This window comes from Scytonema hankhaensis NUACC26 (assembly GCF_045865695.1).
Lineage (GTDB): Bacteria > Cyanobacteriota > Cyanobacteriia > Cyanobacteriales > Nostocaceae > Scytonema.
Window position 1 is genome coordinate 1 of record NZ_BAACAP010000252.1, and the last position, 57,671, is coordinate 57,671.

Sequence of the window (57,671 nt, forward strand, 5' to 3'; positions counted from 1 at the left end):
GTGTAGTTAGGGTAAAGTTTGAGGGCTTGGTTGTAGTCAGCAATGGCGCGGTCGTAGTCTTTCAAATTGCTGTAAGCATTCCCTCGCTTGTAGTAAGCTTCAACATAATTAGGGTTAAGTCGAATAGCTCGGTTGTAGCGAGCAATAGCGCGATCGTAGTTCCTTTGCTCGTAGTACACAAGCCCTGCTTTTAATTCAGTAACGGAGTCTTCCCGATTAAGGTTTGAGGTTTGGCTTACAGGTTGTTCGGTCAGATGCGGAGCGTTGGACGCATTGATGTTCCGATTGTATAAGCTAAACCCTGCTAACCCCATTATGAGAATTATACTACCTGTAACTAATTTATTTTTAGCAAGTTGATTAAAGGGATTAACGCTGACACTAGGAGCAGTAGGAGTAGGATTAGACGCTGAAGAAGTTGGCTGTTTATCATTTGAAGAATTCGGTTTGAACTCCTGACTACAGTTGAGTTGTACGGCAAGTTCACTTAAAAAAATACTATATGTTCCTTTCTGAAAAATAGGAACTAGTTCTTTACAACAAAGCTTACAAAGAGCTTCTCGATCGCCTATTTCATTTAAATACTTAATGAGGAGTAGAAAAAAGTCAGAATCCGAAGAATCTCTTAAAAACGAAATTCGCTTGGGATCGATTCCAATACTAAAACATAGTGCCTCTCGCGTTCTTGATTGTTGACTGCGGAGCAAAAGGTTTATTAATGTATCTATATCAGATTCACTTAAAAAGTTTTGTTGAAACATATTTTTAACTTCTCACATTATTATATTGATATACATTTCTTTAGTCGTTATGGCATTTATGTAATTGATTATCACATGGATAAAACTACAAAAGTAAAAACGGCATTTCCGAAAAAATACCATTAACGCATATCTTGCACCTACACCTTATTCATGTGTGACTATACAAGTCTGAAATAGCTTCAGGACTTACGCAACTTCAACGGTATTTCGAGATTTTCACGCGCTGTAGATCCCCATCTCCCCCCTTAAAAAGGGGGCTTTGCTTAAGTCCTGAGCTTATATAGCGATTTTCATCAGAATGAGGTACAGCTTCATCCGCGTGCATCTGCTACAGGCTGCGGTTCCATAACTTTTTTATATATAAGAGGGGTAAATTCGACTTATGTGTACACTGTAGCTTCGATTTTTTGACAGACAGCCATTCACGGGAAAATCCCTCTTCCCCTACTCCCTACTCCCTTTTTTAAGAAAGATATCTTATGATGTCTGATTAATAAAGGTCAGAGGTAGGAGATGCAACTTACACCGCAGGAAAAAGATAAATTGTTGATTTTTACTGCTGCGCTGTTAGCGGAAAGGCGTAAAGCTAGGGGTTTGAAGTTGAATCATCCGGAAGCAATGGCTTATATTTCTGCGGCTATTTTGGAGGGTGCGCGGGATGGGCAAACAGTCGCAGAATTAATGAGTTACGGTACAACTTTATTATCACGAGATGATGTGATGGAAGGTGTACCAGAAATGATTCATGACGTACAGGTAGAAGCAACTTTTCCTGATGGGACAAAGTTGGTGACAGTGCATAATCCGATAAGATAAGGATCGCGCACTCAAAGCAAAGGCTTGAAAGACATGATTCCAGGGGAAGCGATCGTAGGAGAAGGGGAAATTGAACTGAATGCAGGTCGTCCTACTGTGAGATTGCGAGTGTCCAACACGGGAGACAGAGCGATACAAGTTGGTTCTCACTTCCACTTTTACGAAGTGAATGCTGCATTAAGTTTTAATAGGGAAGAAGCACGGGGAATGCGTCTTGATATTCCCGCAGGAACAGCAGTTCGCTTTGAACCGGGGGATGACAAAGAAGTCTCGTTAGTTCCCTTTGTTGGTAGACGTCAAGTCTATGGTTTTAACTCTAGAATTAATGGAAAATTATCAGAGTTCTAAAGTTAACCAAAACAAGGAGTTGCTATGTTGTTAACACAAGAGCGTCGAATGAACATAGATTTTTCAACCATATTGAAAGGAATGGTCGCTCTGTTTAGAGAGCCGACCAATCTTAACTATGTTTACGATATTGAAGACGGGCTACGTAACACTAAGGCAACTTTATCAGCATTGGAGGTAATGAAATCTCACCCTGAAGTCGCACAGTTGATCCAAGAACGTTATCTTGCACCAAGTCCTGATATTGAAACATTGCTGAATTATCCCGAAGGTACATTAGGATATGCTTACGCATCCTACATCAAATCAGCAGGTTTCGACCCCAATTTTTATCGCCCTGTGAAAGTGGAAAGTGAAATCGATTACGTTCTTTTACGCATACGGCAAACCCATGACATTTGGCATATAGTTACGGGGTTTGAGACAGATGGACTGGGAGAATTGGGACTGAAAGCTTTTGAACTAGCTCAGACACGCAGACCTTTGGCTGTAGTCCTGGTAGGAGGAGGATTATTAATTACGCTGATAAAATCACCAGAAATTATGAAAGCTCTGTTAGATCGAATAGCTGTGGGATACAGAATGGGGTCAAAAGCAAAACCTCTATTAGCAAGTAAGTGGGAAGAACACTGGGACAAGCCTTTGTCACAGTGGAGGGTTGAATTAGGAATCGATACAACGTCATTATATTCCTTGAGCAAGTCTTAGATTAAGAGGAACAGGGTGATGAGTTACAGAATGGATCGTCGCGCCTATGCAGAAACCTATGGTCCTACAGTGGGCGATCGCATCCGACTAGCCGACACGGAATTACTAATCGAAGTAGAACGAGACTTAACAACTTATGGCGATGAAGTCAAGTTTGGTGGCGGTAAAGTTATCCGTGATGGGATGGGACAATCACCCATTTCTAACGCTGATGGTGCAGTCGATTTAGTTATCACCAATGCTTTAATTCTTGATTGGTGGGGAATTGTCAAAGCAGATATCGGTATTAAAGATGGCAAGATATTCAAAATTGGTAAAGCCGGAAATCCTTATATTCAAGACAATGTAGATATTATTATTGGTCCTGGAACGGAAGCACTGGCTGGAGAAGGTATGATTCTTACGGCTGGTGGGATCGACACCCACATTCATTTTATTTGTCCCCAACAAATTGAAGTTGCGATCGCATCCGGGATCACCACGATGATAGGTGGTGGAACTGGTCCAGCTGCAGGTACAAACGCAACCACTTGCACGCCTGGAGCTTGGAATATGTATCGAATGCTGCAAGCTGCTGATGCTTTTCCAGTGAATCTAGGGTTTTTAGGAAAAGGGAATGCTAGCCAACCCCAAGGATTGGTAGAACAAGTGCAAGCAGGTGCGATTGGATTAAAGCTGCATGAAGATTGGGGAACGACTCCTGCTGCGATCGATACTTGTCTGAGCGTTGCTGATGAATATGACGTGCAAGTTGCGATTCATACCGATACCCTAAATGAAGCAGGATTTGTGGAAGATACCATCGCTGCTTTTAAGAATCGTGTTATCCATACATATCATACTGAAGGTGCTGGAGGAGGACACGCACCAGACATCATCAAAGTCTGTGGGGAAGCCAATGTCCTACCATCTTCTACCAATCCCACACGTCCTTACACCGTCAACACTTTAGACGAACACCTAGATATGTTGATGGTTTGCCATCACCTCGACCCCGCAATTGCTGAAGATGTGGCATTTGCTGAATCCCGCATTCGTCGAGAAACTATTGCTGCTGAGGACATTCTGCACGACTTGGGTGCATTTAGCATGATTTCCTCTGATTCTCAAGCTATGGGACGGGTGGGAGAAGTGATTATTCGTACATGGCAAACAGCCCATAAGATGAAGGTACAACGAGGAGAACTCAACCAGAGGGGTAGCGTGCAAACAGCAGATAATTTCCGAGCAAAAAGATATGTAGCTAAGTATACTATTAATCCAGCAATAACTCATGGTATCGCTCAGTATGTAGGGTCGGTAGAAGAGGGGAAACTAGCCGATTTGTGTTTGTGGCGTCCGGCGTTTTTTGGGGTGAAGCCAGAGATAGTTGTTAAAGGGGGAGCGATCGCATGGGCGCAAATGGGCGATGCTAATGCTAGTATTCCCACGCCTCAACCAGTGCATATGCGTCCCATGTTTGCCAGTTTTGCAGGTGCGCGTCACGCCACATCCTTCACCTTTGTTTCTCAAGTCGCATTAGATAGGGAGATGAAGAGTCAGTTGGGTTTGCAAAAGCAAGTCGTTGCTGTTTCTGGGACACGCCAGTTGAGCAAGCGAGATATGAAATTAAATGATGCGCTACCAAGTATTGAGGTCGATCCAGAAACCTATGAAGTAAGGGCGGATGGTGAGTTGTTGATATGCGAACCTGCAACAGTTTTGCCAATGGCGCAACGGTACTTTTTGTTTTAAATGAGTCAGTTGGAGTCACACTTAGCAAAGAGAGCGGATTCACCCTAGCCATAGGCATTAGTTCTTCTTAGCCTTTGAAGTTATAGAACAATCTAACCTCAAACGAGCAGCAAAAAGTTTCAACCGCGATCGCTGGGGAGCACTTCCTGGTACACGCGAAGAAGCACAGGCAATTTTAAAACTTGTTCCCACGAACAATAGCCTACAAGCTTTTGATTTTGATGCCAACTACAACTGGGCAACTCACAAACAACTCTCCCAATATCGGTATTTACATTTTTCTACCCACGGCTTTGCCGTATTCCCATGTTGAGCACAAAATACCCTTGGTCAACAATTGGGCGAGTACAAGGAACTACATCTGATGCTCGAAATTATCATTGCACAGGAGCATTAATTGCAGAGAATTTAGTTTTGACCAATTTCCACTGCGTCATTGACCCCAATACTCGGAAGTTGAGTCAACAAATTTCATTTCTCCCAAACGTTATTGATGCTCAAGTGCAAGATATTAAGGATGTCGCGTCAGTCTGGAGTTTCCTGTCGTAAAACTTCTAGACTATGAGTCGGAATGGTAAACTTTAGAACAAAGCACTAATCCCTTTGGTGTAGTTGTTATGGCGCATTTAAAAACAAAAACGACGCACCGGAATCCAGAAAATCTTTTACCATCATAAAACAATATCTAGTATAGAATTATCTGTAAAGGAAGTTGCATCATGCATACCCTCGAATTCATTAAAGGTTCTGACTCGATCTGCTATTTAAGGTAGCTTGGTTTTGAAGGTTATTAAAAAAAATTGTATAGTGAGTAAACAGTATGCTATATATTAACAAAAAAATTGTCACTGATGAAACAATGCACCCAGTCGCAGTGCTCATTGATTACCAAGATTGGCAGAGAATTGAGCAAATATTACAGGCTTACCAAGAACAACAAAAAGAAGAGTTTAATATCAATAAGTATGCAGGTGTAATTACACTATCTCAAGAGCCGTTAGAGTATCAGCAGCAAATTAGGGATGAGTGGAAGTGATACAAACCCTCATTGTATTGGATACTAATGTAGTTCTATACTTCTTAGGTGGTCGTTTAGCAAACCCATTACCATCAGGAAAATATTTTGTTTCAGTGATTACTGAAATTGAACTACTATCTTATCCCGGTCTTTATTCAAATGAAGAAGTACAAATTAGTGATTTTTTAAAAAGTGTTACAATTGTTGGACTCGAAAGCCATATTAAAGAACTAGCAATTACATTTCGCAAACAATACAAGCTCAGACTACCTGATGCGATAATTGCAGCAACCGCACAGTTTCTAAATGCGACTTTGTTTACTAATGATATCAAACTCAATAATCTAAAAGACATTAACACTCAGTCAATAGAAATTGTTTAATAGAGTGTTGTGACTAAAGCTTACCTGGATTGTGAGGGGTTACCAGCTCCCCGACTTCTTTGAGAAGTCGGGGAATAAGCACTTTAAGGATACAAAACCCGCATAAGTTAAAGAATCTCTTAAAGTAAGCATAAAAAGAATAATACCAATAACTAGCGTCATATACTAACCTAGTATTGCACCTCTGCTATGTCTCTCTTATATGAACTCTTTATCTTCCAAGCCCGACAAAATTCTTGTTGTGGATGATTCTCCTGATAATGTATTTCTCATTAAAACTATACTGGAAGAAGAAGGCTACGTCGTTAGTACCGCCGAGAATGGTGTTTCAGCGTTGGCAGAACTGGAAAAATCAACCTGTGATTTGGTACTGTTAGATTTGATGATGCCGGGAATGGATGGTTATGAAGTGACTAAGCATATCCGAGCAAATAAATTATTGCCTTTTATTCCCATTCTGCTGATTACCGCCCATGATTCACCTGATGTTGCTCATGGCTTGGATTTGGGGGCTGATGATTTTATTCGCAAACCCGTGACGGTAGATGAATTACTCGCACGAGTGCGATCGCTTCTCCGCCTCAAACATACCATAGATGAACGGGATGAAATCGATCGCCAACGGCAAGATTTTGTCTCTCGTCTCACTCATGACTTACGCACACCTTTAGTCGCTGCTGATAAGATGCTGATGCTGTTTCAGCAAGGTGCATTGGGAAATCTCTCAGATCAAATGCAAGAAGTCATTGATATTATGGCTCGTAGTAATGGCAATCTGTTAGCGATGGTCAATACTTTGTTGGAAGTTTACCGCTTTGAAGCGGGTCGTAAAACAATGGCATTTCAGCCAGTCGATCTTCCCAATCTCCTAGGTGAAGTTGTTGGTGAATTAAACCCACTCGCAGCAGATAAAGGGCTTGCACTTCATCTACAGTTGAGTCAAAACTCTGCTACAGATATGGTGATGGCAGATCGTCTAGAACTACATCGACTCTTTACCAATCTTATAGGGAATGCGATTAAGTTTACAGATACTGGGTCAGTCACTATCCAAGTGACACCAGCAAATGTGTCGGATAAATTCATTACTATTGAAGTTGTAGATACGGGTTCGGGAATTCCTCTGGAAGAACAGACAACTTTGTTTGAGCGATTTCGTCAAGGAAGTCACAAGAGTTCTGGTAGTGGATTGGGATTATACCTTTCTCGGCGAATTGTTGAAGCACATCAAGGCACTATTCTCGTTAATTCAGAGGTAGGCAAAGGTAGTGTTTTTACTGTAAAACTACCTGTACAACACTAATTGGGGTTATTAAAAAGATGAAGACTCAAGTATCAATTACCGATATTATTGCTCGACAACGAGAATTTTTTAACACTGGTACAACAAAAGATATTGATTTTCGACTCAAACAATTAAAAGTTCTCAAACAAGCTGTCAGTGAAAATCAAGAAGCTATTCTTCAAGCACTGAAAGCAGATCTGGGGAAACCAGAGTTTGAGGCATATGGTACGGAAATTTCAACTATTAAAGAAATAGCTCGCGCTATCAAACATCTTAAAACTTGGGCTAAACCTCAAAAAGCTCCAGTTTCACTGCAATTTTTTCCAGCTTCAGCACAGATTTATCCCGAACCATTGGGAGTTGTTTTAATCATCGGACCTTGGAACTATCCTTTTCATTTGGTCTTCTCTCCTCTAGTAGGTGCGATCGCTGCAGGTAATTGTGCAATTATTAAGCCTTCCGAACTCGCACCACAAACCTCTCTTATTATTAGTAAAATCCTTCAGAAATACTTCGACCCAGCATATATAAATGTGGTGGAAGGAGGCGTAGAAACAAGTCAGCAACTTCTTGCAGAAAAGTTCGACCATGTATTTTTTACTGGTGGAACAGCAGTAGGAAAAATTGTCATGGAAGCAGCTGCAAAAAACTTAACACCAGTGACTTTAGAATTAGGTGGCAAAAGTCCTTGTATTGTCGATTCTGACACGAATCTCGAACACACAGCTACACGCATTACTTGGGGTAAGTTTTTGAATGCTGGACAAACTTGTATTGCTCCCGATTATCTTTTAGTCGATCGCAAAATCAAAGAAAATTTATTAGTAGAAATTCAAAAGCGATTGCAAGAATTTTATGGAGATAATCCAGCCACTAGTCCCGATTATGCTAGAATTGTCAACCAAAGACATTTTGACAGATTAGTTAATCTCATCGACAATGACAAAATCCGTATTGGAGGAGAAACAAATCGTGAAGAGCGTTACATCGCTCCCACAGTACTCGATAATGTTTCTTTAACAGATCCAGTCATGGAGGAAGAAATTTTTGGTCCCATTCTTCCTGTCATTGAATACACAGATGTACGAGAAGCTATTAACTTCATTAATTCTCGACCAAAACCCCTAGCCCTGTACTTATTTACCAATAATAAAAGCTTGCAACAACAAGTCCTTCAAGTAACCTCATCAGGTGGAGTTTGTATCAACGATACGGTGTTACAATTTGGTGTTTCATCTTTACCATTTGGAGGGGTTGGGGATAGCGGTATGGGTAAGTATCATGGTAAAGCTAGTTTTGATACCTTTTCACATTACAAAAGTGTGTTACATAGATCTTTTTTGTTCAACTCTAAGTTATTTTACCCTCCCTACCAAAGTAAATTATCTCTATTAAAGCGATTTTTAGGTTAAGAAAACTTAGGAATTATGAATTAGAAAAATTTCATAATTCATTATTTAGAGATAATTTATAAAGTAGGTTGGGTTGAGGAACGAAACCCAACACTTCGATGGCATAAGGAACGAAACCCAACAATTCGATGGCATAAGGAACGAAACCCAACAATTCGATGGCATAAGGAACGAAACCCAACAATTCGATGGCATGAGGAACGAAACCCAACACTTCGATGGCATGAGGAACGAAACCCAACACTTCGATGGCATGAGGAACGAAACCTAACAATTCGATGGTATGAGGAACGAAACCTAACAATTCGATGGTATGAGGAACGAAACCTAACAATTCGATGGCATCTTGGGTGGATGAGTTCCACAGACAGGCGATCGCTTCTTTGACCAAGAACGAAACCCAACAATTCGATTCCGTGTTGGGTTTCGTTCCTCAACCCAACCTACGTAATATATTACGTTTGGTGATTTAAGATTGACTTTATAAACGATCTCTTAAAAGCTACTGTAACGTTCTTCCGCCCAAGGTTCTCCACGGCGATGGTAGCCATTACGTTCCCAAAAGCCTAGATCCTCTTTCTCTAGGAATTCCAAACCATTAATCCACTTAGCACTTTTCCAAGCATAGAGGTGAGGCACAACTAACCGCAAGGGACCACCGTGTTCGGCGCTTAACGGTTCTCCAAAGACTTGAAAAGCAAAGAAGTTTTCTTCTTTTACAAAGTCTTCCATTGAGATATTTGTGGTGTAGCCGCCGTAGCAGTGTTCCATGACATGGGCTGCTTTGGGATCTACTTGAATAGATTTCATGAAATCTGTTACCTTAATGCCAGTCCATTTGACATCAAGTTTTGACCAACGAGTGACACAGTGAAAATCTGCTGTAAATTCGTGATGGGGTAACTCCATGAAATCTGACCATTTGAAAGTCTTAGGTGTTGCTAAACCCCAAACTCGAAATTCCCATTCCTCTATATTAATTTGAGGCGTTGCACCATAGGTTAGTACGGGAAATCCCTTTGTTAGATACTGCCCAGGTGGAACGCGATCGCCTTCTTGTTGTGTTGGCTTCTGAAAAAACTTTCCTAGCATACGAGTAGAAATATAGCTTTTCTGAAGACACTTTACCTTTTATATGGTTACTAGGAAATCAATCATAGGGCATGAGGCATATAACATGGGGCATTGTCAAAAATAATTTGTTTGCTATTTTCTCTTCCCCATTCTCATTGCCCATTGCCCAATGTTATTACTCCTCTTCTCCCTCTTCTTCAGCACTTGGATAGACAAAGGTGGAACGTCCAGTCAGGATTGATTTGCCTAGAGAGAGGGCTTTCTGAGCTTGAATTGTCGCTTTGTGTCTCCAGGTAGCTCGACGTTTATCTCGTTTCGATTTCGATGTTTTCTTCTTTGGAACAGCCATGTTTGCGGATACTGCAATTTTTGACAACCTCACTATTGTATGCTATCAAAAGGCTGAAGTGTAAAGTCTTTTATCCTTCATGCTTATTTTTTTGGCGGTGCAGCATTTTCCTCGCCCGGTTTAGGTTCGGGGTTTTGAGGTACAGATGCAGGTGGAGTTGGCGGTGCTGAGTTAGCATCTGGGGTAGTGGAAAACTTACCTCCAAAAAATAGTAGCGATCGCGCTGTTTTAAAGTAAGTTGCCCAACGTTTCGGATCTGGACGAGTACGCCATTGCAGACGGCTGACTTTCAATTCTAGAACTGGTGCGATCGCACCATAGTTTTGTACCGAAACCATTATCGAAACATCCGTCACTAAAATATCCTGGTCAAAACTACGTTGAGCTGCTGCTCTAGCCGCCGTTTCTGCTCTAGTTAAAAGAGTTTCGTAGTTTTCTTCAGGAAAGCGGTCAATGGAAAGATCGGCTCTCGCGGTGTAAGCTTGTACGATCTGGGGAGCAAGTGCTTCACTTGTTATCCACAATGGCACGCTGCTACTTAACATAAGCACTGTAGAAGCTATCCGGATTTTCTTTCCGATTGCTGGCATAGATTGAATGAGTGTTTTGAATGGATTAGTTTGAAAAAGAATAATCCTTGATGACGGAAAAACATGGCTGCTCCTCATAACTCTATAGCTCCTCAGGTGATAACCTTAATGTGAATTCACAAAAATAAGTATCAATAATGAAAATTTTATACTTCAAAATTGAAGATTTTGGCTTCAGTACAATTATCAGTAATCAGTGACCAGTGACCATTAAGTGGTTATGTATACTGTAAAAGCTCCTAAATTTTCTATGAAAAAAAAGAAATTAATTCATAACTCAAGTTTTTCTACGGTTAAGTGTAGCGATCGACTGGTCACTGGTTACTGCTCCATTGGTCCCTGGTTACTGCTCCACTGGTCACTGGTCACTGGTCACTGGTCACTGTTAAACAATAACTAAACATAAAAGCGCGATGGCAAATAACTGGGCGATCGCCATTGGCATCAATCAATACCATTTCTACCAACCCTTGGGTTATGCTCAAGCAGATGCCGAGGCTATCAAAGATTTTTTAGTAACGTATGGCGGTTTTGCACCGCAACAGTGTCTGTTGATGACAGATACTTCACCACCTTTTAAAGATCGCTCAACAGTTCCTACTCAGGAAAACATTCTGCTGTTGTTTGAACATTTGGTGGCTACTGACTTTCAACCTCAAGACCGAGTATGGTTTTTCTTTAGCGGTTATGGCACAAACATTAAAGGGCAAGATTACTTAATGCCGATGGATGGAAATCCCAATCGCATTAAGGAAACGGGTATAGACTTACGCTCGATTATGCAAAGTTTGCAAATCGCAGAGTTGAATGCGTTTGTCCTGCTCGATATTAACCGTGCTACTGGATCTCAAGCAGATGCATTTGTCGGTCAAGAATCAGTGGAATTAGCCAAGGAATTACAAATTCCTATGATTCTTTCTTGCCAACTAGAAGAATTTTCTTATGAAAGTAGCGAACTAGGTCATGGGTTTTTTACAGCAACGCTTTTGGAAGCTTTGCGTTTCGGTCATGGCAGCAGTTTAACGAATTTGGAAAACTATCTCAGTGTTCGTACACCAGAATTGTGTCAGCATCACTGGCGTCCCACACAAAATCCGGTTGTTGTCTCCACCCCTGAAGGGCAAATTATTCTACCCCAATTTGATGAGAAAAAAGACAAAAAAAGCGCCTCTGTCGTTACTCGACCGGAATTGACACCACTTGTACTAGTTGCTCCATCTCTTGGGGAGGATGTGGAGAGTAGAGGAGCAGAGGAGCCTAGAGCCAGGGGAGCAAGGGAGCAAGGGAGCAAGGGAGCAGAGGAGCAGGGGAGTGGAGGAGAAAGAGACGACTTACCGCCCTTTGAGCCTTCAATTCAAAAGGAAATCCCAAGTCCTCGCTCTACTTCTTCTAAAAAAGCAACAAGCTCTTTTTTGCCAAAACTTCTCTTGGGTAGTGTGGCGACGATGCTACTTTTATGTATCGTCGCGGTTGCTGTTCTTCACGAACGGGTGGGATTGAGATTAGGTAAGCTTTTGCCTGTGTTTTCAAAAACTGACACGAATAGCGATGCTCCTAAAGGGAGCCGTCTAAGAGGCGATCGCGATGCTGTTAGGGTTTCACCAAAAGCGCCCAACGTTCCAGTTACAGAATCGACGCCATCAGAACTTCAACTCAGTCCTCAACCAACCGTCCAATCGACTTCTAGTTTGAATGAGTCTGAAAAGCGAAAACAAGCCCTGGCGGACTTGCAGAAAATGTCTCTGACTCCAGATAGAGCCAGTAATTTACACTTGGCAATTGTAAAAGCTCGTGAAATTCCACCAAGCGATCCTCTCTATCAACAAGCTCAAGCCAATATTGAGGTTTGGAACCGGATAATTCTAGAGTTAGCAGAAAATCGCGCTAAGGAAAAGCGTTATTCAGATGCGATCGCTGCGGCGCAATTAATTACAAAAGAGGAATCAATATACTCTAAAGCACAATTCCAGATGAGACAGTGGCGGCTTATGGCAAAGCAGTATGTGAGTAACACAACTCTCATCGATGCTGCTAGCGGCTTAGTTCGACCCGGACAAGCTTCTACATACAATCGTGCTATCGAAGTTGCTAAGAAAGTGCCACAAGGTCAACCAGGCTTTGATGTTGCTAAGAAATCCATCGACACTTGGAGCGAAAAAATTTTCGATCTTGCTCAAAGGCGTGCTAGCCGAAGAGAATTTAAGTCAGCTATTGACACTGCTGTGCTAGTACCAGAAGGGACAGCCGCCTACAAACAGGCTCGGGAAGCCATTAAAAACTGGTCAAAAAATTAGTGTTAATTGTTAGTGGTTAGTGGTTAGTTGTTAGCTGTTAGTTGGCAGTCTTCTAAAACCATTAACTATTAACTATTAGCAATATTGCGTTACATCTTCGCCGCATTCATCTGCTAAGTAACATAATGCGCGAAAACGCAAGCTTACTACTTCATCATACAAAGGGTTGAGCTTGCACAATGGTGGAATGTGAAACAAGGTTTTCCCAAATAACTTGACGTCTCGCTCAAATGGGCATTGAGATGGGATCGATTTGCACAAACGATGCGCTAGTTCGCGATTTTGTACTTGAAAATTGTCTAACCACTGCCGTAACGGTCTGAGAATATCAAAGTGAGGCTTGGAAGAAGGACTCTGTAGCCCAACCGCTTTAGCTTCGTTTTCTGGTGCTGGATTTAGCGACACCCAGCTTGCAAAAAAAATCCTTTTTGGGGTATTATGGTATACCTTCATCTTGCACTCCTCTGTTCGATTGAGGGTCTATAATTGCCTGCTGAGAATCTACAACATTGCGGTGACTCGTCCCGGAAAAATCTTGTCCTGACTGAGATGCAATCTGACGATCTGTACAACCTGATGATTGAGTAGCTACTGGCATCATTAGCCTGTTCTATATTAAGTCAAGTTAACAACTATTTCCCTTGGATCGGTAGTGTGATACTAGCATCTTGTTGATAACTTGACACAACGATTAAATTTTAGTGAAGTCATCCGCCGTTGGGTAGAGCTAAATCAAATCTTTACAAAACTTTTCGTTTCATTTCTTTACCAGCCTTTTTCTTAAGTAAAAATACTGGAAAATAACATTTAGGAGTTGATTTTTAGCTTCTAGCCAAACTACGTAAATTTTACATTGTTTTTAGCTTGCAAAGCTGACAGCCTTACTTAAAGAAAGAATATCATTTTGTAAAGAAAAGTAAATTTTTAAGAAAAATGGTAATAGCGAACGCAAACTGCGTACATGAGGAAGTATGGGATTGGGGACTGGGGACTGGGGATTGTGATTATTCCTTATCCCTAATCCCCAATCCCTAACCCCTAATCCCCGATCCCTATGCTTCAATTTGCAATTTACGGTGTCCTAGGACTGACTTACTTGGGGTTGGCATTTGGTTTTTTCCCCGGTTTACGCATGAACCGCGCCACAATCGCCTTAGTGGGTTCGGCATTTCTGATTGCTCTGGGTGTTCTCAAGTTACAGGAAGCTTGGGATGCTATTGATGCTAAAACTATTGTGTTTTTGCTGAGCATGATGGTGGTGAATGCCAATTTATCTTTCGCTGGCTTTTTTCCGCGATCCCTGTCACTATTGCTTAGTTTTACTCGCAGTCCATTAGGTTTAATAACGAGCTTGACTTTTGGTAGTGGTGTCCTATCTGCTTTTTTTCTCAATGACACTTTAGCCCTAGTGTTTACACCACTCACCTTGGGTCTGACAAAGAGTTTAAATTTAAATCCGATCCCCTATCTGCTTGCAGTCGCGGGAGCAACTAATATTGGTTCTGTTGCTACCTTGAGTGGAAATCCCCAAAATATTCTCATTGGTTCTTTCTCAGGTATCGGCTATTTAGATTTTGCACGGGCATTGACTCCTATTGCTTTGATAGGTTTGGTCATTCAAGTAGGACTATTGTGGCTACTATACCCGGATGTGCGTTCGACTCAACCTTGCAACCAAATGCCTATTGGTAAAGCACGCATTTATAAACCTTTGTATCAAAAAACTTTAATTATCGCGACTGGATTATTGATTGCTTTTGCGATTGGGTTACCTCTTGCCGAGTCTGCCCTTGTTGCTGCGAGTTTGTTACTCATCACTCGACGAATTAAACCACAGCGCATTCTCAAACAGGTTGATTGGAATTTGCTCGTGATGTTTTCTGGGCTATTTATTCTTTCTAAGGTAACGCAAAAGTTGAATTTGCTGGAGCCGTTTACTCATGCAACTGGTTCGCCTGCTGGTCTAGCGATCGTCACGGCTGTATTATCTAATCTGATTTCTAATGTTCCTGCTGTACTGCTTCTCCAACCCTTAATTCCTAAAGATGGCTCTGAGTCTTGGCTGTTGCTTGCGGCTGCATCGACTCTGGCTGGAAATCTCACTTTGTTTGGATCGGTGGCAAATTTAATTGTTGTGGAAGCTGCTGCTGAGTTAGGTTACAAGCTCTCTTTTCTGGAGCATTTACGCTTTGGATTGCCTTTAACTGTCTTAACTTTACTTCTGACTTTTCTATTGATTGGTTAGGTTGAGCTATGGATCTCACCCCACCCTAACCCTCCCCTTGTAAAGGGGAGGGAATTTGATCGAGAAAGGCAGAGGGCAGGAGGCAGGAGGCAGAAGGAAATACTGGCTCCGCCCTCTGCCCGTGACCGAAGGGAACAAGGGTTTAAAACCCCACCGTCACTTGCGGTGCTTACAATTGGTTGGGGTTTGAATCCCCATCCAATTGTTCCTTCTGCCCTCTGCCCTCAGCAAAGCTGCCTTCTTCAATTTCCATTTCCCCCCAATCCATCGGAGGGACTAAGGGGGGTAATCTGAGATGATTTTCCATTTCCCCCCAATCCATCGGAGGGACTAAGGGGGGTAATTTGAGAAAGAGAATTTAAGATGCAACTTGAGCAGCCGTGCGAGTGCGGCGTCTTCTACCATCAGAAACTTTCGCTGGAGGTTCGTCAGGAATTTGCATCAGTAATGTCACGGTTGGCTGACAATGTAGTTCTCTTTTTAAAGAGCGTGCGAGTTCCTTTTCTAAATGCTCTTGCAATCCAACCCAATCAACCTCTGGTCGATCGCTGTCAAAGGAAGGAGGTACAGTGAATCCAGACCAACGCACGCTGAGAATTTCTTCTATTCGCTGTTGTACCCATTTTTGCAGTAGCGATCGCTCAAAACTAGTCACAACGCCTCTGAGGTGAACTTCTGGCTTCGCTAAGAGTTTTCCTGTCCAATCTATGGCTGTTGCAATTGTGACAATTCCTTCTTCTGCCATGCGTTGCCGTTCGTGGAGCACTTTATCGCTCACCATACCTATACCGGACGTATCTACCAATTCCAATCCGGATGGGACTTTACCCGCAACACGTATGGATTCTTCTGTTAATTCTACAACATTGCCATTCTGTATAATGACCATGTTTTCTGCAGGAATACCCATGCTTTGGGCTGTTTGACTGTGTTTTACCAGCATCCGGTGTTCTCCGTGAACTGGTAGGAAGAATTTGGGCTTAGTTAGAGCAATCATCAGCTTTTGGTCTTCCTGACATCCATGTCCTGAGACGTGAATGCCTTTCTCGCGACCGTAAATGACATTTGCCCCTTGCATCATTAACTGGTCGATTACGGTGACAACTGCAATAGTATTACCAGGAATGGGATTTGCTGAGAATACAACTGTATCTCCTTGCCGAATTCTGATGTGGGGATGCTCTTGCTTGGCGATTCTCGTCATGGCTGACATTGGTTCACCTTGAGAACCTGTTGTCAAGACCAGTACGTTTTCATCGGGAAGATTGCGGACTACGTGCAATGGTTGTAGTAGATTGTCCTCGCACTTGATATATCCTAAGTTACGAGCGTGGGCGATGAGATTTAGCATGGAACGCCCAACCACTGTGACTGTACGTTTGTACTTTTGTGCTAGCTGCAAAATCATATTGATGCGATGCACGCTAGAAGCAAAGGTTGTCACGAAGAGTCGTCCGGTGGCTTGTTGAGCGAATACTCTTTCTAAATTTGGATAGACGGAAGCTTCTGAGGGGGTGAATCCTGGAACTTCTGAGTTTGTGGAATCGCTCATCAAACAAAGGACGCCTTTTTCTCCATGTTCGGCTAGCCTTTGGATATCAAACCTTTCGCCGTCTACTGGGGTATGGTCAAATTTAAAATCTCCTGTGTGAATGACGACACCTAGAGGTGTGTGAATGGCTACGGTGAAGCTATCGGCGATGGAGTGGGTATTGCGGATGAATTCAACAAAGAAATGTTCGCCAATTCTGACGACATCGCGGGGTTGAACAGATCTTAACTCAGTGCGATCGCGGACTCCTGCTTCTTCCAACTTACCCTCAAGCATAGCCAATGCTAATCTCGGACCGTAAATGACAGGAATTTCAAATTGTTTTAGGTGAAAAGCTATACCACCAATATGGTCTTCATGACCGTGGGTAACAATCATCCCCTTAATTTTGTGACGATTTTCCCTGATGTAAGTCATGTCTGGTAAGACAATATTCACCCCGTGCATAGCTTCTGTAGGAAAAGCTAAACCTGCATCTAGAAGGATAATTTCATCCTCATACTCGAAAACACAGGTATTTTTACCAATTTCATGCAAACCGCCCAATGGAATAATTTTTAGGGCAGTAGAAGTTTCGTTTTTTAGCATTTTCTCCCTTGTTTGTTCTTCGTTTAAAATTTGAGATTTTAGAGTGTTGTTTCTCTGTCGATACACGAGATTTAGAACTTTTCTTGTAATATAAACACTGGCAGTCTACCTAAGTTGACGCAAATAAAAGCTTTTGTGTAATGACGTAAGAGAATTTTTATATTCGTTCCAAATGATAAATGACAAATGACAACTGACAACCCTCACTAGTGAATTTTATTTGTGACTCTTGGCGGACTTTTTAGGTTTAAATTGGCTTAAAAAGCTTAGAATTCATAATTATATTTACTTCAGTCTTAACACAGATTTCGCATCTGCAATACGGTAAAATCACGCACATTTTCTTATAAGTAACTTCAATAGCAAACAACTGAAATAGGTTTAATTAGTTGTTGCTTTTTTGGAGATTGAGTTCCTGAAGAACTCTTTCTAACTTTTGACTGACTTCTGGATCTGCCTCAGTTAGTGGTAAACGAGTTGAACCCACTTTCCAACCTAGAAGGTTTAGTGCTTTCTTAATTGGAATTGGATTGGTAGTTGCGAATAACGCTTTAAACAAAGGAAACAGTTGGAGATGTATTTCCCTAGCTGACTGAATCTGACCCGATTCAAAGGCTCGAACCATTTGCTGTAGTTGGTTTCCTACAACATGAGACGCTACGCTTACCACTCCCTTTGCCCCCACTGCTAACAAAGGTAGTGTTAAATAATCATCGCCAGAATAGATCGGGAAATCTGCTGGTGTCAACCGACGAAGCTCGCTCGCCTGGTCTAAATTTCCACTTGATTCTTTTATTCCTACAATATTATCAATTTCCGCTAAACGCGCAACTGTCTGTGGCAAAAGATTTTGACCTGTGCGTCCTGGAACATTATACAACAATATGGGCAATTCCGGCGTTGCTTGAGCGATCGCCTGAAAATGCTGATAAAGTCCTGCTTGTGGCGGCTTATTGTAGTAAGGAACCACTTGCAGCGTACCATGTACTCCTATTGTAGCTGCCTTTTGGGTAGCGGCAATGGCTTCTTTAGTGGAATTCGATCCACAGCCTGCTATAACAAGAGCTTTTCCTTGTACGGCTTGCACCACCACAGAGAATAACTGGTATTCCTCATCCCAAGTTAAACTTGGGGACTCTCCGGTTGTCCCACACACTACTATTGTATCGGTTCCATTACTAGCCAGATGCACCGCTAGTTCTGCTGCTACATCGTAATTTACACTACCGTCTTCACGAAACGGTGTAATCATAGCGGTTAGAACTCTACCAAAATCTACCACCCTCAGTTTTCTCCTAATTTTTTTGTTAGTTGTTGGTTGTTAGTTGCTGCTACTCTACTATCCACTGTACGGGCGTAATGCTTTGCGCCCCTACTATCCACTAACTACTAACTCTTGTGGCTTCAACCAGCTTTTTTCAACCAATAGTTCCGCAATTTGAACGGCATTCAATGCCGCACCCTTACGGATTTGGTCTCCACAGAGCCACAGATCTAAACCGTATGGGTGTGAGATGTCTTGGCGAATTCTTCCTACTAAAACCTCATCTTGACCTGTCGCTTCAATTGGCATTGGAAAATGGTTTGCCTGCCAATTTTCCACCAATTTTACACCAGGTGCTTGCTTGAGAATTTCTCTGGCTTTCTCTGGGCTAAATGGCTCCCCAAACTCCAGGTTAATCGCTTCTGAGTGAGCGCGGAGTACGGGAACCCGCACGCAAGTTGCCGTAATTCTTATACTTTCTTCCCCAAAGATTTTACGGGTTTCATTCACCATTTTCATTTCTTCCTCACAATACCCAAAGTCATTTAAAGGTGAGTTGTGGGGAAACAAATTAAACGCTAGGGGGTAGGGGAACACTTCAGCAACAGGTTGCTTACCTGCCAAAATGTCTCCTGTTTGGATTTTGACTTCCTCCATTGCTCTAGCACCAGCACCACTAGCTGATTGATAAGTTGCAGCGACTATACGGCGCACGGGTATTACCTCATGCAATGGCCAAACAACTACCGCCATCAAAATTGTGGTGCAATTGGGATTAGCGATTATACCTTGATGGGTTGCAGCGCTTTCTGGATTGACTTCTGGAACAACTAGGGGAACTTGCGGATTCATACGGAAGGCACTGGAGTTGTCGATCGCGACAGCACCAGATTCCACAGCTTTTGGTAATAATGCTTTTGATGTGGAACCTCCTGCACTTGCAAGTACTAAATCTATGTTCTCAAAAGCGTTTTCCCTAACTGCTTCTACTAATAAACTTTCCCCCTTGAACGATACTTTCTGCCCTGCACTCCGCTCTGATGCTAAAAGCTTGAGATCGGCAACAGGGAAATTACGGCTTTCCAGTAACTCTAGCAATTCTTTGCCAACAGCGCCGGTCGCTCCCAAAATAGCTAGGCGATAGGATTTAGACAAACTGGCTTCCTCCTCATAAGATGGTTTTATGTGCGAGTTCTTGTAAAATTTCAAAATTTAGTTAGCATTGGCACATACCAAATGCTTTGTCAACCTTTTTATAAATATTTTTATTATTTTTAGCAATCGATCTTATTTCTTAATTTAATACATTTATTTTCTTAGTTATGCTTGTCATTGCTGCATTTTACAACAATTAATAATTATTAAATTTTCAATCAAACTCAACTCCATTATACTACCTGCTCCTTGTTAGTGCAAAAATGCCTATGTCTGCACTTTAGCATAATGACAGGTATTCTCTCATCAAGGTGCGTTATCAGAATGATTGATGTACTATGATTCAGATGGACTTCAAGCAGCAAGTCAATCAACTGGTCTACCCCCTGAGGCATAGAAGATCGCAACAACTGCGCTCAGCCTCACTAGACAGTTGTACCCTACGATAAACGCAGGTTATGCAAACTGCTGATTGAGAACCAGGATATCACGTGTTACCTCTTTGAGAGCAACTATTTGGAGGATTAATAGATAAACTAATTTGAGATAAAGAGTCAGCAAGCAAGGAACTTCCAAAGAAAAAATGTTTCTCACTTCTTGTGAGATAATCTATGTTTTGCGGTTCCCTAAAAATCACTTAGTAAAAAAAGTACCAAATTATTGACATACGTAGAAGAGACGAAGATGAAAGTAACCCAGGAAAAACTTCCCGCCAGTCAAGTTGGTCTAGAAATAGAAATTACCCCGGAAAAGACCAAGGAAAGTTACGAAAAGGTCATTAAAAACTTAGCGAGTACTGCAAATATTCCTGGGTTTCGTAAAGGCAAAGTGCCTCGGCAAATATTGATTCAGCGCATGGGCGTAACTCGAATTAAGGCAGCAGCGCTAGAAGAACTGATTCAAGACGGGATTGAAAAAGCAATCAAACAAGAAGAAGTCAAAGCAATTGGTCAGCCAAAGTTGCGCTCTTCGTTTGAGGAGTTGATAGGTCACTACGAACCGGGTAAAACTTTGACATTTTCTGCGGCGGTAGATGTTCAGCCAGAGGTAGAAATCAGCAATTACACGGGATTACAACTGAAAGCAGAGGAAGTTAAGTACGACCCACAACGAGTTGAGGAAGTCTTGGATGGTCAACAGCAACAAATGGCAACGCTCATTCCAATAGAAGAAAGAGCAGCCCAGCTAGGCGATGTTGCTGTTGTTGATTTCAAGGGCGTTATTGCTGCAGGTGAAGGTGAGGACCCATCCACAGAACCGGAACCAATACCAGGTGGCGAAGCAACTGATTTTCAGGTGGAGTTGCAGGAAGATAAGTTCATTCCTGGTTTCGTGACGGGAATGGTAGGAATGAATCCTGGAGAAACTAGAGAAATCTCGGCTCAGTTTCCAGACCCTTATGCAAATGAGGAGTTGGCAGGAAAGCCAGCTATTTTCACAGTGACGCTTAAGGAACTGAAGGAAAAAGAACTGCCAGAATTGAACGATGAGTTTGCTCAAGAAGTCAGCGATTTTGAAACTTTTGCAGAATTACAGAGTTCTTTGGAAGAACGTTTCCAAAAGGAAGCAGAGCAGAAAACTAAATCAAACAAGCAGGAAGCTCTGTTGGCTGAACTGGTGAAGCACGTAGAAGTGGATTTGCCAGAAACGATGATTCAAGAGGAAGTGGATGCGATGTTGACACAAACAGCATACCGTCTGTCGCAACAAGGCATCGATATCAAGAAATTGTTTACCCAAGAGATGATTCCTCAGTTACGGGAACGTTCTCGTGAGGAAGCTGTAGAACGCATTAAGCGCTCGATATCTTTACAGGAAATCGGCAAGCGAGAATCTATTGAAGTGTCTCCAGAAGCGGTACAAGCCAGAGTCAAAGAACTGCTAGAACAGTATGGCGATCGCGAAGTCGATCCTGAAAGACTTCAGGAAGTCGTGCAAAATGAACTGCAGTCCGAACAAATCATGGATTGGCTCTTAGAACGGTCAAACGTTGAACTAGTGCCAGAAGGATCTTTGAGCGCCCAAACAGCAGAGGAAGAAGAGAATTCTGAAGTAGCATTAGCCGAAACTGTTCCAGTGACTGAAGCAGAATTCACTCAGCCAGCGTCAGAACAAACCGTGGAAGTGCAAGCGGAATCAGTAAGCAGTGACCAGTGACCAGTGACCAGTGACCAGTGACCAGTGGTCACTGCCTAATCCCCAATCCCCGAGTTCCCCAATCCCCAATCGCTAATTTTACACGGAGCAATTTATATGAGGCATAATGGTTAACACAGAGTTATATTGCGAAATCACATCTTGATTCGTAGCAGCCAACGCGGCTGCAGTGACTGTTACACTTGTTATCAAAAGTTCTTTTATGCTTGTATCGCAGTCGGGAAACTACCAATTGAATAGTTCGAGTGACTTCAAACTCTACTCCTCCCTAAGTAGTCCTATCAACATCGTCCCAATGGTGGTAGAACAATCCGGAGTAGGAGAGCGAGCCTTTGATATATATTCTCGTCTGCTGCGCGATCGCATCATTTTTTTGGGAACGCCCATTGATGATGTGGTGTCTAACTCGATTGTTGCCCAGTTGTTATTTTTAGATGCAGAAGATTCTGAAAAAGATATTCAACTGTACATCAACTCTCCTGGCGGTTCTGTGACAGCAGGCATGGCGATTTATGATACAATCCAGCAAATTCGTCCCGATGTGGTGACAATCTGTTTTGGATTGGCTGCTAGCATGGGGGCATTTCTGTTAACCGCAGGAACTCCTGGCAAGCGGATGTCTCTTCCTGATTCCCGAATTATGATTCACCAACCCCTAGGAGGTGCTCAGGGACAAGCAGTGGACATCGAAATACAAGCCAGAGAAATTCTTTATCATAAAGCTAAGTTGAATCAGTTACTGGCTCAGCATACTGGTCAACCATTAGAAAGAGTAGAAGCCGATACTGAACGCGACTTCTTTATGTCGGCAGAAGAGGCACAAAACTATGGCTTGATCGATCGAGTCATTCTACGACAAAATCTTCCCGTTGCAGGGGAAAACGTCACCGTTCTGAAATAAGAGGCTGGTATGTCTAAGTACGACTCCCATTTAAAGTGTTCGTTTTGTGGTAAATCTCAGGAGCAGGTTCGCAAGCTAATCGCAGGACCGGGAGTCTACATTTGCGATGAATGCGTAGACTTGTGTAATGAAATCCTCGATGAAGAGTTACTAGACACGAATGGAGCAGCGTCGTCTCAACCAGCACCCAGGTCAGAACAACCTCAAAAACGTGCTCGTCGCTCTTCAAGTCTCTCGTTTAATCAAATACCGAAGCCGCGAGAGATTAAGAAATACCTCGACGAACACGTTATCGGTCAAGAAGAAGCCAAAAAAGTACTTTCAGTAGCCGTTTACAATCACTACAAGCGGTTGTCCGTAGTTCAGGCAAAAGGTAGTGGCAAAGCATTAGACGATTCTGTAGAACTGCAAAAGTCTAATATTTTGCTGATCGGTCCTACTGGTTGTGGGAAGACTCTGTTAGCACAAACTTTAGCCAAGATTCTTGATGTCCCCTTTGCTGTGGCTGATGCTACGACCTTAACAGAAGCAGGGTACGTAGGAGAAGATGTGGAAAATATCTTGCTGCGACTGTTGCAAGTAGCAGATTTAGATGTTGAGGAAGCACAGCGAGGAATTATCTACATCGATGAAATCGATAAGATTGCACGTAAAAGCGAAAACCCATCTATTACTCGCGATGTCTCTGGTGAAGGCGTACAGCAAGCCTTGCTGAAAATGTTAGAGGGGACGGTCGCTAACGTTCCACCCCAAGGAGGGCGCAAGCACCCCTATCAAGACTGCATCCAGATTGATACTAGCAATATCTTATTCATTTGCGGCGGTGCTTTCGTCGGTTTGGAAAAAGTTGTAGATCAGAGAATTGGGAAAAAGTCAATAGGTTTTGTACAACCAGGTGAAGGTCAGACGAAAGACAGGCGCACGGCTGATACTCTCCGTTACCTCGAACCAGATGACTTAGTGAAGTTTGGCATGATTCCAGAATTCATCGGGCGGATTCCAATGGTAGCAGTGGTAGAACCGCTAGATGAGGAAGCACTGATGGCGATTCTGACTCAGCCTCGTAGTGCTTTGGTGAAGCAATACCAAAAACTGCTGAAGATGGACAACGTACAGTTAGACTTCAAACAAGAAGCTTTGCGAGCCATTGCTCAGGAAGCCTACCGTCGGAAAACAGGTGCAAGAGCGCTGCGAGGTATTGTTGAAGAACTGATGTTGGATGTGATGTATGAGCTACCATCGCGTAAAGACGTGACTCGCTGCACGGTAACGCGGGAAATGGTAGAGAAGCGATCGACAGCTGAATTGTTGGTGCATCCATCTTCACTACCAAAACCAGAATCGGCTTAAAGAATTATGAATTATGAATTATGAATTATGAATGGTAGGTTGTGAGTGATGAATTATGAATGATAAATTAGGAATGGTGAGTACTAAATAGTAAAGTTTAGTTTCAAAATTCAAAAATTTTTTCATTTCAAAATTCATTAACCTATAATTCAACACTTGAAATCCCTTTCATAATTCATAATTCATAATTCAAAAATGTCTTACATTAATGTTCGGGGTGTTGAGCATTACTACGAGTGGATAAAAAAGCCATCTGAGATGGGAGAGAAACCCGTGATGGTTTTTGTCCACGGTTGGGCTGGTTCGGGTCGGTATTGGGAGAGTACGGCACGGGTTTTGTCAGAAGAATTTGATTGCTTGCTTTATGATATGCGTGGCTTTGGAAGATCTGATGGGAAGCCAACCATAGCTCAAGCAAGTGAATCTGTAGCAGAAGCTTTTGAATCGCGATCGCACTCAGCTGAATCTCAAGCTATTCAGGAGTTAACTTATGAGCTTGAGGAATATGCTGAGGATTTGGCGGCTTTGTTAGATGCGTTGCAGCTTCAACGAGTATACGTTACGGCTCATTCTACAGGAACATCAATTGTGACTTTGTTTCTGAATCTTTACCCGCAAAGAGTGGAAAGAGCTATTTTGACTTGTGCTGGAGTTTTTGAGTACGACGAAAAAGCGTTTGCAGCCTTTCATAAATTTGGTGGCTATGTTGTGAAATTCCGCCCGAAGTGGTTGGGAAGCATACCATTTATTGACCGAATGTTTATGGCGCGGTTTTTACGCCGCCCTATCTCGGCTGTAGAACGTAAAGCTTTTTTGGAAGATTTTTTAGTAGCTGATTACGATGCTGCTTTGGGGACTATTTTTACAGCAGTGAGTAAAGCTGCAGCCGAATCTATGCCACAGGCGTTTGCGGGGATAACAGTACCTACACTCCTGGTTTCTGGGGAGTATGACAAAATTATTCCTGCGCAGATGGGGCGTCAAGCAGCAGCGTTAAATAAGAATATTGAATTTGCGGTTATAACAGATACGGCGCATTTTCCCATGTTGGAAGATGCGTCTAGTTACTTGTCGCGGGTGCGTGAGTTTTTGCAGTTGGAGAGTAAAGTGGGCGTGACAGGAATGTAGCAAGAAATGACACAAACTACAGCAATTACAGACACGATTACCAGTTTGGCTGATGTCCAAAATCGTTTTGGCTTGGTACGAATTGAGGATGACCAGTTTTTCGGTGAGTGGTATGAAGGATTGCCTGAAATTACGGAAGCTGAAAAAGCTTCTTTGGATGAACTGCGGCGAAGATATTTATATCATCGTACTGCGGGGGATTTGTTGGAGGGGACGGTGTTGTTGTTGGTGGTGTCACCTTTGTTAGGGGTGGCTGGATTTTACGATCCTCCTTTTATGATTAGGGCTGAACCGTCTGTGAATTTGGTACTGAATGACGGAGAAGAGGTGTTGCGCGGGCGGATTGATGTTTTGGTTGTGCAAAGTCAGTTTTGGGTCATGGTGGTGGAATCTAAAAAAACTGCGCTTTCGGTTGTGTCGGCTTTACCTCAAGCACTGGCTTACTTGATGGCTAATCCTTATCCTGATAAGCCTGTGTTCGGCACGGTGACTAATGGGGATGATATTTTATTTGTTAAGTTGAATCAAGCAGATCGTCCTCAGTACGATTTGTCGCGGGTTTTTACTCTGTTTACTTCTGCGAGGGAGCTTTACAGTGTTTTGCAAATTCTTAAGAATCTTGGTCGGTTAGTGTTCAGTTAGGGATATCCAAGAAATAAACTATCTATCTTGTGGGATGGGCGTCCTCGCCCTTGCGCTTGCATAGGTAAGGCCATAAAAACTGCTCCCGTTACGGTTAAAGTTAAAAGCTTTCTATGCCTGATATTGTTGCTCTTAAGTGCTAATTTGCAGCACGATTTTGCCGCGAACATGCCCACTCTGACTCAGGTCTTGAGCTTGACGAGCTTCAGACAATGGAAAGGTCTGAGTAATAACCGTCTTCACCAGCCCAGAATCGAGTAAATTAGCAATTTCTTCCAACAGCGAGGCCGAGATTTCCATATTCACCATTTCGGCACGGATACCTTGTTCTTGAGCTTTTTTAGAATCGGGGGGAGCAGGGGTTGAAACCAGAATGCCACCGGGCTTCAGCACTGAATAAGACCGCGCTTGAGTGTTGCCGCCTAAAGTATCTAGAACGACATCAACATTCTGAACCACTTGTTCAAAGGGTGTGGCCTTGTAGTCGATTACTCGATCTGCGCCTAGAGATTGAACAAATTCTCCATTTGCAGCTGAGGTAGTTCCAATGACGTGTGCCCCTTTCCATTTAGCAAACTGCACCGCGAACATGCCCACCCCACCCGATGCCGCATGAATCAAAACAGTTTGACCCGGCTTGAGATCCGCACGATCGAACAGCGCTTGATAGGCAGTCATTGCCACCATCGGCACCGATGCCGCTTGCACAAAATCGAGCGTCTGCGGTTTGAGCGCGATCGCATCTTGGGGAGCGGTGGCAAACTCAGCATAAGCTCCCATTTTTAGTTCGCCATACACCGCTTGACCGACTTGGAACGCTTTGACATCGGAACCGATCGCTTCCACAATGCCTGCGACATCCATTCCGGGCGTAAACGGCAAAGGCATGGGAAAAACCTCTTTCATGTAGCCTGAGCGAATTTTGCAATCGAGGGGATTGACTCCAGCAGCTTGAACTCGAATCAACACTTCATTAGGTTGGGGTTCAGGTTGCGCTAGTGTTTCCAGTGTCAGTACGTCTGACTCTCCATACTCATAAACGCGAATTGCTTGCATAATGTTACTCCTGCAAATTTTAGAGCGTGTAAAAAACAATCCATCGCTAGAGAGATATACTTGCTCTTGGGCGAACAATCACTTCGTTGACTTAGGCAGTGCGATTAGACAGACTTCTTCGCGAATGCTGGATACGGCGCGAGCGGCAAGACCTGGGGGACAGAGTAGCCAACCTCGACCAGCGGAAAGCTATCGATCATCTTTTGCAGATGCTCCGGTGACTCCGCTTCAAAAAGAACGACCGCACCGTGGTCTTTCGTGTCCAGCGCCCACGCTTGACGGAGACCTCCCTCCGCGTAAAGGACTTGCACTTGCGCCTCATCTTCGAGTTCCCGTTGCTGAAAGTCAGAGGGCATTCCGTCGGTCTTGAATTTCGGGTTGGATGTGAAGATCGCAAGATATTGCATATGTCACCTCTACTTAGCTTGCTTGATTGGGAAAACCGGACGGGAAAGGAGGCATACTGCGTGGGAAAGCAGACGCCGAAGCCTCAATTAACACGCTGCTGACCCTAAAAAGAGAGCGTGGTCGAAGCGTGCTTAGCTATTTGCGATAGTAACGGCTTGATGGAGGTATTCGTTACTGGAAAGCTGGGCAAGCATGAAGGAGGCCAAGTCGGCACGTGTAATTTTATGGGCCTTCTCGCCCGTTTCCGCATCGAAGACTCGAACGTTCCCCTTGGCGGGGTCGTCGGTGAGGAGGGCTGGGCGAAGAATCACCTAGTCCGGACCGCTCGATTCGACAGCGGACTCCATTGCCGCTTTGTCCTTGTCCGCACCGCGCAACAAGGTCGAAACCAGTAAGCGCTCATACAGGGTGGCATTCGCCTCACTCTCCCCTTCGCCAAGCATGGAAGTGACCACGAGACGGCGCACACCATGTCGCTGCATGGCAGCGATGATTGTGTTGGCGGCACTTGATTCGAGCGTAGTTTCCTTGTAAGGCGTTTTACCGCCAATTGTGTCAAGCACAGCGTCTTGACCGAGGACTGCTGCGTCCATCGTGGCACTGTCAGTGGCGTCACCTTCGATGACGCGAACGTCCGAGACTTTGTATTCGTCAGCTTTGTGAACGAAGGCCGTGACTTGGTGATTGGCGGCAACAGCTTGTTCGACTACAGCTCTACCGGTCTTGCCGGCGGCTCCTATAACTAGGATTTTCATGTTTTAACTCTCCTATGCAACGCTTAGTAGGTTTTTCGGTCAGAGAAATGCGGCTTTGATTAGGACTTCTGGGCGAATGCAGGATCTGGGGCGAGAGGGAATATCTGGGTGTTAGAGTAGTCAGCCTCGATCAGTGGAAAGCTGTCGATTATCTCTTGTATGTGCTTCGGTGACTCCGCTTCAAAGAGAACAGCCGCGCCACGATCCCTCTTGCCCAGCACCCACGATTGACGGAGAAGTCCCTCCATGTAGAGATCTTTCGCTCGCGCCTCTTCCTCGAGTAACAGTTGCGGGAAGTCAGAGGGCATTTCAGAGGTTCCGAATTTCTGTTTGGGTGTGAAGATAACAAGATATTGCATATGACACCTCTATTTAGCTTGCTTAGAGACTCCGATCGAATTGGAGATCCAAAGGGTAACACGGACGGTTGTAAAATCTGGTTTCAAAGCTGTCACCGCCGATCCGATCGAATCGGAGATCCAAAGGGTAACACGGATGGTGTTTTTCAAACGGGCTTTCATTTCGGTGGCGATCGAGTGTGTGCTGGGATGCTCAAAACAATGTGAAATCACCGTAATATTTTTCATTCAAGGCTTGATTTCATCAAGTACGATTGCTTAGATTTAAAATTTTTTCTGTACTTGACATTTCCTAGTGTAATCAATCAACTTGTATAGATAAAGGTGGTTTTTATGAATTGATTGTTTGTAATATGGGACAATGGCAGGTGCAGATACTCTCATCGCAGTAGAGTGCAGGTTATGGACGATTTGAACGCTGTTTTAATATTTCTCAAAGTCGCGGAACTGGGAGGATTTGTCGCAGCAGCACGATCGCTGGATCTACCTAAATCTACTGTCAGTCTGAAGGTCAATCAGCTAGAGCAACGGCTAGGAGTCCGATTATTTCATCGCACGACGCGGCGGATTTCTCTAACTGAAGAAGGACGACTGTATTACGAAAACTGTTTACCCATTCTCTATGCGTTACATGACGGTAGTGATGCGATCTCTAGCTTGCAGGAACATCCGCAAGGCATTGTGCGAGTAACAGCCACCATGTTGTTTGTGCAGTCTGTTCTCGCACCCAATTTGCCGGAGTTTCTGCTGACCTACCCTGATATTCGAGTGTTTCTCCATGCGGCGACTGAATACAAGGATATTGTGAAAGAAGGGTACGATCTAGCGATTCGGATTGGGCAATTAGACGATTCAACCCCGAGCGTGCGGCGGATTAGCACAGGTCGTCTAAAACTCTTTGCCAGCGCAACCTATCTCAAAACTGCTGGCGAACCAAGAGCAATTGCTGATTTGACCAGTCATGCGCTGCTTTGTATGGCTCATCGTCAGAACGAAGTGACCTGGAGATTATACAATGAACAACGGGAAACAGTAACGCTCTCCTTTTGTCCGCGACTACTTAGCAATGACGCTGCTCCCATTTATCAAGCAATCGTTGCTGGAGTTGGAATTGGGCTGCTACCGGAATTTCTGTTTCAGCAGGAATTACAGGGTGGGGATATAGTAAACGTCTTACCCCAGTGGTCGTCAGCTCTAGTCCCGATTAGCGCACTTTGCCCCAGTCGAAAATATGTCCCAATGAAAGTTAAAGTCTTTCTAGAGTTCCTTGAGAAAAAGATGCGCTAAAACTTATATGTTGGGAGCGGGTAACGCTGTACAAAGCAATGCAGGGAGAGGAAGTTCCCCCAATTTGTAACGCGGACGTCTCTCTGGTGATTCGACATTGTGCTTAGAGGTAGGTTAGGATTATTACAATTTATATATAAGTAAGATGGCGGAAACGGTTAGAGTTAGAGTTGCTAAGGATAAGGCTGATTTGGTAAAAGCTTTGACTTCGAGTGATGGCGCAACGGGTCCTTTCCAAACTTATGCTGATGCGATCGCTTTTGCTGCTGCTTTGGGTGCGAAGCATAAACGGCGTGTGGCTTTGGGGGAGATATCTAAACGGGAACCTGCTCCTATAGGACAAGAAATTTTTGTATCGAGGGGATACGATCTGGTTATTAAGTTATTGGGAGTGACTGCAACTCAGGATATCAATATTCTTTCTTCTCAAGATGACAAGTTTGAAAATGAACGTCTCCGTATTTTTGAGGAATATGCTAACGGGGGTCTGGAAATTTTACAAGCTGAGGTTCGGGGTACGGTGGATTATTTGGAGCGCATTTTGTTGCTTCTTAGCTCTGAACGATTTGAGCAAGAAGAGGAAGACGAGGAATTTAATTTAACTAAATTCCTGTCTTGATATGTGGCTTTTAACTCATAAGCTAGTTCCATTCCAGCCTATTTTTTACCATCTTCACTGCATCAGTTACAGCATTTGCAGTAGTTATGACTCTATATGGTTTATTTGGATTTTTAGGTTGGGGATCTATCCTAACTATATTATTTCTCCACACATCGTAGTCTCTTGACCAATTAATTTGCGCTAGTTGGGAAATTTTTTCTTCAGCGAAATAATTGCTTTCAGGTGAGTAAGTCCAGTATAGTAAACGTCCTAAAACTTCCAATCCAACACTCACACCTAGTAAACAATCTTCTTTAAAATTGGCTACATCATTAACTGTTAATTCTTGAACGCTTTTAGCGGAAATATATTTTGTATTTTGGCATTCTAAAAAAAACTGATTTAGGCATTCAACTAAAGATTCAGACTTTTCTGTAACATCAGAATCTTGTAGTTCGTCATTTGGGTTATTAGTAAAAACACAACTAACAAATCTTGCTAAAAAATTCATTGTATAAATTAGCTTGTTTTTAGTTGAGGGATTTGCTTTAACCTTTTCTGTTTTACCAGAAAACATTGGTACTCTGTTAATTAATTCTTTAGTAATACCAACTCTACCAGAGTACTCTCCAAACGATAGCAATAAAGATTTATCTAGCGATCTAGTTTGAGCCATGTCTCGAAAATCTGTTTGACACTGACGAAAATCGCCTTCTAAAACTAAAGTAATAGGAAAATCATGCTCGGCAATTAACTCGCTTTCAGAGCTTTCTATTAATTCGTGAATCGCTCGTTTTCTATGCTGTCCATCAGTAATATCTAGCTTAACTGTACGGCGAACAATCACCAAACACATATTTCGATACAATTGAATAACTTTTATATCTTTTGGATTAACATTTGCCGTTAGTGTCCCCAAGATCCAAGGTTTTTGTTTCCGAGCACGGTCAAGAATATAATGTTTAATTTCCTCTGTATGTCCTTGAACTTCCGGACGATTTTTACCAGAATCAGGATCGTTACCAGTTGATGGCTTTGCTTGAAGAAGGCTGGAAAAGTCGCTGGCTGGCACATTAATTTGTAACATATCCCGCTTTCCCTGCTGAAACATGAGACCTATGTAACAGCGATCGCGGTGATTCTTGGAAAAAAGTGGCTCAATCAATGTACTAATCTGAGCTTTATCTTGAGGCACAATAATCTCGTTATTATCTTCATTTAAAAAGGTCATAAATATCCTACAAAATTTGGTAGACGCTAGCAAATCTAAGAGACTAATTTTAAAATTGCAGCTTAAGGATAACTATACGCAACGTTGTTATTAGTTAATGAATTTGCTCTTCCTTTAATGTAACTAATAACAAAGTAGATTTTAGTTCTAATTGTTTAGTTTATATAAAGTTCTTGTTAAAACTTACTCTATGTGGGACTGAGAAATCGTCTTTATCGATCGAGAAGAAAAAAGGAAGCAGTTTGGTTTAAATATTGGGATTCTGACCCCAACCTAACATGAGCAAAGCCGACATTGTTGGGGTTTGAAACCCGTTCTTGTTAAGGTTTGAAAGAATTCACATCGATCTTCTTTCTGCAAACCTCAACATCCGGATAAATCAAACTCTGCAAATTCTTATTCCAAAGTTACTACCGATCGGGACTTACGCAAATTCAACGGTATTTTGGAGATTTTGCTTGTTACAGAACCCCCAACTAGAGAGGAGACCACTCACCGCCCCCTTAAAGAGCTTATCTCCTCAAACCCTTTCTCCATAACTATTTTGCAATTGTTAAGAAAGATGCAGGTAATGCATAGCCTTAAAAAGAGGGGCTATACTTAAATCCTACTTATATCAAAAAAGGCATTATAGAACTTTATATTATGTTTGGAATTCCTAACTGCTTGGGTTCAACAAATTTACCATCAAAACCTATTGTTTTATCTTCAACAGTTCTGGCTTTAGCCAAATCTCTACGCAATTCAGCACGTTCAACGCTGTCTTCCACACCACCTAAAATATAGATGAGCAACCTTGCTGCAAGATCCCGTCCAGCAACCTGTACTCGCTTCTTGTTTGGATCGTATAAAACACCATACCAAAGAGATTTGGGGTGCTCCATTCCACTAAACCCACCTTCGCGATCGAACTTACGGAGCTTTTTAAATACGTCTTCTAAGGAAAATCCCATTTTAAATATTAAAATACCGAGAGCTTGAGCTAGAGCAACTTGACCAACAGGACGGAAAAGTATATTTCCTTCACCTCCGTTTTTTTCAAAACTAAAGTGTCGTAAAGCTGGTGTCTCTTCATATTTGAGAATGTTATAGCTGGGAAGACTAGCCAGATAATCAAAGAGTGTTTGAAAGTCCTTGATTCCTTCTTCAAGTTCCTCATTCTCCGGTCGCATCGGGATTAAACCTTTGTCTAAAGGTTTCCAGTGCAAAAACTTTTGCCCTAAGTATCTTTCAGACATTTCTTTAAGTGCTTGTAGGGTTGTCAAAACAGTGGACTTGGTCGCAACAGTTGCACTATTCCAATTGACTCGAGGGTTTCTTCCTTCGCACTGCTCTAACAGTGGATGGGTTACAGCAATTTTTCTAGCAACAATCGAAAAACCATCGTCTTCATTCAATTGTGCAAGTTGACCTTTACTTAAAGGTACTGCCATGAGGTTGACGTGAACAAACACGGATCTAACGCGCAATCTTGCTTCTTCACGGGTTTCACCAGCAGCGATCGCACAAATAAATTCTATGCCAATTTCTTCTTGAGGTAATTTTTTCAAATCATCAGGTGAAACTTGGTATTGCTCTAGCAAATCATTGACTGTTATGAAGGTATCGAAAGGAGTTTTATCTTTTCTGTATCTCCGCAGTTTACCAGTTTTAAGTAAGTCTATTAAACCTTGTACTCCCATCAACCGATGTTGACCATCTAAGGCATAAATAGTTACATCTTTCTCAGAAATATTAAGTAAACCGAATTTCCCATCTCGATCGAAGGGAGTGAAATCTGTTGTAGGTTTTATGGCTCGTCCTTCACTGTCCCACTCCGGTGCTTCAGGGTTGTCTACCCACGATTTACTAATAACCACTAGAACTGGTGGGAATTTGTGGTGTTTTCGAGTTGCCAAGTACTGTACCAATGGTGCTTGACGCGACCAGTCTAGCGGACGTTGTTGAACCTCATCAATACTTTCGGCGTCTATCTCGACGTTATCAGTCTGGGGGTTATATTTTTTTTGAAACAAGGGTAAGTAAGACGCAAAGTTGACTCGGCTTGCAAACCATTTTAGGGTGACAGAACTAACATATGCCTGAGTACCACCCATTTCAGTTTTTTGAACTAAAATCTGGTCAGTTCCCTCTTGATACTTATCAAGCATAGAAGCAAGTAAATTTTGATGCTCGTCTTTCTGTGCTTCATACTGACTGGCAATTTCAGTATTACGGTTGTCTTGAGTGGTAGCCATATTAGTTTTTAAAAACTTAAAACTAGAGTTGAAGTTAAATTTACAAGAAATTGAGTCTTTATAAAAAAAAGTTTTTAAAAACCTTAATTTGTACTAATTTATGCAAGAATAGGAAGTCCTTGACAAAAACAACCTCTAAACACCAGAGGCGTAGGTCAGCACCCCGCACTAAAGTGACGGGGCTTCGTGCCCCCGAATTTTAGTTAGCTGACCAGCTTAAGTTCTTAATTGAACTACGTTATTAGCAAGAGTTAAAATTCTCACCTACAGATGCGTAGCCAGTCTGTGGCTCTGAAACCGAGTAATTAAACAGACATACGAAGGGTAAGTCAGTGTTACTTGGAAAGTGAGGCAGCCCTGAAGGCGGGTCTCCCGCCGTAGGGGACTGCCGAACCCGTAAGGGTACCGACTAATAACTTTGGCGAGGCTAACTTTACCCGTAAGGAGGGACATTTATGTCCAAAGTATTTTTAATTGACGCAAACAAACGACCTTTAGATCCAATACATTCAGCACAAGCGAGGCAGTTATTAAGAAACAAAAAAGCAGCAATTTACAAAAGATTCCCTTTCACCTTAATTTTAAAAGAATCAAAACCAGATATACCCGTGCAACCTTTAAGATTAAAAATCGACCCAGGTTCTCAAAAAACGGGAATAGCAATAGTTAATGATTCTACAGGTGAGGTTGTATTCGCAGCAGAATTAAAACACCGAGGTTTCGGAATACGAGAATCACTGACTTCTAGAAAGCAGTTGAGACGGAGTAGAAGGAATCGTAAAACTCGGTATAGAAGACCTCCCAAACACGAATGGTATAGAAAAGGTAACAAAAAACCCGTCCCAAAACAACGAAGAACTTGGCTAGCTCCAAGCCTAAAAAGCCGTATTGACAACATCAAGGCTTGGGTTGAAAGATTACGTAGAGTTGCGCCAATTGAAGCAATATCTCAGGAATTAGTGCGTTTTGATATGCAATTAATTCGCCATCCAAATATTCAGGGAAAAGAATATCAACAGGGGACATTGTTCGGCTACGAAACTAGAGAGTATCTTTTAGAAAAATGGAATAGACAATGCGCTTACTGTGGTGCTGCATATGTTCCACTTCAGATAGAACACATTCATTGTCGAGCCAAAGGAGGTAGCGATTCGATTACAAATCTTACATTGTCATGCGAAAAATGTAATCGGAAAAAAGGGACAAAAGATATTAAAGATTTCCTCAAAAAAGCTCCGGCAAGATTGGAGAAAATTTTGCAGCAAGCAAAACAATCACTTGCAGATGCTACTGCTGTTAACACAACTCGATTTGCTTTATTGAAAATGTTAAAAGCAACAGGGTTACCAGTAGAAACGGGTTCAGGTGGACTGACAAAGTTTAATAGAATCCAACAAGGATTACAAAAAGAGCATTGGATTGATGCAGCTTGTGTTGGTAAGTCAACCCCGATTTTAAATATCAAAGGAGTTAAACCATTACTGATTACAGCAAATGGTCATGGAACAAGACAAATGTGTGGAACTGATAAATACGGATTTCCAATTCGTCACCGTAGTAGAAAACAAATTCATTTTGGTTTTCAAACTGGAGATATTGTTAAAGCAGTTGTCACTAATGGGAAAAAGATTGGGGAGTACATTGGACGGGTTCTTTGCCGTGCTACAGGTAGTTTTGATATTGTGAGCTACTCCGTTACTCTGGTTCCCAGAGTTGTAGGAAGTGGCGAACCCGTAAGGGCTACTAAATTTGGAAGAGTAGCAGGAATTAGCCACAAATATTGTAAACACATTCACAAAAAGGATGGTTATTCGTATGCATTCTAAAATATTTGGACTGCCATTGAAATGGCTCGTGTCGTGAAGCAGCGTTGTAGAAAGGTAACATTCGTAGACGACTGCTGAACCCGAAGGGCAGTTCCTCCTCGGTCTAAAGACACGAGGCTTCTCTACTCCCGGAGGCTTTTAGGTGATAAAAAGCGGAAGTTTTGAAACAAGCCTGCTTTTGCAAGCTTTATCTATTGAACTTCCCTGTTTCTCAATGAAATTAGAAGTAGTTGAACAAGGATTAGGTAGATGAGTACCACGGAACAGCCAGAAAACAAAGGTCAAACTCAGCGACCTGCAGCAGAGTTAGTAGAAGACATCCAAGCTCTAACTACCGAAATCCGAGAATTGTACTGCTTGGATGCAATTCCTTGGGTAGTAGGATATTCTGGAGGTAAGGACAGCACGGCTACTTTACAGCTAGTGTGGAATGCGATCGCAGGACTCGCACCGAACAAGCGCACGAAAACAATACACGTTATCACGACAGACACCCTTGTAGAAAATCCTTACGTGTCTGCATGGGTACGCAATTCCCTAAAGCAGATGAAACTAGCAGCTATCGAACAACAAATGCCAATAGAACCCCATCTGCTACAGCCAGACGTTAAAGAAACATTCTGGGTAGGTTTTATTGGTAAAGGATACCCAGCCCCAAAAGGAAAATTTCGTTGGTGTACGGAGCGGCTTAAAATCAATCCATCTAACCGCTTTATTCGCGATGTTATCAGAAACAGTGGAGAAGCTATTGTTGTTTTGGGGACTCGCAAAGCTGAAAGCACAAATCGTGCTGCTAGGATGAAGAAATGGGAAGCCAAGCGGGTACGCGATCGCCTCAGCCCCAATATGAATTTGCCAAACTCCCTTGTTTACAGCCCAATTGAAGACTGGCGAAACGATGAAGTTTGGTTGTATCTGATGCAATGGGAAAACCCTTGGGGATACAGCAACAAAGACTTATTCGCTATGTATAGAGGTGCTAGCGCTGATAATGAATGTCCTCTAGTTGTTGATACATCCACCCCCAGTTGTGGTAGCTCTCGTTTTGGATGCTGGGTTTGTACGTTGGTGAGTCAGGATAAATCTCTAGCAGCGATGATTCAAAATGATGAAGAGAAAGAGTGGTTACAACCTCTACTAGAATTGCGTAAGGAATTAGATGCAGAAGAAAACCGCGATCGCCGAGACTTTCGTCGTAGAAATGGTGATGTGCAACTGTACGAGCGCAACTCAGATGGAGAAGTTTCCGTTGAGCCAATACCCGGTCCCTATGTTAAAGAAGCTAGAGAGGACTGGCTGAGAAAACTCTTAACTGTTCAAATACAAATTCGTCGCACCGCACCAGAAAATATGCGCGATATCACGCTAATTACTGTAGAAGAACTGAGTGAAATTCGGCGTATATGGTTAGAGGAAAGACACGAGTTTGATGATAGCTTACCCAAAATCTATCAGGAAGTCACGGGCGAACCTTTTAAAGATCCCCGTCCCGGCGCTGGTATGAGTTTACTAGGTAGTGATGAATGGGCTGTGCTTGAAGAAATCTGTGGTGAGGACGCAATGCACTTAGAACTGATGGCGAATCTTTTAGATACAGAACGCCAGTACCGCAAACGAACTCGCCGTGTGGGAATATTTGACACGCTAGAAAAATGTTTTGAAACCAGTTCGCGTTCCCAAGATGAGGCTGTTAGAAACGCGCATTTGAAACGAGATTTGAAGGAGGCTGTTGTTGACGGCGATGTCGCAAAAATCAAGCAGTTAACATTAGGCGACGCTGCTATTACAAATAGTGTGGAATCAGACAAACCGCAAAGTTGGCGACAAGTTAAGTTTCAAGCTAAAAACGTAGAGAACTTAGACAATTAACTTTTAGAAGATGTTCGGAAAGTATTGGGCGAATATATTCGCTACTACACAAACGAAGTCCGCAAGACAAGGACTAACGGTGAAAAATCAAGATTTTAAAATCCACGCAGGTGGATTTTGCTTGTATAGTCACGATTACGAACATCGCCCAGAACAAGTGTTAAAACTGGAGTTGGTTAAAATTAAGCCTGTATCAGGCTTTCTCAACCCACGCATCCAAAATCCCTCAATCCAAAATTGTCTAAAAAACTACTGTGATATTCCTTGAACTCGTACTACAAAATTTCGGTCCTTACTACGGTCGTCAAGTCATTACACTTGATTCTAGAAAAAACGGTAGTTCTTGCCCTATTATCTTATTTGGTGGAATGAATGGTGGTGGCAAAACAACTTTAATGGATGCTATTCGCCTTGCGTTGTATGGACCTCGCGCTCAATGTTCTACCCGTGGAAATCTAAGTTATAGTGATTTTCTCACGCAATGTGTTAACAGTTCCACTCCCCCAACAGAGAAAACTCGTATTGAATTGGCTTTTGAACATATTGAAAATGACAAACCAGCTCGATACCGTATTGTCCGAACTTGGGAAAAAAATCCCAAAGATGGGAAAGACCATTTGGGTATTTTGGATATTGGTGTAAATGACGAATGGCTTGACACTGGCTTGGTTAGTATATGGGATGAGTATGTTGAAAATCTTATTCCTTTAGGAATTTCTAACTTATTTCTGTTTGATGGCGAACAGGTAAAGGAACTAGCACAACAAGACATACCTCCACAAAATGTTGTGGAAGCAATTCGCGGGCTTTTAGGTTTAGAGCTAGCAGAACGTTTGGCAGAAGATTTAGATATTTTAGTCAGCCGCAAACGCAAGGAACTAGCTGATACAAAAGACTTAGCAAATTTGGAAGAAATTGAACAAAGACTGCTCCAACAAACAGAGGAAAAACAAGCAACTCAGGAACAATTAGAACACATTACAGCTAAATTAGAAGCAGCCGAAGAAAAACAGAAAATCTCTCTTGATAAATTCATCTCAGAAGGTGGCAAAATTGCAGGAGAACGCAGTCAGCTAGAAAAACAGCGATCGCAAGTGACATCGGAAATCGAACAAGTCCGTCAAATTATGTGTCAATTGGCGGCTGATGTCTTACCACTGATGTTGATTCAACCTTTACTGGTTGAGGTTCAGAAAACGGGAGAAAGCGAAATTCACACTTCACAAATACAAATAGCCCGAAGCGTTTTACTAGACAGAAATGAACGTTTAATTAATCAGATTTCTCAATTAGATTTATCAGATGAACAATTTGATAAAATTAAATTCTTGATTGAAGAGGAAAGCGAGCTATTGGCTTCAAATAGTGATGATGCATGGTTATTGGCTAATGCAAAATTGCTAGCTCAACTCTCGCATATCCTAAGTTATTCTTTAGAAACTGCCAAATTTTCTGCTCGACAGCAACTTGAGTTACTGAGAACAAAAGAAGAAGAGCTTATAACACTAGAAAGACAATTGCAAACGGCTGCTTCTCCGGAAATCTATCAAAAACTACATGAAGCACACACTGAAGCACAAAATAGAGTTGCTCAAATCAAAGTAGAATATGAAGCAAAAAAACGTTATTTGGTTGAATTAGAAGCCGCTAATGAAAAGTCAATAAGAGATTTAAAAAAATATACAGACCAAAATATTGACCGTAAGAGTAAAGAGCATATAATTACTGCTTCTGCTAAAGTTCAACAAACACTTAAGCTTTTCCGCGAACGCTTAACTCTAAAAAAACTTAATAAACTGGAAGTGGAAGTGACTGAGTGTTTTCGCTACTTGTTACATAAGTCCGATCTGGTACACCGGATAGTCATTGATACTGATACCTTTGGTCTCTCTTTGTACGATCTACAAGGTAAGATGGTTCCAAAACACCGTTTATCTGCGGGAGAGAAGCAACTTTTAGCGATCGCATTTCTTTGGGGATTAGCTCGTGTTTCCGGGCATCGCTTACCAGTAGCAATTGATACTCCTTTAGGAAGGCTAGATTCTTCTCACCGCACGAACTTAGTTGAGCGTTACTTTCCCTCGGCTTCTTATCAGGTAATTTTACTTTCTACCGATACAGAGATTGCAGAAAAAGAATTTAAAGTCTTGCAAGAAAATGATGCGATAGCGAATAAATATCTCCTGCAATATGATTCATCGACTCGTCAAACAATAGTTAAAGAAGGATATTTTTGGTAATACAATTTTGAATCTACCCCACCCTAACCCTCCCCAATACATCGGGGAGGGAACTAAAAATTCAATTTCTCTCATTCTAAAAGAACTAACAATTCACTTTCCCCCCTTTCATGCGTGGGGACTAAGGGGGGTAAATTTAACGCCAAAACAACTGTGTGTACAATATGATTCTACGCAGTGAGAGACTTTATCCTGAATTGTTTGCACCATACACGAAATAATCTGCATAATATAGCTCAAACTTAAACTCTTCAGTTTCCACATGGAACCTCCTATAGACCGCATAAAACTCTCACAAACAGCCAAAGAGCAACTCATCAAACTCAAACGCAGTACCAAAATTGAAAACTGGAACGTGTTGTGTCGTTGGGGTTTTTGTCGTTCTCTTGCAGAACCAACTCCTCCATCACCAGTACCAATACCTACTGACAGCAACGTTGAGATGACATGGTCGGTGTTTGGTGGCGAGATGTCCGATATTCTGTTACTTGCTCTCAAGCAACGCTGTTACAACGATGGCTTTGGGACAAGTAAAGAAACTCTTGCTATACAGTTTCGCCTTCACTTACATCGCGGTATAGGTTACTTGGCTGGCGACCCCAGTATTAAGAAAATTGAAGATTTGATTGAATTGGTAGTCTAGAGCGTCGGTCAAGTAATAACGGTTGACAAAAACATAATTATGTGGTGAATAAGTTAAAACGCCTATTTCAGGCTAAATGTCTAGGTCTAGTTTTTAGCGATTCTCCGTGAGTCCTGCACCAGACGCTACGCGAACGCATAAAACCCGAGCGCCTAAAAGTTCGATTTAGACGAGATGCATATCCTGCATTTGATGTCAACTACTTCTACTTGACTGACGCTCTAGGAAGTGGGGATTGGGGAACTCGCTCTTCCCCTCCTTGTTGAGGGGCAATGGGGACTAGGGACTGGCGACTGGGGAGATGGGGAGATGGGGAGATGGGGAGATGGGGAGATGGGGAGAATTCTACCACCTTACCATCTCATCACCTCACCTCCTCACCCCTCAATCCAAAATCCACGCATTCCCTACTCTCCATAAATTTACATTTATCCGGTTGCCGGAGGAGAATATTAAAACTGTGAAGACAATATTATCAATACAAAAGGTTTTTATAAGCCGCAAAATGGCAACGCTGTTATTACTGGGTTTTGCATCTGGTTTGCCATTGTTTTTAACAGGGACGACCTTGAAAGCTTGGATGACAGTGGAAAAGGTGGATTTGGCATCTATTGGGCTGTTTAGCTTGGTGGCTTTGCCTTACTCCCTTAAATTTATCTGGTCGCCTCTAATCGATCGCTTTGCACTACCATTTTTAGGAAGGCGTCGCGGTTGGTTAATTGCTTTACAGATTGGATTGTTGTTAACTATTGCTCTGATGGCTTTTCAACAACCCAAGCAAGCACTACAACTGTTAGCTGTTAACGCTATTGCGATCGCGACTTTAAGCGCAACTCAAGATATTGTGGCTGATGCTTATAGAACTGATGTGTTAAAACAAGCAGAAATGGGCGCTGGTGCAGCTATTTTCGTCTTAGGTTACCGAGCCGCATTGTTGCTGACAGGTTCTCTAGCGCTCATACTTGCCGATAGGATACCTTGGTCATCGGTTTATTTGTTGATGGCTGCAAGCATGACAATTGGAATTTTTGGTACTCTATTAGCACCAGAACCAAAGCATATTAACCCGCCAGAATCTTTAAGAGAAGCAGTACTTTTACCCTTTGGGGAGTTTTTCCAAAGACGAGGAGTGTTGCAGGGCTTTTTAGTTTTGGTATTTATTGTTCTCTATAAACTAGGTGATGCTTTCCTAAGCAGTATGTCAACACCTTTTTTGATTCAAACAGGGTTTACCCTCACTGATATTGGCGCAATTCAAACTGGTATGGGATTGATTGCGACGATTGTTGGAACTCTTGTTGGGGGTGCGATTTTGAGTCAAGTTGGTATTAGTCGTTCGCTATGGGTGTTTGGCGGTCTGCAAGCCGTAAGTAACTTGGCTTACTTTGTACTCGCACAACTTGGTAAAAACTATCAGTGTTTGGTACTCACCATTAATATAGAGAACTTTTGTGGTGGATTGGGAACAGCAGCGTTTGTTGCCTTTTTAATGAGCCAATGCAATCAGCGCTTTTCTGCAACTCAATATGCTTTACTATCTAGCTTTATGGCTGTCAGCCGTGATGTTTTGGTTGCTCCATCTGGAGTTGTAGCAAAAAGTATGGGTTGGCCAGCATTTTTCTTAATCAGTATCGTCGCTGCTGTACCCGGTTTACTTTTACTACCATGGTTTGCTCCTTGGAATCAACAACCAGAACCAATGAAGAGACCCGGACTTGAGTATGAGGAATAAGAATTATGGGGCAGAAGTTCATCATTAGTACCGCAACAGTTATTCTTTTAATCACTGGTGTACTACTCGGCTACGTTCTTTCTCAGTTAGTTCTGGGATTTTTATCACTTAACTTGTTAACTTTTCTGGGAACATTTAGCCTAATTGTCATTTTTGGTACGCTCTACTACGTCTTATTTTGGGAATTTAGAAGGCAGCAGTCACCATCACCTCGACCTTCTTCTAATGGAAGTAAGCTCCAAACTGAAGAGCGTACACCTGATGCTAGTCTTAAGAATAAGCTGATTAGTCTGCTATCTGGTGACACTTCTACTGCCGAACGACTCGTTGAGCAGGCAAAGCAAGATTTTCCCGGTATGCCAGAAAATTGGTACTGGGAAAAAAGTATTGCCGATTTGGAACGCGATCGCCGATAATTTTATCTTTGGGTTCTCCAAAGTCGCTAGAATAAATTAAGACAGCTTAATATTTCTTAAGCTAGCGCTCGTCATCATTTGCTTTTTCAAGCAACCTGTGTTATGGCTATTTTCCGACAGTATATTGCTCCTCTACTTGTAGTGCTTATATTTTTTGTTGCCCTTGTGGCAGTCAGCGCTCGCATCTTCCTACCCTCAGATATGGCTGCACCTGCACCGATAGGGGAATTGGGAATGTTGTTGGTTAGGAGTTAGTAGTTAGTGGTTAGTGGTTAGTGGTTAGTAGTAAACTAGTAACCATTAACCACTTTAAAGAAAAACATATAACTTTTCCCCACTCAGGTTTGGAATCTCTATTACCAGGTTATGTTATTCGCCGTGGTTCTACTCTAGACCGCGCTCTACTGGTTAAGTTCATGCAGCGAACTTACCAAGAACTTTTTCCAGAACAACAAGATTTTTCTCATTTAGTACAAACAGTCGAACAATATTTTTCTAGTAAAACACCTGTTTGGTGGGTAGATTTTGTAGGAGATGGGGACATAGAAATCAGTTTACCCTCACTCCGTCACTCTTCACCTGTTGCCTGTATCTGGGTGGGAAATGCTATCGACCAGGTACGGGGAACTCGTCACGCTCATATTTTTTTACTTTATGTTGTACCAGAACATCGGCGACGAGGTATTGCTAAAGCTTTGATGCTTCATGTGGAAAATTGGGCAAAGGCTAGAGGCGATCTCCAAATAGCATTACAAGTGTTTGAGTCAAATACAGCCGCATTCAATCTTTACAATCAGCTTGGCTATAACACTCAATCCCTATGGATGTTTAAACCTATAAATAGAGACTAACTCTTCAGTTCATGGTTTGGTTATAAGCTAATTTTATATAACCGTTCTTGTTCCCCAACAGTTTATTAATTTATATTGAATATAGATAATTATTTTTAGTAAGAGTAAGTACCAAATTATACGATTTTCTTATTTGACTACGCTTAGATAGTTGTAAATCTTTTAAGTTTTGAAAGAATTAGTTTAAGGGAGTAGGCGCGTGGGAGTCATTTATATAGGGGATCGCAGAGCGGGGAAAACTCACCTAGCAATGGAATCTTCCAATCCCCGAGGCTACTACGTCAAGGGTTCAGAACAAATTTATCAAAATTTGAAAGCATTGTTGTACGACAAGGCAGAGGGTAAGACACTAGCGACGGAAGCAAGACAAAGCACTTATCGTCGGACTTTAGACCTTCAAGTCCGAACTCGCCTTCGCTATAAGCATATATTAGTAGATTGGTTTGACACAACTGGTGAAATCTGGCGGGATAGTTGGCAATCAAATAACCCACAGGAGTGGAATAACTTTTTAGAGGTAGCTCGTGGTAGCGAAGCAGTTATATTGATCCTACCACCCCATCGCGATTTAATTTCATTGACTTCGAGTGTAGATCCAGAAATTGATGAAGACCCAGGACCGTTCCCTACTTTAAAACAGTGGTGTAATCGATTTGATGAATGGGTGAAATTTTTTCGTCAGGATTTTCTCAAACCAAAACATTTACTCATTTGTCTCAATAAAGCTGACCTATTTTGCGATCTTAAACAAGAAGCCGAGAAGCTAGCTTATAATCCTGATAGTTATGCAATGGATTGGTTGGATCGTCATCAATATGTTTATAATCGCTATTTCACACCTATTCGCGATCGAATCAAGCAAATTGATGCTGTTATTACAGGCTTATCAGTCCGCTGCTTTATCACTAGTGTAAAGGAGCGTTCTTTATTAGAATTGCCCTGGCTATACTTGGCTAACTATTTAGAAGAAATATAAAAGAATATGACTATTAGCAAAACCAAGGGAGAAATTATTACGATTGTTGGCCCTAAAAATTCTGGTAAAACAACGTATTTAGCAGGATTAGCAGATTGGCCTGAAACAAGAGCTAAACAAAAAAAGAGGAGTCCATTTTTGGTTGAACCAATTGGGGATGCGACGAAAAAGCTGCGAGACGAAGCTCGAGGGAAAATTCTTGATGGAGTCTACCTCGAACCCACACAAGTACAGCAGAATTTTAATGACCTACCTCGTTATATATTCAAAATAAAAATCAAACGCTTGTTTACAGAAGAGGCCGTCACTTTAGTAGTTAGAGATTATCCTGGTGAAATTTACAATAAACTAGCCGAAGCCCCTAAGCTGCAAGCTTTGGAACAGGAGTATATTCAAGAGTGTTTGAGACCAGATGTAGTCGGTTGCTTAGTTCTTTTAGATAAATGGGAAAGAGAAAATGATTTGACATACATGAAAGCTATGGAAAAGTTTCTCGATGAAATGGATAAACAAGGAAGGTTACAAGGAGCAAAGCCATTAAGGATTGCAGTGGCTATGAGTAAATGTGAAAGAGGTGAAATTTGGACGGGGCGACTTGACCCTGAAACAGATATATTTAAATCTCATCTTCCTGGAACAACTCAACTTCTACAAAATAAGCTCAAAAATCATGTCAAATTTTTTGCCATCTCTACCTTTGGTGTTTTAGCTTTGAACGATCCTCGTCCCAATCGTAAAAGTGAAAGAAAAATAGACTTTGAAGGGAAAGAAGTTGAACTTTCAGTATTAAGAGACAAAGATGAATGGCGGCCATACGGCATGATTTCACCTTTATATTGGTTAAGCAAAGGCAGGTCTATGCGATATGGTCTTTAAAAATCAAAGTAGATTAACACAGATAACTCCGGGTTCAACAATTCGTGTTATAGGAGATCGTGCCTCTGGTAAAACTACTTACTTGACAGCTCTAACTTGCTTGCGGGATGCTCCTGACAGCTTAGTTAAAAAGGTTATTCCGATTAATGATGAAACTGAAAACATGATCCGTGAAGCCAAAGAGTGCTTGGAGCAAAAACAAGAAATACAACCTACCAGTTATGGAGACAATGGGATAGAGAAAAGCTACTTTTTTAAAATTGAGTTTAAAGAAAAGTTTCCCTCATTCAATTCTCAGCCGGAAATTATGAAGATTGAATGCAAAGATTATCCAGGAGAGTTTTTCCGCGACCTAGTCGAGAAGAAAAATCCAAAATTGTTAGAAAAATATATTAAGGATGCTGTGGAAGCAACTGGCATCCTGTTTTTAATTGATGGGACTGCTCGTCGCAAAGACAGCTATTACGCTAGCTGCCTTCAAGAATTTTTAGTTAAGCTTGATAGATTAACTCCCAAAAATACAAAAACTCGTAGAATTGCTGTCGCCTTAACAAAGTGCGATTTGAGCGAATTATGGATACATACTGACAATCCTAAAGAGAAGATTTTGGCTCGTTTTGAAGGAGTACATGGACAATTACAAAACTTTGACAATCTTAATGTAGAATATTTTGCCACTTCTGCCTTCGGAATGTTGGGGAGTGAGCGCGAAACATCTAATTCCACGATTATTAAGTCTGATGATAATGGTACACGAGCTGTTATCCAAGAATCAGATTCAAAATTGTGGCGACCTTTTGGTCTTATTGAACCATTATACTGGTTATATACAGGAAAACGATAAATATTCTTATTAGAATTTCTCAATCCTTAAATAAGGATAAGGGTTAGACAGATGGCTGATTGTATTATTCATGAATTTAGCACGGGAATAGAGCCAGATAAAACATCAGATGGCTATTGGTATTCGCGAGGTTTTACAGGAAGGTGGATGAATTCCACACTTGATAGAGTTCCAGATGCCGTGGAACGCGCAATTAAGAATAGCGAGTTTGAAACTAAAGGTTATTCTAGGACTCATCCAGCAATTATTGGTCGCGTTGTCCGAGGATATCATGATGATTGGTCAGTTGTGGCTGTTGCTACTTTAGGAAAAGATGAATCTCGTTCTTTCACTACATTTCGTTACTTTTTATGTGAAGGTAAAGATAACCTATGCATAATAGTAGGTTGGCTTAATGACCGGGGAAAAAACAAAACAATACCTACTTTCGATCCATTCTATAAAACAGAACCAATTGAGATTCATAGGGAGACTGTCAGGAATTATAGACACGACTCTGAGAGGATATCTACTCAGCTGAATAATAAAGAATTTATAGACTGGTTAGAGAGAAATTCACCTCCTCCTATCACCGTCACACCAAAGAAATATCCGCTGTTAGCTATTGACGGAATAGCCACTAAGATAGCTAGAGATAACAATTCCCTTGTTTCTTGGTCATATAACGTTGAAGCCTTAGAGCGACCCGATCTGTTCTTGGTTATTCAACCTGCTAGTCATGAAGCATATAGCAGAATGAACACAAGCGCTCGCATTTCTAGACTTCCTGTTCCAAGGACAAACGAGCCAGACTTTAAGTTGGCGATTCAAAGTTTGATGAAGTCAGAAAATCTTTATGATAACCTTAGAATTATCAATGATACGTTAGAACGTTTAGAGAAGAATGACCGGGCAAAAGAGGAATTGAGCAATATTTTTGAGGAACTAAGTATAATAGCAAGCCATAGTCCTATAGAACTTTTAACTTTAAAGGCTCTTGTGCTTCCCGAAACGTTAGCAACAGAATATTTGTCATCTATACATTTGGATATTGATGAAAAATTCCCCTTAAATTTACTTAATCAACCTCCCTTGAATTTACTATCTCAACACCAAAATGATATCAGAAAAAAATCATTAGATTTTCAAAGTAAGTTACGCAAAAAAATAGAAGAAGTAGATCGAGAATTCTTCTCCCAATTACATTTTAAATTAAGAGAAGGATTCTCGATTATAATAGAAGAATTTTTTAAAAACCCTGTATCTAAAAATATATCTAGTCGTACTTTAATTTGGTTAGCAAATGCTCCAGAAAGTCTTTGGCAATTAGGCTGTGATGAAGGTCTCCTAAAGAAAGTTAGCAATGATTTAAGCAATTTATATGTCATATATCAGCCGAGAAAGAAAGGAGAATCAATACCTACAGAAATAAAAACAGAAATGAGAATTTGGGACGATTTAATAAAAGGTTACTGGCAGTATTTTAAAGATAAAAAGGATTTCAAACCTCTCGCAAACTCAAAGTATAAAACCCTTGCTATCATCTTTTCTAATAAAAAATTAGCTAATTCATTATTAGCTAACCAGTTAGCTGCTTTCTTTTATAAAGTCAGTACTAGAAATATTCCTCGGGAAATACTTGAAAGATTACAAAATGAAAGAGTTTATCAAGTATTTGGAATCAATATTACTAATGCTATTGAAATTATAGGTAAGACAAGTCAAATAGAATTGTTCATTAATTTATTTCTCTATAGTTTAGGTTCGCTCGTGGGAATAAGAATCATAGACAATTTGTGGCAAAGGGTTGTTTTTATTCTTGTGGCAACTATATTAGTTTCTGTATATTTGATTGGAGAACAAAAGCAGAGTAGAATAATATATTTCTTTAAAAATATATCTTTATCACTCATGTTGTTTGCATTCATTCTTGGTAATTTAATTGTTAATGATTCTCCAAATATTGTACAGAAACCACCTCAAGCTTTCCAAAGTCCAGTGAGTCGAGATATAACTGAGTCTCAGATCGTTCAAGCAGTTGAGACATTTACTGAACCAAACAAAACTCGTGATGCGATCGGGAAAATTACAGAAAATCTTCTACAGGATAACGAATTATACGGATATGGAGTTCAAGAGCGGGATATTATATCAGCATTTAAAGACGTTGTGGGCTTACAGACAAGTGTTAGTTATGCTGGAATACTTAAATATATAGAACAGAATCCAAAGAACAAAAAGGGGAGGATACAAAACTTGAAGCCATTGGTAACGTCAATTTACAAGTATCAAGCGAGTAAGAAAATAAAAGCTGATGGAGTTATTGACTTAATAGACAAGCCGGACAAAAACCCTAAAAGCACAATGCAAGTTTTACAGGAAGATATTAAAGCAAAACTTATGAATAATGAAAACAAGACAAATGAACAGTAAAAGAACTTGTAATCCTGAATTTACTTGAGGTAGGATTCAGATATGAAATTATGCGTCTACATATTATGCGGAATCAGCTTTGCTTCTATAGGCTGGAACCTGAGTCAATTCATCATTGACTATGTAGATTGGTTGAAACTATTTCCAGAGGTCGTTCAATCTTCCTGTGTAGCTGCTTCTCTCTCAGTAGGAACGGTACTGACTGAGATTTTCTTAAGTAATCCTACTAGATTCAAGTTAAACCTACTTAGGCTTGGCGCACCTGTTGCTACCGCAGTAGGACTGGGGTTTTTTATTGGTCTGATCGCCGGTGGTTTATCTCAAATTCTGCTTATACCCTTCATTCGTGATTTCTTATTCTTCTTTGGAACCCCCCCTGTGGTCAGAATTATTCGTTGGATGATTATTGGTATTGCAGTTGGACTGGCAGAAGGGTTAAGTTGGCGCTGGCGCAGTGTTGAAGCTGGGAAAAAGAGGCGTTCTCAACAACGGCTTAAGAATAACCTGATAGCAGGAATGGCTGCTGGTTTCATAGCAGCGATCGTATTTGAGTTCCTACGATTATTTATTAAGTCATCATTAGAGACAATACAAGAGGACTTTAAACAAAACTGGGACACCTCAATCTTAGGATTTGAAAATTTTTTAGGTCTTCTCATATTAGGTTGTGTGCTTGGTGTAGCCTTTAGATTCGCCACTTCTCCTAGCTACGTAGCTGCTTTAAGGGCTGGTACGGGCTTTGAATACAATCCTTACGATGAAGAGCCTGCAAAAATTAATAAACTTAAGCTAATTGAGGTTAAAGACAAAAACAATAATAGCAAAAAGAGTGACTATAGGTTGGAATTTGTCAGTAACGAAAACCTAGATATAATTGAAGAAGGTTTATCAATTCAATTGCCAGAAAAAGGAACTATCACAATCGGTTCGTCTTCTAAAGTGTATATCTGTATTCCAGGGTTACCTCTCCATATTGCTGATTTGGATATAGAAGAACATAGAACATCCTTAATACCAAATAAAAAACACTATAAGCGTATATCAGTTGATGGAAAGTTTTTAGATTCCACGAATCCATATCCTTTGAAACATAACTCTATCGTGGCTTTTTTTTGTGAAAATCCTAGAAAAGATGATAAAAAGATGTTCCGCTTTGTCTTCTATAATCGCTTTTTAGATCCGGAGGGATAATGAAGATGAGTGATAATCGAGCTTGGGCAAAGAGATTTAAATTTTGCTTATTGCCGAAAAGTCCTATTTGGTTGTTTCTATCTATAATTCTTGCTACTTACCATGTTCCTAGTTGGAGTCAGATAAAGGTTAATGAAAATCGTGACACTCGGATTAGCATTACTCCTCAAGTTATTGGAGATGAGGTCACACTGCGCGTTCAGGTTAGAAAAAACAATAAACTTTTGACAAACTTAAAGCAGAAGGACTTCTCTGTTCGTGTAGACTGTAAAGAAAATAACATAAGTAGTTGTGAAACCGTTCCCTTTAAGTTTATAACGCCTAAAGAATCTAAGCCATTACCAACACGGATTGTGTTACTTCTAGATCTTAGTGGCAGTATGATAAAGCTTGATGAAGGAAACGAACAACCTAAGCTACAGGGCGCAATTGATGCGATTAAAGAATTTACTCAGGTATTAGCTGAACGTGGTAACAATACACAAATGGTTATTGTACCCTTTAGTAGTGATTACAAAGATGAGAATGGTCGTTCCATCTGTTCGGGAGAACCAGTAACAAAACAAACTTTAGACAGATTTGCGCCAGCCAGCGATCCACAACATCAAACGGATTTACGTCAACTCAAAGACGCTCTGAGTAAAGATAGAGAGGCCCCATCTAAAAATCAACCCAAAAAACGTATTTGTGGTGAAACTAATCTTTATCAATCTCTAGCTACAACTCTAGATTTTTTAGGTAATTTAAATTTAGAAAATCAATCTCAGAGTGTCGGTTTCAGCCAGTCTCCTAGATTGCACGTAGTTCTACTGTCAGATGGTTTTGATACTGTGGGGTTCGATCCAGGACAGAAGGATATATGCCATCCTAGCCACTTTGAAAAACTCAAAACTGAATATCTGCGACGATATGCTGGAAAGATTAGAGTTCATACTGTTGGTTATGGTCTCACTCCAGAAGAGCTTGGACAACGCTACAGTGTTCTTAAAGGTAAGCCTGCTAAATGCGAAGATCGTGAAAAATTCAGCGGGGAAGAACGCAAAAATTTTGAGAACGAATTAGTGGATCGGGAGCACTTAAAGGAAATTGCTGATTTAACTGATGGAACTCCCGAGTTTTCTGGAAATGCTAGGGAGATTGCTCAAAGATTTCAAAATATTTTGGATATTATTCTTGACGAGTACCAGATAATTTACACGCAGAAAAATGCTGATACAGCTTCCCGACATAATGCCTTTGTTAATGTCAGATCTATTGGCGATCGAGAAGTAAGTTACAGTATACCCTTTGTCTTCCAAGTACCATCTCACATCAGATTTTGGACAATACCTCTTTTCGTCATTGTACCCCTCGGTTTAAGCATACTATTTTTATATTTATTAGCAATAGATATAAAGAAATACAATTAGGTTGGACAAGCAAAGCTAGAACACTAATTCAGTCTTCGAGATTAAGGCTTCTATTAATAATTATTAAGAATTATTTGTGTTATAAGTTCTATAGGAGCAATAACAAGCTTACTTCCAGTTATGGTCAGATACAAGTTGTTTCTAACACTGCAAGATAATACAGGTGAGCGACCAGAGTATACACTTCACCTTAGTCAAGATCAAGAAAACAGTCCCGATCGGATTTTTGACTATGAGGTTCGCGAACAAATTCGCAGCCAGTTACAGAATCAAAGCCAACGTCAAATCAATGAGACTCATCTTAGCCATATAGTTAGTAATTGGATTCGAGATATCAAACTAGGATACCGGGAAACTGTAATTTCGTTGAATTTGCCCTTAATATCAGAAGCGAGTATTGAGGACTTGAAAGAGGGAGGCTATCGAGATTTACCTGCTCCCATTCCTCCAGATTCTGAGAGTATAGAACCCCAAGGTGGAGCGCTCCCATCCTTAATCTTTTCTTAAGACATAAAATAGCCATCACGAGCTGCATACACTAAAGTAAATGAAAATTTTTCTTCCCTACCCCCTACCCCCTACCCCCTATTTTCAAGACAGTAGGAGCCTTGCTGAAAATGTTAAACGTCACAATTACACCTCATCGCGAGTTTTTGCCAGCTGATACCGTCGAGCAAAAATTGTTTCTTATGATGAAAATGCGTCCGACTAAACAGGTGGCAAGTTCTCGACCATCTACCGCTTTTGTATTGCTTATTGATACTAGTGGATCGATGGATGAAGTTGTAATTGGCAATCCACAAGCAACAGGCAGAACCTATTATGATGATGGTAAAGAATGGATGGAAGTGACAGGGGCTAAGTCTAAGGGAGAAATAGTTATAGAATCCCTACTTGCACTGGTTCATTCAGGCAAACTAAGCCAACGTGACAAAATTGCAATTATTCGATTTAACGAGCAAGCTATGCCCGTAATTGGACTGACATCGGCAACAGAAATCAGCCAGTTAGAGGGGGCGATCGCTCAACTTCGTCACTGTTCTGGTGGTACCCGGATTGGGAATGGTTTGCGCCAAGCCTTAAGTACCCTTTCTGACCAACAAATGACTTCTTGTCGCACCTTGCTATTTACCGATGGTCAGACGATAGATGAAGATATTTGTCGAGAGCTAGCTAGAGAATTTGCTACTAAAAATATTCCAATTACGGCTTTAGGAGTGGGTGACTTTAATGAAGATCTACTCAATGACCTTAGTGATATTACCGGGGGTCGCTCTTTTCATGTAGTCACACAGAACACTAGTGAAGTTGCAGTCTCCATTACTGATTTACCAAACAAAATTATTGAAGAGTTCACTCTAGCTCAACAGGATGTCGTCACCAACTTAGCTCTTGCAGTCAAAACTGTCAAAGGAGTCCAACTGACTCGGGTACTCCGTGCTTATCCATCTCAAGCTGAATTTCCTTTGAATCAAGATCCCAATCCTATCGGCAATGCCTCAGCAAATGATGAAACCATATTTATCTTGGAATTTACTATGGAGAGTCGTCCGGCTTCCCGCATTCGCATTGCACAACTGGGTCTGACCTACGATGTTCCCGGTCAAAATAAGCGTGGTGAACTACCAATTCAAAATGTTGTGGTGCAATTTGTTGCCGGACAAAATTTTGCTGCCCAAGTTGACCAAGAAGTCATGGGCTATGTACAGCAATGTAACATTGCTCAGCTAGTCAGCGCAGCTGCAAGAGCTTCGGAGGTTGGCAATTCCGAACAAGCTGAGAAGTTTTTGGAAACAGCGCGGCAAATGACCCAACGAGTGGGAAATGAGGCAATGACTCAATCTATTTCAACTGCTCAAGATGAACTTAGGAAAACTCGGAAAATTTCTCCTGATACGCGCAAAACCATCAAAATGGGAGCAAAAGGTAAAACTATCAAAATGAGTACAAGTATTGATGACGAAATTTTAGAAGAACAAATACGTCAGGCATCAGGTACTTAGACTGTTACAAATTACTGTCACAAATCTAAGAGGTTTATTTCATGAGCAAGACTTGTCTGAATTGTGGATATGAACGAAACGCCCCTAATGCAACGGAATGTGAAGTATGTGATTCCCCTCTCTCTGCTAGCCCAATCCAGCCTAACATATCCTCATCACAGGATTCTTCACAGAGTCATTTACTCAGCCAAACTCCTCCACCCGATCCAGTGGTGTCTTATACTGACCCGCCACCCACGATAGATACTGAGAGACTGGAAACACGGGTATCATATCCCGACCCGCCACCCACGATAGATATCGAGATACCAGAACTACAAACTTTGTATCCTGACCCACCTCCCAGCATCCAAATTTCCTCAGCCATGAACATAACTTGTCCTCAATGTAATGAGAGCAACCCACCTAGCACGCAGTTTTGTAACCTTTGTGGGTATGAGTTCCGCTCTCCATCTGTAGAGTCGCTTCAGTCCTCTCAGCAATCTAAAATTGAGGAGATCTCACCTACTCATCCATCTTATTTTGAGGCATCTAATACTGAAGTTCAGCCGCCATCACAGTTTCCTGATTCCAGTTATACTCATCCTCAAAGCAGTCTTTCTAATTCTGTAGCGATCGCAAACACTGCAAGGCTAACTTCTAAACAAGCAGGCTCACCCATATCAGAAATTGTTTTAGAAGATAGCAATCTTGTTGGACGATTCGATCCTGATTCCGGTCCAGTTGATATTGATTTAGAGGGATTTGTTGGAGCCGAATATATCTCCCGCAATCATGGGGAAATTTATCGAGAGGGACAGCAATGGAAAATTAAAGACTTGGGGTCAGAAAACGGTATCTTTATCAAACGTTCTGGTCAAACTCGTTATGGTAGCAGAATTACTACGCCTGAAACACTAAATCCTGGAGACGAAGTCGCATTTGGCAAAATTCGTTTCCTCTTTCAAAGTCCGTAAAACTCAAGCCCAAAAATTTTAGTCATCCTATGACGTTCTCATCCACTGACTCTACGGCTGTTTTAGTTATTCAAGTAGGAACCTGTTTCCACATTGACAGGTTTCGTGTAGAGGTGAAAGCATATCTAGGTTTATTCGCAGATGTTCATTACTTTCATGTCAACATCCTAGCTCTTGAAACTGAAAGCACGCTTACAGAAATGGCTTTGGCAAAGTCAGGATTACTGCGTGTAGGAACTGCGAATGGTAGTCTCGATCTAGAACTAAAACTGCGAGAGGAGCTTGGAAACCATAAAATGGTTTCTGAATTACTCGTTTCTACAATAGAGAATTTAGTATCGATGAATTTCTTATCAGAACAACCTCAAGAAGATTGTTCTGTTAATTTAGAACAGCAAATTGAAGCTGACATTAAGCAGACTTCTTCTATAGAAACCTCATCTTTTGAACGAGAAGTTTCTCCTTCAGAAACTATGATGACATCCGACTCATTAAAGGATACATCAGAGTATTTGGAGGAAGAATTTTTAGAGATGCAACCACTACTATCTGAATCACCGTGCAGAAAACTTATACTATTGAGCTACTTGCCAGAACACGAGAAAACACTGTCAGTTTGGTTGACCCAAGACCATTCCTTGGAAACAACTATATCTTTAGCCAGTCAAGTCTGTCAATTTTTCCGGTATATCTATCAACAGGGGTGGTGCTTTGTTCACATTGTTCCAGCTTTTATCCAAATAGGTACACCTATTCAATTTTTTGATTTAACAGGAGTTCGTGTTGTAGGTGAAAAGCTTAGTTATGGCTTAACAGGAGATTATTGTCCTCCAGAACTTGCTTTAGGTTATCCCATTGATGAGCAAGTGAGTACCTATATCGTAGGGACTTTATTGTATCAGTCTATTCATCATCAACCTCCAAATCTAGATAACCCCTGTAACCTAGAAATCAAATCTATTCCTCGGATTTATCAAATTATCCATATTTGTCTTTCACCGTTTGGAAATCGTTTTTCTCTATCTCAATTACTAAGTATTTTAGTTGAAACCAGGCAGTTATATTCCACGCCAAAAATTCGATGGAACGTGTCCAATCGCTCAACAGTTGGGCTATCACTGAATCGCCTCCAGAATGAAGACAGCTATGGAGTTAAACAACATTATTCAAATCAATCAGAGACGTTTATTTTAGGAGTTGTAGCAGATGGTATGGGAGGAATGGCTCAAGGAGAAATAGCTAGTAGATTAGCTGTAAAAACAGTACTTGAAAACCCCATACCTGCTGAGCTAAAACGTGTGGAAGACCGAGCTTTGTGGATAACATCTTTGGTTCAAAAAGCCAATGACTGTGTAGCTCAAAATGTACGAGAAGGAGGAACTACATTAAGCCTAATTTTAGCTTTTGAAAGAGAACTGATGATTGCTCACATAGGTGACAGTCGCATTTTTCTTCTGAGAAACGGTTTTATCTGTCAATTAAGCGAGGATCACTCTAAAGTGGCTATACTACTTGCTAGCAGTCAAATCACTTATGAAGAGAGCAAACACCACCCAGAACGCAGTGTTTTAGTTAAATCTATTGGCTCGAAACGTAAATTGAGTGATGGCTACATCCAAGATTTAAGCCGTTTTAGCTCGGGATTATCAATGTCTTTAGAAAATGGAGATATCTTACTGCTTTGCTCAGATGGTATTTGGGATTTAGTTCCTTCAGATGAGTTAGCAGAGATTTTTCTTATGAACCAGTCCTTACAAGCTGCTGTCAATGAAACAATAGACAGAATTATCTCTAGGGGTGCAATTGATAATGCAACTATTTTGGCATTGCAATGTTATATAGAAAAGTACTACGAATAAAGCAAAATACAACAGCCAACTCAATTATTAATCGTTGCTATAGATGAATTGTAGATTAACTGTAAATTAACTTAATTAAACAAATGTCTAATATTATTTGTCCAGCTTGCTCTACACCTAACTCAAGTAGTAACTTAAAATGTGTTGCTTGTGGTGAAGAACTTAGCTTAACCTCTAAAAAGACTCAAGAGGTTTCTTCGCCTAACTATTTATCTCCCGGAACATTTCTTAAATATAAACAATATAAAATAGAAAAGACTTTAGGTGAAGGAGCTTTTGGAATCACATACAAAGGTATTGATTTAGTTAATAACTCTAGATCTGTTGCTATTAAAGAACTTTGGCCAAACAGGGGTGCTAGACAAGGTTCAAAGGTTATATGGCCATTTTCTGTACCCCCAAAGGAACGCCAAGTGCAAATACAAAAATTTAAAGATGAAGCACAATATCTTCAATTATTAACTCAATCTAAGCATCCCAGTATTGTTAAGGTATTTGATTTTTTTGAAGAAAATAATACCATATACATAGTAATGGATTTTATTAATGGTAAAACTTTGTACAAAATTTTACAAGAAGAGGGGCCTTTACCAGAAAGTCGCATAACAAAATATTTTAAGCAACTAGCGTATGCTCTTCAGAAAATTCATGATGCTGACCTGTTACACAGAGACATCAAACCAGAAAACATCATCATTAATTCTGAAGACAGAGCAGTATTAATAGACTTTGGTGCTGCTAGAGAATTTTTAGCAGGTCGCAGCAAAAATATGACACGCATTTGGACACCAGGGTATGCTCCTCCCGAGCAACATCTTCACCGAGCTATACGTCATCCTAGTGCCGACATTTATTCTCTATGTGCGTCTATGTATGAGTTACTTACTGGTAAAACTCCTGCTGATGCACTAGAGAGAATGAATTCCGGTAAAGATCCCTTGATTCCTCTTCGCCAGTTAGCTCCCCAAATCAGACCCTTAATGGAAAAAATTATATTAACTGGGATGAAGATGAAATCTGAGGAGCGATTTCAGAATGCAAACCATTTGATTGAAGCGCTAAAAGGCAACTTTATTTCTCCACTTCTCATTAAGGCAAGAGAGTTAGTTAAGCAAGGTAAATTATCAGAAGCAATTAAAGTTTACGAGCAATGTCTGATAGATGAACCCGATAATGGTAAAGCAATGGTTGAACAAGCCATTGTCTTAGTTCATCTTGGCGATCCTCGAGCAGAAACCGTGACTCTTGAAGCAATCAAACTACAGCCAAATGATGGAAGACTTTATGGCATCTTAGGGCTGCTTAACTGTCGTAGATCTGACTGGTCAGAAGCTGTTCAACAATTACGTTACGCAACTAATTTGGTTCAGGATCGATCTTGGATATGGGCTAATTTCGGATGGGCGCTTGCAAAGTGGGGTGATTGGAAGCAAGCAGAAATGGCAATAGACGAAGCACTGAGACTCGACAAAAACTCAGCGTTTGCATTGGGGATTAAAGCTTGGATAGCTGTGAATCAACAACACTGGAACTCTGCAATTTTACCTGCAAAACAAGCGATCGAGAAATCCAAACAACCTAACTTTAAAAATGCAAGCGCTCTACAAGCATGGGTATATCCTTGCTTACTGATTGCACTAGAGAGAACAGTTAGCAAACCTAATTTTGAACTCGATAGGTACTTGCAGGAATATATAGCTCAATTACCTGATAGTAGTTTTGCGTATGGTTTTAAAGGTTGGTTGCAATCATCACAGGGTCAATGGAATCAAGCCTTGGCTGAATTTAATCAAGCACAAGCAGTATCTAAACCAAAAGTACCTGCGTGGGTACTTCTCAATTTAGGGATTTGTCATGAAAACTCTAAGAATACTCCA

The 57,671-nt window shown here is 41.3% G+C and carries 56 protein-coding genes and 2 pseudogenes (1 of these 58 running past the window's edge); 42 read left to right on the forward strand and 16 right to left on the reverse strand.

Annotated features, from left to right (window positions below; all coding sequences use genetic code 11):
* The coding region (locus ACKTT2_RS48465; protein WP_407900291.1) for a tetratricopeptide repeat protein at positions 1 to 761 on the reverse strand (761 nt) is incomplete at its 3' end.
* A 516-nt stretch (positions 762 to 1,277) separates the two neighbouring features.
* Here ACKTT2_RS48465 and ureA point away from each other — a divergent pair.
* From ureA to ACKTT2_RS48520, 11 genes and pseudogenes are all read left to right on the forward strand, one after another.
* Entirely contained in the window at positions 1,278 to 1,580 is a 303-nt protein-coding gene (gene ureA, locus ACKTT2_RS48470; protein ID WP_407900292.1) for an urease subunit gamma, read from the forward strand.
* A gap of 33 nt (positions 1,581 to 1,613) precedes the next feature.
* Entirely contained in the window at positions 1,614 to 1,928 is a 315-nt protein-coding gene (locus ACKTT2_RS48475; RefSeq protein ID WP_407900293.1) for an urease subunit beta, read from the forward strand.
* Between the two features lie 24 nt (positions 1,929 to 1,952).
* Entirely contained in the window at positions 1,953 to 2,636 is a 684-nt protein-coding gene (locus ACKTT2_RS48480; protein WP_407900294.1) for a Coq4 family protein, read from the forward strand.
* Positions 2,637 to 2,666: 30 nt separating this feature from the next.
* On the forward strand, positions 2,667 to 4,370 hold the full coding sequence (gene ureC / locus ACKTT2_RS48485; protein ID WP_407900445.1) for an urease subunit alpha: 1,704 nt from the start codon (positions 2,667 to 2,669) through the stop codon (positions 4,368 to 4,370).
* Positions 4,371 to 4,542: 172 nt separating this feature from the next.
* A complete protein-coding gene (locus ACKTT2_RS48490) occupies positions 4,543 to 4,683 on the forward strand; it encodes a hypothetical protein (protein WP_407900446.1) in 141 nt (46 codons plus the stop codon).
* Positions 4,677 to 4,919, forward strand: a complete 243-nt coding sequence (locus ACKTT2_RS48495) for a trypsin-like serine peptidase (protein WP_407900295.1) — start codon at positions 4,677 to 4,679, stop codon at positions 4,917 to 4,919. The genes ACKTT2_RS48490 and ACKTT2_RS48495 overlap by 7 nt, the downstream gene beginning before the upstream one ends.
* Positions 4,886 to 5,023 (forward strand): annotated as a pseudogene (locus tag ACKTT2_RS48500) (transposase); the annotation flags it as partial. The gene ACKTT2_RS48495 and the pseudogene ACKTT2_RS48500, both read left to right, overlap by 34 nt.
* A gap of 167 nt (positions 5,024 to 5,190) precedes the next feature.
* Positions 5,191 to 5,406 carry a RelB antitoxin-like protein gene (locus tag ACKTT2_RS48505; protein WP_407900296.1) on the forward strand — a complete coding sequence of 72 codons (216 nt, stop codon included), beginning with the start codon at positions 5,191 to 5,193 and terminating at the stop codon, positions 5,404 to 5,406.
* Positions 5,403 to 5,771, forward strand: coding sequence for a type II toxin-antitoxin system VapC family toxin (locus ACKTT2_RS48510; protein WP_407900297.1), 369 nt, complete (start codon positions 5,403 to 5,405; stop codon positions 5,769 to 5,771). The genes ACKTT2_RS48505 and ACKTT2_RS48510 overlap by 4 nt, the downstream gene beginning before the upstream one ends.
* Positions 5,772 to 5,973: 202 nt before the next feature.
* The gene (locus ACKTT2_RS48515) at positions 5,974 to 7,074 is read left to right on the forward strand and encodes a sensor histidine kinase (protein WP_407900298.1); all 1,101 of its coding nucleotides are present in this window, start codon (positions 5,974 to 5,976) and stop codon (positions 7,072 to 7,074) included.
* 17 nt (positions 7,075 to 7,091) lie between these two features.
* On the forward strand, positions 7,092 to 8,468 hold the full coding sequence (locus tag ACKTT2_RS48520; RefSeq protein ID WP_407900299.1) for an aldehyde dehydrogenase: 1,377 nt from the start codon (positions 7,092 to 7,094) through the stop codon (positions 8,466 to 8,468).
* Between the two features lie 31 nt (positions 8,469 to 8,499).
* Here the strand turns inward: ACKTT2_RS48520 and ACKTT2_RS48525 are convergent, their stop codons facing one another.
* Entirely contained in the window at positions 8,500 to 8,802 is a 303-nt protein-coding gene (locus ACKTT2_RS48525) for a hypothetical protein (RefSeq protein WP_407900300.1), read from the reverse strand.
* Between the two features lie 4 nt (positions 8,803 to 8,806).
* Between ACKTT2_RS48525 and ACKTT2_RS48530 the strand changes: the two genes are divergently transcribed.
* Positions 8,807 to 8,941 (forward strand): hypothetical protein, encoded by a 135-nt coding sequence (locus ACKTT2_RS48530; protein ID WP_407900301.1) that lies wholly within the window; start codon positions 8,807 to 8,809, stop codon positions 8,939 to 8,941.
* A gap of 22 nt (positions 8,942 to 8,963) precedes the next feature.
* Here the strand turns inward: ACKTT2_RS48530 and ACKTT2_RS48535 are convergent, their stop codons facing one another.
* The 3 genes from ACKTT2_RS48535 to ACKTT2_RS48545 form a co-directional block, all read right to left on the reverse strand.
* Entirely contained in the window at positions 8,964 to 9,560 is a 597-nt protein-coding gene (locus ACKTT2_RS48535; protein ID WP_407900302.1) for a sulfite oxidase-like oxidoreductase, read from the reverse strand.
* A 157-nt stretch (positions 9,561 to 9,717) separates the two neighbouring features.
* Positions 9,718 to 9,891: a 50S ribosomal protein L32 gene (gene rpmF / locus ACKTT2_RS48540; RefSeq protein ID WP_407900303.1), complete on the reverse strand. Its 174-nt coding sequence runs from the start codon at positions 9,889 to 9,891 to the stop codon at positions 9,718 to 9,720.
* An 83-nt stretch (positions 9,892 to 9,974) separates the two neighbouring features.
* Positions 9,975 to 10,481 carry a hypothetical protein gene (locus ACKTT2_RS48545; protein WP_407900304.1) on the reverse strand — a complete coding sequence of 169 codons (507 nt, stop codon included), beginning with the start codon at positions 10,479 to 10,481 and terminating at the stop codon, positions 9,975 to 9,977.
* A 413-nt stretch (positions 10,482 to 10,894) separates the two neighbouring features.
* On the opposite strand from ACKTT2_RS48545, the gene ACKTT2_RS48550 reads away from it, so the two are divergent.
* Positions 10,895 to 12,775 carry a caspase family protein gene (locus ACKTT2_RS48550; protein WP_407900305.1) on the forward strand — a complete coding sequence of 627 codons (1,881 nt, stop codon included), beginning with the start codon at positions 10,895 to 10,897 and terminating at the stop codon, positions 12,773 to 12,775.
* Positions 12,776 to 12,850: 75 nt separating this feature from the next.
* Here the strand turns inward: ACKTT2_RS48550 and ACKTT2_RS48555 are convergent, their stop codons facing one another.
* Both ACKTT2_RS48555 and ACKTT2_RS48560 read right to left on the reverse strand, forming a co-directional pair.
* Positions 12,851 to 13,228 carry a Mo-dependent nitrogenase C-terminal domain-containing protein gene (locus ACKTT2_RS48555; RefSeq protein ID WP_407900306.1) on the reverse strand — a complete coding sequence of 126 codons (378 nt, stop codon included), beginning with the start codon at positions 13,226 to 13,228 and terminating at the stop codon, positions 12,851 to 12,853.
* A complete protein-coding gene (locus ACKTT2_RS48560; RefSeq protein WP_407900307.1) occupies positions 13,212 to 13,376 on the reverse strand; it encodes a hypothetical protein in 165 nt (54 codons plus the stop codon). The genes ACKTT2_RS48555 and ACKTT2_RS48560 overlap by 17 nt, the downstream gene beginning before the upstream one ends.
* 453 nt (positions 13,377 to 13,829) lie before the next feature.
* On the opposite strand from ACKTT2_RS48560, the gene ACKTT2_RS48565 reads away from it, so the two are divergent.
* The gene (locus tag ACKTT2_RS48565) at positions 13,830 to 15,020 is read left to right on the forward strand and encodes an anion transporter (protein ID WP_407900308.1); all 1,191 of its coding nucleotides are present in this window, start codon (positions 13,830 to 13,832) and stop codon (positions 15,018 to 15,020) included.
* A gap of 358 nt (positions 15,021 to 15,378) precedes the next feature.
* Here the strand turns inward: ACKTT2_RS48565 and ACKTT2_RS48570 are convergent, their stop codons facing one another.
* The 3 genes from ACKTT2_RS48570 to ACKTT2_RS48580 all read right to left on the reverse strand — a co-directional run bounded on the left by ACKTT2_RS48570 (position 15,379) and on the right by ACKTT2_RS48580 (position 19,579).
* Positions 15,379 to 17,160, reverse strand: coding sequence for a ribonuclease J (locus ACKTT2_RS48570; protein WP_407900309.1), 1,782 nt, complete (start codon positions 17,158 to 17,160; stop codon positions 15,379 to 15,381).
* A gap of 385 nt (positions 17,161 to 17,545) precedes the next feature.
* Entirely contained in the window at positions 17,546 to 18,442 is an 897-nt protein-coding gene (gene dapA / locus ACKTT2_RS48575; protein ID WP_407900310.1) for a 4-hydroxy-tetrahydrodipicolinate synthase, read from the reverse strand.
* Between the two features lie 93 nt (positions 18,443 to 18,535).
* On the reverse strand, positions 18,536 to 19,579 hold the full coding sequence (locus ACKTT2_RS48580) for an aspartate-semialdehyde dehydrogenase (RefSeq protein WP_407900311.1): 1,044 nt from the start codon (positions 19,577 to 19,579) through the stop codon (positions 18,536 to 18,538).
* Positions 19,580 to 20,263: 684 nt separating this feature from the next.
* Here ACKTT2_RS48580 and tig point away from each other — a divergent pair.
* The 5 genes from tig to ACKTT2_RS48605 all read left to right on the forward strand — a co-directional run bounded on the left by tig (position 20,264) and on the right by ACKTT2_RS48605 (position 25,757).
* Positions 20,264 to 21,736 carry a trigger factor gene (gene tig / locus ACKTT2_RS48585; RefSeq protein ID WP_407900312.1) on the forward strand — a complete coding sequence of 491 codons (1,473 nt, stop codon included), beginning with the start codon at positions 20,264 to 20,266 and terminating at the stop codon, positions 21,734 to 21,736.
* Positions 21,737 to 21,938: 202 nt separating this feature from the next.
* Positions 21,939 to 22,637, forward strand: a complete 699-nt coding sequence (gene clpP, locus ACKTT2_RS48590) for an ATP-dependent Clp endopeptidase proteolytic subunit ClpP (protein WP_407900313.1) — start codon at positions 21,939 to 21,941, stop codon at positions 22,635 to 22,637.
* A 9-nt stretch (positions 22,638 to 22,646) separates the two neighbouring features.
* The gene (gene clpX / locus ACKTT2_RS48595) at positions 22,647 to 23,987 is read left to right on the forward strand and encodes an ATP-dependent protease ATP-binding subunit ClpX (RefSeq protein WP_407900314.1); all 1,341 of its coding nucleotides are present in this window, start codon (positions 22,647 to 22,649) and stop codon (positions 23,985 to 23,987) included.
* 195 nt (positions 23,988 to 24,182) lie between these two features.
* Positions 24,183 to 25,115, forward strand: a complete 933-nt coding sequence (locus ACKTT2_RS48600; RefSeq protein ID WP_407900315.1) for an alpha/beta fold hydrolase — start codon at positions 24,183 to 24,185, stop codon at positions 25,113 to 25,115.
* A 6-nt stretch (positions 25,116 to 25,121) separates the two neighbouring features.
* Positions 25,122 to 25,757 carry a type I restriction endonuclease subunit R gene (locus ACKTT2_RS48605; RefSeq protein ID WP_407900316.1) on the forward strand — a complete coding sequence of 212 codons (636 nt, stop codon included), beginning with the start codon at positions 25,122 to 25,124 and terminating at the stop codon, positions 25,755 to 25,757.
* Positions 25,758 to 25,889: 132 nt separating this feature from the next.
* Here ACKTT2_RS48605 and ACKTT2_RS48610 read toward each other — a convergent pair whose 3' ends face one another.
* From ACKTT2_RS48610 to ACKTT2_RS48625, 4 genes and pseudogenes are all read right to left on the reverse strand, one after another.
* Positions 25,890 to 26,813: an NADP-dependent oxidoreductase gene (locus ACKTT2_RS48610; protein WP_407900317.1), complete on the reverse strand. Its 924-nt coding sequence runs from the start codon at positions 26,811 to 26,813 to the stop codon at positions 25,890 to 25,892.
* Between the two features lie 104 nt (positions 26,814 to 26,917).
* Positions 26,918 to 27,220, reverse strand: coding sequence for a muconolactone Delta-isomerase family protein (locus ACKTT2_RS48615; RefSeq protein WP_407900318.1), 303 nt, complete (start codon positions 27,218 to 27,220; stop codon positions 26,918 to 26,920).
* A gap of 132 nt (positions 27,221 to 27,352) precedes the next feature.
* Positions 27,353 to 27,976: pseudogene (locus tag ACKTT2_RS48620) on the reverse strand (NAD(P)-dependent oxidoreductase).
* Positions 27,977 to 28,035: 59 nt separating this feature from the next.
* Positions 28,036 to 28,335 (reverse strand): muconolactone Delta-isomerase family protein, encoded by a 300-nt coding sequence (locus ACKTT2_RS48625; RefSeq protein WP_407900319.1) that lies wholly within the window; start codon positions 28,333 to 28,335, stop codon positions 28,036 to 28,038.
* Here ACKTT2_RS48625 and ACKTT2_RS48630 point away from each other — a divergent pair, their 5' ends adjacent.
* The 3 genes from ACKTT2_RS48630 to ACKTT2_RS48640 all read left to right on the forward strand — a co-directional run bounded on the left by ACKTT2_RS48630 (position 28,336) and on the right by ACKTT2_RS48640 (position 30,241).
* Complete coding sequence (locus ACKTT2_RS48630; RefSeq protein WP_407900320.1) at positions 28,336 to 28,542, forward strand: hypothetical protein; 207 nt, start codon at positions 28,336 to 28,338, stop codon at positions 28,540 to 28,542. It begins immediately after the preceding gene.
* Positions 28,543 to 28,737: 195 nt separating this feature from the next.
* Positions 28,738 to 29,622 (forward strand): LysR substrate-binding domain-containing protein, encoded by an 885-nt coding sequence (locus tag ACKTT2_RS48635; protein WP_407900321.1) that lies wholly within the window; start codon positions 28,738 to 28,740, stop codon positions 29,620 to 29,622.
* Positions 29,623 to 29,767: 145 nt separating this feature from the next.
* Positions 29,768 to 30,241, forward strand: a complete 474-nt coding sequence (locus ACKTT2_RS48640) for a DNA phosphorothioation-associated protein 4 (RefSeq protein ID WP_407900322.1) — start codon at positions 29,768 to 29,770, stop codon at positions 30,239 to 30,241.
* A 22-nt stretch (positions 30,242 to 30,263) separates the two neighbouring features.
* Here ACKTT2_RS48640 and ACKTT2_RS48645 read toward each other — a convergent pair whose 3' ends face one another.
* The gene (locus ACKTT2_RS48645) at positions 30,264 to 31,454 is read right to left on the reverse strand and encodes a DNA sulfur modification protein DndB (RefSeq protein ID WP_407900323.1); all 1,191 of its coding nucleotides are present in this window, start codon (positions 31,452 to 31,454) and stop codon (positions 30,264 to 30,266) included.
* Positions 31,455 to 32,092: 638 nt separating this feature from the next.
* A complete protein-coding gene (locus tag ACKTT2_RS48650) occupies positions 32,093 to 33,691 on the reverse strand; it encodes a DGQHR domain-containing protein (protein WP_407900324.1) in 1,599 nt (532 codons plus the stop codon).
* Positions 33,692 to 34,146: 455 nt separating this feature from the next.
* On the opposite strand from ACKTT2_RS48650, the gene iscB reads away from it, so the two are divergent.
* The 20 genes from iscB to ACKTT2_RS48750 form a co-directional block, all read left to right on the forward strand.
* Positions 34,147 to 35,517: an RNA-guided endonuclease IscB gene (gene iscB / locus ACKTT2_RS48655; RefSeq protein WP_407900325.1), complete on the forward strand. Its 1,371-nt coding sequence runs from the start codon at positions 34,147 to 34,149 to the stop codon at positions 35,515 to 35,517.
* 249 nt (positions 35,518 to 35,766) lie between these two features.
* Positions 35,767 to 37,386, forward strand: coding sequence for a DNA phosphorothioation system sulfurtransferase DndC (dndC, locus tag ACKTT2_RS48660; protein ID WP_407900326.1), 1,620 nt, complete (start codon positions 35,767 to 35,769; stop codon positions 37,384 to 37,386).
* A 79-nt stretch (positions 37,387 to 37,465) separates the two neighbouring features.
* On the forward strand, positions 37,466 to 37,654 hold the full coding sequence (locus ACKTT2_RS48665; RefSeq protein ID WP_407900327.1) for a hypothetical protein: 189 nt from the start codon (positions 37,466 to 37,468) through the stop codon (positions 37,652 to 37,654).
* Positions 37,641 to 39,626, forward strand: a complete 1,986-nt coding sequence (dndD, locus tag ACKTT2_RS48670) for a DNA sulfur modification protein DndD (RefSeq protein ID WP_407900328.1) — start codon at positions 37,641 to 37,643, stop codon at positions 39,624 to 39,626. Before ACKTT2_RS48665 ends, dndD begins: the two co-directional genes overlap by 14 nt.
* Before the next feature lie 262 nt (positions 39,627 to 39,888).
* Positions 39,889 to 40,269: a DNA sulfur modification protein DndE gene (gene dndE / locus ACKTT2_RS48675; RefSeq protein ID WP_407900329.1), complete on the forward strand. Its 381-nt coding sequence runs from the start codon at positions 39,889 to 39,891 to the stop codon at positions 40,267 to 40,269.
* Between the two features lie 505 nt (positions 40,270 to 40,774).
* Positions 40,775 to 42,001 (forward strand): AmpG family muropeptide MFS transporter, encoded by a 1,227-nt coding sequence (locus tag ACKTT2_RS48680; RefSeq protein ID WP_407900330.1) that lies wholly within the window; start codon positions 40,775 to 40,777, stop codon positions 41,999 to 42,001.
* Between the two features lie 5 nt (positions 42,002 to 42,006).
* The gene (locus ACKTT2_RS48685) at positions 42,007 to 42,417 is read left to right on the forward strand and encodes an RDD family protein (protein ID WP_407900331.1); all 411 of its coding nucleotides are present in this window, start codon (positions 42,007 to 42,009) and stop codon (positions 42,415 to 42,417) included.
* A 102-nt stretch (positions 42,418 to 42,519) separates the two neighbouring features.
* Complete coding sequence (locus tag ACKTT2_RS48690; protein ID WP_166481815.1) at positions 42,520 to 42,672, forward strand: DUF8624 family small hydrophobic protein; 153 nt, start codon at positions 42,520 to 42,522, stop codon at positions 42,670 to 42,672.
* Positions 42,673 to 42,692: 20 nt separating this feature from the next.
* Complete coding sequence (locus tag ACKTT2_RS48695; RefSeq protein ID WP_407900332.1) at positions 42,693 to 43,268, forward strand: GNAT family N-acetyltransferase; 576 nt, start codon at positions 42,693 to 42,695, stop codon at positions 43,266 to 43,268.
* Between the two features lie 199 nt (positions 43,269 to 43,467).
* On the forward strand, positions 43,468 to 44,244 hold the full coding sequence (locus tag ACKTT2_RS48700; RefSeq protein WP_407900333.1) for a hypothetical protein: 777 nt from the start codon (positions 43,468 to 43,470) through the stop codon (positions 44,242 to 44,244).
* A gap of 6 nt (positions 44,245 to 44,250) precedes the next feature.
* The gene (locus tag ACKTT2_RS48705) at positions 44,251 to 45,120 is read left to right on the forward strand and encodes a TRAFAC clade GTPase domain-containing protein (RefSeq protein WP_407900334.1); all 870 of its coding nucleotides are present in this window, start codon (positions 44,251 to 44,253) and stop codon (positions 45,118 to 45,120) included.
* On the forward strand, positions 45,110 to 45,964 hold the full coding sequence (locus ACKTT2_RS48710; RefSeq protein ID WP_407900335.1) for a TRAFAC clade GTPase domain-containing protein: 855 nt from the start codon (positions 45,110 to 45,112) through the stop codon (positions 45,962 to 45,964). The genes ACKTT2_RS48705 and ACKTT2_RS48710 overlap by 11 nt, the downstream gene beginning before the upstream one ends.
* A 51-nt stretch (positions 45,965 to 46,015) precedes the next feature.
* Entirely contained in the window at positions 46,016 to 48,376 is a 2,361-nt protein-coding gene (locus ACKTT2_RS48715; protein WP_407900336.1) for a hypothetical protein, read from the forward strand.
* A 42-nt stretch (positions 48,377 to 48,418) separates the two neighbouring features.
* Complete coding sequence (locus ACKTT2_RS48720; protein ID WP_407900337.1) at positions 48,419 to 49,567, forward strand: hypothetical protein; 1,149 nt, start codon at positions 48,419 to 48,421, stop codon at positions 49,565 to 49,567.
* Between the two features lie 5 nt (positions 49,568 to 49,572).
* Entirely contained in the window at positions 49,573 to 50,976 is a 1,404-nt protein-coding gene (locus ACKTT2_RS48725; RefSeq protein WP_407900338.1) for a vWA domain-containing protein, read from the forward strand.
* 120 nt (positions 50,977 to 51,096) lie between these two features.
* Positions 51,097 to 51,483, forward strand: coding sequence for a hypothetical protein (locus ACKTT2_RS48730; protein WP_407900339.1), 387 nt, complete (start codon positions 51,097 to 51,099; stop codon positions 51,481 to 51,483).
* Positions 51,484 to 51,593: 110 nt separating this feature from the next.
* A complete protein-coding gene (locus ACKTT2_RS48735; protein ID WP_407900340.1) occupies positions 51,594 to 52,979 on the forward strand; it encodes a vWA domain-containing protein in 1,386 nt (461 codons plus the stop codon).
* Positions 52,980 to 53,020: 41 nt separating this feature from the next.
* Positions 53,021 to 53,935, forward strand: coding sequence for an FHA domain-containing protein (locus ACKTT2_RS48740; RefSeq protein WP_407900341.1), 915 nt, complete (start codon positions 53,021 to 53,023; stop codon positions 53,933 to 53,935).
* A gap of 29 nt (positions 53,936 to 53,964) precedes the next feature.
* Positions 53,965 to 55,794: a PP2C family protein-serine/threonine phosphatase gene (locus ACKTT2_RS48745; RefSeq protein WP_407900342.1), complete on the forward strand. Its 1,830-nt coding sequence runs from the start codon at positions 53,965 to 53,967 to the stop codon at positions 55,792 to 55,794.
* Positions 55,795 to 55,877: 83 nt separating this feature from the next.
* On the forward strand, positions 55,878 to 57,671 hold the 5' portion of the coding sequence (locus ACKTT2_RS48750; protein ID WP_407900343.1) for a protein kinase domain-containing protein. Its footprint extends 366 nt past the window's final position; the window shows 1,794 of its 2,160 coding nt (coding positions 1-1,794); it begins with the start codon at positions 55,878 to 55,880; its stop codon lies beyond the right edge, outside the window.

Excerpts from the sequence above, each read along its gene's own strand:
- ACKTT2_RS48615 (WP_407900318.1), bottom strand. The coding sequence starts at position 27,220 with ATGCAATATCTTGCGATCTTCACATCCAACCCGAAATTCAAGACCGAC.
- ACKTT2_RS48725 (WP_407900338.1), top strand. The coding sequence starts at position 49,573 with ATGAGTGATAATCGAGCTTGGGCAAAGAGATTTAAATTTTGCTTATTG.
- iscB (WP_407900325.1), top strand. The coding sequence starts at position 34,147 with ATGTCCAAAGTATTTTTAATTGACGCAAACAAACGACCTTTAGATCCA.
- ACKTT2_RS48705 (WP_407900334.1), top strand. The coding sequence starts at position 44,251 with ATGACTATTAGCAAAACCAAGGGAGAAATTATTACGATTGTTGGCCCT.
- ACKTT2_RS48570 (WP_407900309.1), bottom strand. The coding sequence starts at position 17,160 with ATGCTAAAAAACGAAACTTCTACTGCCCTAAAAATTATTCCATTGGGC.
- ACKTT2_RS48555 (WP_407900306.1), bottom strand. The coding sequence starts at position 13,228 with ATGAAGGTATACCATAATACCCCAAAAAGGATTTTTTTTGCAAGCTGG.
- ACKTT2_RS48645 (WP_407900323.1), bottom strand. The coding sequence starts at position 31,454 with ATGACCTTTTTAAATGAAGATAATAACGAGATTATTGTGCCTCAAGAT.
- ACKTT2_RS48685 (WP_407900331.1), top strand. The coding sequence starts at position 42,007 with ATGGGGCAGAAGTTCATCATTAGTACCGCAACAGTTATTCTTTTAATC.
- rpmF (WP_407900303.1), bottom strand. The coding sequence starts at position 9,891 with ATGGCTGTTCCAAAGAAGAAAACATCGAAATCGAAACGAGATAAACGT.
- ACKTT2_RS48505 (WP_407900296.1), top strand. The coding sequence starts at position 5,191 with ATGCTATATATTAACAAAAAAATTGTCACTGATGAAACAATGCACCCA.
- ACKTT2_RS48735 (WP_407900340.1), top strand. The coding sequence starts at position 51,594 with ATGTTAAACGTCACAATTACACCTCATCGCGAGTTTTTGCCAGCTGAT.
- ACKTT2_RS48650 (WP_407900324.1), bottom strand. The coding sequence starts at position 33,691 with ATGGCTACCACTCAAGACAACCGTAATACTGAAATTGCCAGTCAGTAT.
- ACKTT2_RS48520 (WP_407900299.1), top strand. The coding sequence starts at position 7,092 with ATGAAGACTCAAGTATCAATTACCGATATTATTGCTCGACAACGAGAA.
- ACKTT2_RS48565 (WP_407900308.1), top strand. The coding sequence starts at position 13,830 with ATGCTTCAATTTGCAATTTACGGTGTCCTAGGACTGACTTACTTGGGG.
- ACKTT2_RS48690 (WP_166481815.1), top strand. The coding sequence starts at position 42,520 with ATGGCTATTTTCCGACAGTATATTGCTCCTCTACTTGTAGTGCTTATA.
- ACKTT2_RS48745 (WP_407900342.1), top strand. The coding sequence starts at position 53,965 with ATGACGTTCTCATCCACTGACTCTACGGCTGTTTTAGTTATTCAAGTA.
- ACKTT2_RS48680 (WP_407900330.1), top strand. The coding sequence starts at position 40,775 with ATGGCAACGCTGTTATTACTGGGTTTTGCATCTGGTTTGCCATTGTTT.
- ACKTT2_RS48545 (WP_407900304.1), bottom strand. The coding sequence starts at position 10,481 with ATGCCAGCAATCGGAAAGAAAATCCGGATAGCTTCTACAGTGCTTATG.
- clpX (WP_407900314.1), top strand. The coding sequence starts at position 22,647 with ATGTCTAAGTACGACTCCCATTTAAAGTGTTCGTTTTGTGGTAAATCT.
- ACKTT2_RS48710 (WP_407900335.1), top strand. The coding sequence starts at position 45,110 with ATGGTCTTTAAAAATCAAAGTAGATTAACACAGATAACTCCGGGTTCA.
- ACKTT2_RS48515 (WP_407900298.1), top strand. The coding sequence starts at position 5,974 with ATGAACTCTTTATCTTCCAAGCCCGACAAAATTCTTGTTGTGGATGAT.
- ACKTT2_RS48535 (WP_407900302.1), bottom strand. The coding sequence starts at position 9,560 with ATGCTAGGAAAGTTTTTTCAGAAGCCAACACAACAAGAAGGCGATCGC.
- ACKTT2_RS48635 (WP_407900321.1), top strand. The coding sequence starts at position 28,738 with ATGGACGATTTGAACGCTGTTTTAATATTTCTCAAAGTCGCGGAACTG.
- ACKTT2_RS48560 (WP_407900307.1), bottom strand. The coding sequence starts at position 13,376 with ATGATGCCAGTAGCTACTCAATCATCAGGTTGTACAGATCGTCAGATT.
- dndE (WP_407900329.1), top strand. The coding sequence starts at position 39,889 with ATGGAACCTCCTATAGACCGCATAAAACTCTCACAAACAGCCAAAGAG.
- ACKTT2_RS48740 (WP_407900341.1), top strand. The coding sequence starts at position 53,021 with ATGAGCAAGACTTGTCTGAATTGTGGATATGAACGAAACGCCCCTAAT.
- ACKTT2_RS48605 (WP_407900316.1), top strand. The coding sequence starts at position 25,122 with ATGACACAAACTACAGCAATTACAGACACGATTACCAGTTTGGCTGAT.
- ACKTT2_RS48480 (WP_407900294.1), top strand. The coding sequence starts at position 1,953 with ATGTTGTTAACACAAGAGCGTCGAATGAACATAGATTTTTCAACCATA.
- ACKTT2_RS48720 (WP_407900337.1), top strand. The coding sequence starts at position 48,419 with ATGAAATTATGCGTCTACATATTATGCGGAATCAGCTTTGCTTCTATA.
- ACKTT2_RS48600 (WP_407900315.1), top strand. The coding sequence starts at position 24,183 with ATGTCTTACATTAATGTTCGGGGTGTTGAGCATTACTACGAGTGGATA.
- ACKTT2_RS48640 (WP_407900322.1), top strand. The coding sequence starts at position 29,768 with ATGGCGGAAACGGTTAGAGTTAGAGTTGCTAAGGATAAGGCTGATTTG.
- ACKTT2_RS48715 (WP_407900336.1), top strand. The coding sequence starts at position 46,016 with ATGGCTGATTGTATTATTCATGAATTTAGCACGGGAATAGAGCCAGAT.
- dndC (WP_407900326.1), top strand. The coding sequence starts at position 35,767 with ATGAGTACCACGGAACAGCCAGAAAACAAAGGTCAAACTCAGCGACCT.
- ACKTT2_RS48495 (WP_407900295.1), top strand. The coding sequence starts at position 4,677 with ATGTTGAGCACAAAATACCCTTGGTCAACAATTGGGCGAGTACAAGGA.
- ACKTT2_RS48625 (WP_407900319.1), bottom strand. The coding sequence starts at position 28,335 with ATGCAATATCTTGTTATCTTCACACCCAAACAGAAATTCGGAACCTCT.
- ACKTT2_RS48550 (WP_407900305.1), top strand. The coding sequence starts at position 10,895 with ATGGCAAATAACTGGGCGATCGCCATTGGCATCAATCAATACCATTTC.
- ACKTT2_RS48475 (WP_407900293.1), top strand. The coding sequence starts at position 1,614 with ATGATTCCAGGGGAAGCGATCGTAGGAGAAGGGGAAATTGAACTGAAT.
- ureC (WP_407900445.1), top strand. The coding sequence starts at position 2,667 with ATGGATCGTCGCGCCTATGCAGAAACCTATGGTCCTACAGTGGGCGAT.
- ACKTT2_RS48630 (WP_407900320.1), top strand. The coding sequence starts at position 28,336 with ATGACACCTCTATTTAGCTTGCTTAGAGACTCCGATCGAATTGGAGAT.
- ureA (WP_407900292.1), top strand. The coding sequence starts at position 1,278 with ATGCAACTTACACCGCAGGAAAAAGATAAATTGTTGATTTTTACTGCT.
- ACKTT2_RS48730 (WP_407900339.1), top strand. The coding sequence starts at position 51,097 with ATGGTCAGATACAAGTTGTTTCTAACACTGCAAGATAATACAGGTGAG.
- clpP (WP_407900313.1), top strand. The coding sequence starts at position 21,939 with ATGCTTGTATCGCAGTCGGGAAACTACCAATTGAATAGTTCGAGTGAC.
- tig (WP_407900312.1), top strand. The coding sequence starts at position 20,264 with ATGAAAGTAACCCAGGAAAAACTTCCCGCCAGTCAAGTTGGTCTAGAA.
- ACKTT2_RS48610 (WP_407900317.1), bottom strand. The coding sequence starts at position 26,813 with ATGCAAGCAATTCGCGTTTATGAGTATGGAGAGTCAGACGTACTGACA.
- ACKTT2_RS48530 (WP_407900301.1), top strand. The coding sequence starts at position 8,807 with ATGGCATCTTGGGTGGATGAGTTCCACAGACAGGCGATCGCTTCTTTG.